Genomic DNA, 55872 nt, shown 5'->3' on the forward strand with positions numbered 1-55872 from the left:
CACATTGGTTCGTCTTGTTCAGTTTTCAAAGGTCTTTGTCGCTCTCGCGCGACAACTATATTAGTATATCATGACCTCTCCTTACTGTCAACACTTTTTTAAAAAATTTTTTATTTTTTTGAAAGTTTTTTTGAAAGAAACAAAGAAAAGCCTGCATTACAGGCTTTTCTATTAGTCTAGTTCTTTGTTAATGATGAGAAATTTCTCTTCTCCGCAACCTCTTTTCATTAAACCTGCTTCAGCTATGTCTAGAAGATCTTTTGAAAAGGATTGGATCGCTTCTTTTTCTTCTTTACTTAGAATTTTCTTTGAATATTTCTTTCTAAGTTTTCGATAGTCCTGTTCTTCATTTTTAAAAAATGAACAATCCTCTAAATAGTTTTCCAGTTTTTCTAACTGTACAAATAAGCCCAACTCAAAGGCTATCGGGGCAAATGTGGTTTCTAATGGTTGTGTACAAACACTTCTAAATTCTACAGTTCCACGAGCAGTTAGATCTTGAAATTGGTAACTTCGATGTTGTTTTAGATCTTCTTTTACAGGGTTAATGATTTTCTCATTTCCATCAGCCGTATAGGCTGTAATTTCTTTTTGATCTAGATAGTCCTCGACTCGAATTGGTTTAAAATAATATGATTTGCCCTCTCTTGTTGCCGTAAAAATAGCCGTTCTAGCGAGATTATTAAAAAACTCTTCTTCGCTTTGGTAGTCCTTAGGATAAATCCCTACATTTTCCTTATAATAACCATGTAAGGATTCTTCCCAGAAAATATCTCTGGCAATTTTTGTATCCCAAACCTCTGCTGAAAATTCTGAGTTAGAAAACAAATATGCTTTTGCTGCTTCAATTTTATTAAATGCATTAATGATGCGAATATAGTTATCGCGCCTTACATCCAATTGAACTTGGTTTCCGCATATAAATGCTCCGTACGAAGGATAGGGGTGTGTTTTCATCCCTGTACCATTCATTGCAAGGAAAGCCATTAACATCTTGTATCGTTCGATTTTCACTGGGCTATTATCATTTTCTTTCCACATAGGATGGATTCCGTGCCCTTGAATTTCGTGATTATTTTCTTGCAAAATAGGTTGAATAATCTTCAAATAGGCCTCAAAACGTTTGGCTACCTCATTTATAGAATGAGCTCTCTCAAATGCAAATTCAATTGTATTGTAACTCAACTCGAATAGAATACGATCTTTAGAAGAGCGGTGAACCAATTGAATGGGATTTTTATCGTCATCTATTTTTTCAACTTCAAAATCTGATAAGTTTGCTAAGGTTCGAAAAAGATTTTTCGTCACCTCTATATTTGTTTTGTTTCCATTTGTTTCTACAATCGGAAACTCTAATTCAACTCCGACAAAGAGTTCCGAATCCTCTTTCATATTACTAAGGTACTTCTCTTTTAGTAATTTAATTGCTTGTTGTTTTGTCATTGAATCCTTTTTCTTCTATTGGAGATATGGGTTCCATTATATCATTTTTTGCTATTCTCGACTACTCATGAAAAACAAGACAAAACGCCTGCTTACGAAATTGTTTTAAATTAAAGCAATTTCGTAAACAAGCGTCTACCATTCATTCAATATGATGAGTGTTCCCGCTGGGGAAAATCCCCAGCGGTAGACCAGAGCTAGACTAAGAATAACAGTGTATTCCATCATCATAACACTCAACAAAATTGATGATATTATACCAATTCGATGATAGCCATTGGCGCAGCATCACCACGACGTGGTTCAGTTTTAAGGATACGAGTATATCCACCATTGCGCTCAGCATAACGAGGTGCTAATTCAGAGAACAATTTTTGAAGTGCAGTTGTTTCTGAGTATTTACCTGTTTCTTCATCAAAGTTTTGTGATGCAACTTCGTTACGTACGAATGCAGCAGCTTGACGACGTGCATGCAAATCACCACGTTTACCCAAAGTAATCATTTTTTCAACTGATTTACGGATTTCTTTCGCACGTGCTTCAGTTGTTACAATTGCTTCATTGATGATAAGATCTGTAGTCAAATCGCGAAGCATCGCTTTACGTTGTGAGCTAGTGCGTCCTAGTTTACGGTAAGCCATGTATTCCTCCTCTATTTATCGTTTTTTAACCCAAGGCCTAAGTCGGCAAGTTTGATTTTAACTTCTTCAAGACTCTTACGTCCCAAGTTACGAACTTTCATCATTTCTGCTTCTGATTTTTCAGTTAAATCGTAAACAGTATTAATGCCAGCACGTTTCAAACAGTTGTATGAACGAACTGAAAGATCTAATTCTTCGATCGTACGTTCTAAAATGCGATCATCAGAAGTTGTATCTACTTCCTTCATAACGTCTGTTGCAATAGCAATTTCAGTTAAGTTTGTGAATAGATTTAGGTGTTCTGTCAAAATACGAGCAGACAAACCTAAGGCATCTTCTGGAATGATTGTCCCATTTGTCAAAATTTCAAGGGTTAGCTTGTCAAAGCCATCGTTGCTACCAACGCGTGCTGGTTCAACTTGGTAATTGACTTTAGTCACTGGCGTATAGATTGAATCTACAGCAAGTGTTCCCACTGGTGCATCATCTTTTTTGTTTTGATCAGCTGGAACATAGCCACGTCCACTGTTTACAGTAAGCGTTGCTTTCAAAGATGCTCCTTCTCCGATTGTAAATAGATAATGATCAGGGTTTACAATTTCGATGTCACTATCAGTAAGAATATCTCCAGCAGTTACTTCTGCAGGTCCTTCTACATCAAGTTCAATAATCTTTTCGTCTTGGACGTAAGATTTAACGGCGATTCCTTTAACGTTAAGAATAATTTGCATAACGTCTTCACGGACTCCTGGAACGGTATCAAATTCGTGGAGTACACCTTCAATGTTGATTGAAGTGACAGCTGCACCTGGAAGTGAAGCCAGAAGTACACGACGAAGTGAGTTTCCAAGTGTTGTACCATAGCCACGTTCAAGTGGTTCTACGACAAACACGCCATAATCTTTGTTTTCATCAATTTTTGTTATATTTGGTTTTTCAAACTCAATCATTTGCTATACTCCCTCTTAAACGAAAAGCTGTGTAATTGTTGATGATTATACACGGCGACGTTTTGGAGGACGAGCACCATTGTGTGGTACAGGAGTTACATCGCGGATTGCAGTTACTTCAAGACCAGCAGCAGCAAGTGCACGAATAGCAGACTCACGACCTGAACCAGGACCTTTAACAGTTACTTCAACAGATTTAAGTCCGTGTTCTTGAGCAGCTTTTGCAGCAGCTTCTGATGCCATTTGAGCAGCAAATGGTGTAGATTTACGAGAACCTTTAAATCCAAGTGCACCTGCAGATGACCAAGCGATTGCGTTACCATGCACATCAGTAATCATAACAATTGTGTTGTTAAATGTAGCGTGAATATGAGCAATACCAGATTCGATATTCTTTTTCACACGACGTTTACGTGTTGGTTTAGCCAAGATTTTTACCTCCTTATTTTATTTTATTTTTTCTTACCTGCAATCGCAACAGCTTTACCTTTACGAGTGCGAGCATTGTTTTTAGTGTTTTGTCCACGAACTGGAAGTCCACGACGGTGACGGATACCACGGTATGAACCGATTTCCATCAAGCGTTTGATGTTCAAGTTTACTTCACGACGAAGGTCACCTTCAACTTTGATTGCGTCAACTTCACGACGGATAGCATCTTCTTGATCTGGTGTAAGATCGCGAACACGAATATCTTCAGAAACGCCTGCAGCAGCAAGGATTTTCTTAGATGTTGGAAGTCCGATACCGTACACATAAGTCAATGAAATTACTACACGTTTGTCATTTGGAATGTCAACTCCAGCAATACGAGCCATGTTTTCTCCTTTCTATCTTATCCTTGACGTTGTTTGTGTTTTGGATTTGCTGGGCAAATTACCATAACACGACCATTACGACGAATTACTTTACAGTATTCGCAAATTGGTTTGACCGATGGTCTTACTTTCATTTTTATCCCTCCAAGTTTTTCGATTATTTAAAGCGGTATGTGATACGTCCACGTGTCAAATCGTACGGACTCATCTCCACTGTAACACGATCTCCCGCTAAAATACGAATATAGTTTTTACGAATTTTACCAGAAACTGTTGCTAAAATCTGATGTCCATTTTCAAGTTCAACCGTAAACATAGCATTCGGCATAGTATCAACTACTTTACCTTCTACTTCAATCACATCGTCTTTTGCCACGCAAAAGTACCTCCATAAATTTCGATTCATTCCTCTGAGCACAGAGGTAACAATTATAAGTCAGACTAACTAATTGTATCACTTGTCGTCAAATATTGCAAGTGACTAAAACGTTTTTATTTTAAATTCTCCAAGACCTTTTGGATATCTTTGAAGACGGCGTTGATGTCTTGATTTCCTTCAATATCATGGACCAATCCTTTTGCACGGTAATGAGCAAGAATTGGCTCACCTTGAGCAATATTCACATCCAGACGGCGTTTCACTGTTTCTGGTTTGTCATCTTCACGTTGGTAATAGTCTCCTTCCTTGTAGTCAGCTGGTGGGTTGAATACTTTATGGAAGGTTTCACCTGTTTCACGATGGATGATGCGACCACTCAAGCGCTCGAGGAGACATGATGGATCCACTTCAATGTTGATCACTCCTTCAAGCTCCAAACCAAGGTCTACCAAGATTTGATCCAAGGCATGAGCTTGTTCAATCGTGCGAGGAAAACCGTCCAAAAGGAATCCTTTTTCCTTAATGTCGTCTTGAGCCAAACGTTCTTTTACAATCCCATTTGTCACATCATCGGGCACCAATTCACCTTTGTCGATGAATGATTTTGCCAATACACCCATTTCAGTTTGGTTAGCCATTGCTGCGCGGAACATATCACCGGTAGAGATATGCGCTACGTGAAACTCTTCCACGATTTTCGCTGCTTGGGTCCCCTTACCTGCTCCAGGCAATCCCATAATTAAAAGATTCATGATGAATTCTCCTTATTTTGTTTTTAAATGGAAGCAGGAGCGAATTCCTATTTCCATTTAAAAACAAAATAGAAGGCTGACAAAGTCAACCTTATTCTATTCTGTTGTTGTGTCCATAAATCCGACATACTTACGTTTTAATAAGTAGCCTTCTAATTGTTTCATTCCCTCAATACCTGTTGAAATAATGATTAACAAACTAGTTCCTCCAAGAGCAACTGCGTCTGTCAAACCAAATAAATCTCGAGCCAGGATTGGAATGATGGTAATAAAGCCAAGGAATACTGATCCGACGCTTGCTAAACGACGTAGCAAGCGAGACATAAACTCTTCTGTCCCCTTACCAGGGCGGACGCCTGGGATATAGGCACCACTCTTTTGAAGGTTTTCTGCCGTTTTTTCAGGATTGATCTGAACAAACGTGTAGAAGAAGGTGAAGAGAATGATCAATAAGGCATACATTGCCACACCAGTTGGTGTGTTTGTAGCCAACATGGCTTGAGCTGTTTTCACCCATCCTGCATTGTAACCCATAGCGCTAATCACTTGGAAAATGGCAGCAGGCGCTGCTGTAATCGAACTAGCGAAGATGACAGGAATAACCCCTGCTGGGTTTACTTTCAAAGGAAGGTAAGAACTTGATGGAGCTCCTTGTGCAATCTTTGTATATTGGATTGGAATCTTGTATTGTGCTTGCTCTACAAAGGTTGTAAAGTAAACAATAACCAAGACGGCAAGGATTAATACCCCAACAAAAATGAGGGAATTGGTCATTTGACCAGAACGAACGTTCACAAATGCATTTTCATAGATTTCTTTAATCATCTCAGGAATTGATGACACAATCCCTGCAAAGATAATCATTGAAACACCATTTCCGTAGCCTTTATCTGTGATTTGTTCTCCAAGCCAAGTCACAATCATGGAACCGGTCGTCAGAATCGCACCGATTAATAGATAGGTCTTGGTATTTGGAGTTGCGACTAATTTCGCCTGAGACAAGGTGTGGAAGGTAGCTGTAATCCCGATGGATTGAACAAAGGCTAGAACCAAAGAAATATAGCGTGTTGCTTGGTTGAGCTTTCTTCGACCAACTTCCCCTTGTTTGCCCCATTCAACAAACTTAGGTAACAGATCCATTTGCAAAAGTTGCACGACGATCGAAGCTGTGATGTATGGGCTAACCCCTAATGCGAAAACTGAGAAGTTCCTCATGGCATTCCCAGAAACCAAACTGAGCATGTTCAAGAAGGACACATCTTGAAGGTTGTTCAGAATTTTCGCATTTACACCAGGCACTGTAATCGTGGTCCCAATGCGGAAAACAAGAATGATGAAGATCGTAAATAAAATCTTCGACCGAACTTGTTTTACCTTAAATGCATCTTTTAATAATTTAAAAAACATAGGTCACCTCACTTAGATGACTTCAACTGAACCACCTTTAGCAGTGATAGCTTCTTCAGCTGATTTAGAGAATTTAGTTGCTTTAACAGTCAACTTCTTAGTCAATTCTCCGTTACCAAGAATTTTGATACCTGATTTTTCAGCTTTTACAATTCCTGATTCTACAAGTACTACTGGAGTTACTTCAGCACCATCTTCAAAGGCGTTCAATTGATCAAGGTTCACAATAGCATATTCTTTAGCGTTGATGTTTGTAAATCCACGTTTTGGAAGACGACGGAACAATGGAGTTTGTCCACCTTCAAAACCAAGACGTACACCGCCACCGCTACGAGCTTTTTGACCTTTTTGACCACGGCCAGAAGTTTTACCATTACCAGATGAAGTACCACGACCAACACGGTTGCGGACTTTACGTGAACCTGTAGCAGGTTGTAATTCATGAAGTTTCATTATTTATTTTCTCCTCTTTTGTAAATTGCTAACGCATGTAATCAGGAAAAGGTGTCCTAACTACAAACTCGCCTATACTTATATTTAGTTTTAGGGGATGAGAACTTCTCATACCCCTGAAAACTTTGTTTCTATTTTAAATAGATTATTTTACTTCTTCAACTGTTACCAAGTGAGATACAGCAGTGATCATACCACGTACTGCTGGGTTATCTTCTTTGATAACAGAGCTGTTCAATTTGCCAAGTCCAAGTGCTACAACAGTTTTACGTTGTGACGGGATGCGTCCGATTGGAGACTTAGTCAAAGTAATTTTAATTTGAGCCATTTGAATCTCCTTTCTTAAGCCAAGTCAGAAACTGAAATACCACGAAGGGCAGCAACTTCATCAGCGCGTTTCAATTGTGCCAAACCGTTAACAGTTGCACGAACGATGTTGATTGGAGTGTTTGATCCAAGTGATTTAGATGTAACATCTGCAATACCTGCCAATTCGACAACGGCACGAACTGCACCACCTGCAGCAACCCCAGCCCCTTCGATAGCTGGTTTCAACAATACACGAGCTCCACCAAATACTGATGTTACTTCGTGTGGAATTGTTGTTCCAACCATAGGAACTTCGATCAAGTTTTTCTTAGCATCTTCAACAGCCTTACGGATTGCTTCTGGAACTTCTTGAGCTTTACCAGTACCAAATCCAACACGGCCATTACGGTCACCAACAACTACAAGAGCTGCAAAACGAAGACGACGTCCACCTTTAACAACTTTTGTAACACGGTTGATGGCAACTACGCGTTCTTCAAGTTCAACTGCATTATCTTTAAATGCCATTTTCTAGTGTCCTCCTATTAGAATTTCAATCCGTTTTCACGAGCTGCATCAGCCAAAGCTTTAACACGTCCGTGATATAGATATCCACCGCGGTCGAACACCACTTCAGAAATACCTTTAGCAACTGCACGTTCAGCAACAAGTTTGCCGACAACAACGGCTTGTTCAGTTTTAGTTCCTTTTGAAACTTCTTTGTCAAGAGTTGAAGCGCTTGCGAGCGTTACACCCGCTACGTCATCAATTACTTGAGCGTAGATGCCTGTATTAGAACGGAATACGTTCAAACGTGGGCGATCAGCAGTTCCAGAGAGTTTTCCGCGAACGCGACGGTGGCGTTTTTGACGGATTTTGTTTTTATCTGGTTTCGAAATCACAATTTTCACCTCTTAATTTTAAAATCATGTGCTAAGCACTGAGTTGGTAAGATGAAGGTTGGTTGAAAAACAACCAAACTACATTATTTACCTGTTTTACCTTCTTTACGGCGAACGTATTCACCAACATAACGGATCCCTTTACCTTTGTATGGTTCAGGTGAACGAAGGCTACGTACATAAGCAGCTGTTTGACCAACTACTTCTTTTGAAATTCCGCTAACAACGATTGTTGTTGGGTTTGGAAGTTCAAAAGTAATTCCTTCTGGAGCTTCAACTTCGTCTGGGTGTGATTTACCAACAGCCAAAACAAGTTTTGATCCTTGAAGTTGTGCACGGTATCCAACCCCGCGCATTTCAAGTTCTTTCTTGAATCCTTCTGATACACCAGTAACCATGTTGTTCAAAAGGGCACGAGTTGTTCCGTGGATTGTTTTCATTTCTTTTGAATCGTTTGGACGGTGAAGCGTTACTTCAGTACCTTCCACACGGATTTCAATATCTTTTGAGAACGTACGAGTAAGTTCTCCTTTAGGTCCTTTTACAGTTACAACGTTGTCATTGTTAGTGAGTTCAACACCAGCAGGCAACACGATAACTTTATTACCAATACGTGACATGTTTTTTATTCTCCTGTTAAATTGTCAGGCCTTTGCGGGCCAGTTTTCACGGGGTTTAAGATACTTATTTAGTTCAAGAGCTGAACTGAACACGCTCTAAGAACTGTGTAAAATAGATAAGTTGGCTTGTTTGTCAACAAACTGCTCCAACTTCCTAATTTTGCTTTGTTCTTTACAAGCTTTGTATCTTGATTTTACCAAACGTAAGCGATAACTTCCCCACCAACGTTCTTTTGGCGTGCTTCTTTATCAGTAAGCAAACCTTCAGAAGTTGAAAGGATAGCAATTCCAAGTCCGTTAAGAACTTTTGGAAGATCTTCACGTTTTTTGTAAACACGCAAACCTGGTTTAGATACACGTTTCAAGTTTGTGATAACTTTTTCACCGTTTTGTCCGTATTTCAAAAATACACGGATGATGCCTTGTTTGTCATCTTCGATGAATTCAACGTTTTTTACAAAACCTTCGCGTTTAAGGATTTCAGCAATCCCTTTTTTGATGTTTGATGCAGGCACTTCAAGTACTTCGTGTTTAGCTTGGTTAGCGTTACGAATACGTGTAAGGAAGTCTGCGATTGGGTCAGTCATAACCATTTTTTATTTCTCCTCTTACTAGTAGTTTGCAAGTTGCACTTGCTAGTTAATGATTGAGCTAGGCTCAGAAAGTTTTGATACATGCAAACGAGAGTATACTCATTTGAACACGAGCTACAACCTGGGCAAAAAAGATAGATTGGATTCGGAGCTTCGCTCCGTCACCAAATCTCCTATTTTTGCTAGGGTTTCACGCTCTTTATATCATAGAATTACCAAGATGCTTTTGTAACACCTGGGATTTGACCTTTGTATGCCAATTCACGGAAGCAAACACGGCAAAGTTTAAACTTGCGGTAAACTGAGTGTGGACGTCCACAACGTTCACAGCGAGTGTATGCTTGAGTAGAGAACTTCGCTGGGCGTTTGTTCTTAGCAATCATAGATTTTTTAGCCATTAGTTTTACCTCCTATATTATTTTGCAAACGGCATTCCGAGGCCAGTAAGCAATGCACGTGATTCTTCGTCTGTGTTCGCTGTAGTTACGATTACGATATCCAAACCACGAGTTTTATCAACATCATCAAAGTTGATTTCTGGGAAGATCAATTGTTCTTTCACACCAAGTGTGTAGTTTCCGCGTCCATCAAATGATTTAGTTGGAACACCATGGAAGTCACGTACACGTGGAAGTGAAACTGTTACCAATTTATCCAAGAATTCGTACATACGTTCACCACGAAGGGTAACTTTTGCACCGATCGCAACACCTTCACGAAGACGGAAGCCGGCGATTGATTTTTTAGCCTTAGTGATCAATGGTTTTTGACCTGAGATCAAAGCAAGCTCTTCAGCAGCTTTTTCAAGGTTTTTAGCATTTGATACTGCATCACCAACACCCATGTTCAAAACGATTTTATCAACTTTTGGCACAGCCATAACTGATGAATAGTTGAACTGTTCAGTCAATGATGGTACTACTTCATTAAGGTATTTTTCTTTTAAACGATTAGCCATTATACTTCTCCTTTCCTTCGTGATTAGTCAAGCACTTCGCCTGATTTTTTGTTGTAGCGAACTTTTTTGCCGTCTACAAATTTGTAGCCAACACGTCCAGCAACACCGTTTTTGTCCAAAACTTGAACGTTAGAAGCATGGATTGGAGCTTCTTTTTCAACGATTGCACCTTGAGGGTTTTCGTTATTTGGACGTTGGTGTTTCTTGATGATGTTTACACCTTCTACAACAACTTTATTTACTTTTGGAAGAGCAGTAAGAACAACAGCTTCTACGCCTTTGTCTTTACCAGCGATTACGCGAACTTTGTCGCCTTTTTTTACAAACATTTTATTCTCCTTTTATTCTTACGCCCGATGGGCACCCTGGCTTATGCCAGGGGACTGTGTTTGTTTTTTTATTGATTAAAGTACTTCTGGAGCAAGTGACACGATCTTCATGAAACCACCGTCACGCAATTCACGTGCAACTGGGCCAAAGATACGAGTTCCGCGAGGAGTTTTGTCGTCACGGATGATTACTGCTGCATTTTCGTCGAATTTGATGTATGAACCATCTTTACGACGAGCACCTGATTTAGTACGAACGATAACAGCTTTTACAACGTCACCTTTCTTAACCGCACCACCAGGAGTAGCTTGTTTTACTGATGCAACGATTACATCACCGATGCTCGCGAATTTACGTTTTGAACCACCAAGAACTTTGATTGTCAAGATTTCGCGTGCGCCACTGTTGTCAGCGACTTTCAAACGAGTTTCTGTTTGAATCATTTACGTTTTCTCCTTTCAGGTATGATTAGATGATGACCGCTTCTTCAACGACTTCTACAAGACGGAAGCGTTTTGTAGCTGAAAGCGGACGAGTTTCCATGATACGAACGATATCGCCTTCTTTAGCAACATTGTTTTCATCATGAGCTTTGTATTTTTTAGAATAGTTGATACGTTTACCATAGACTGGGTGGTTACGTTTAGTTTCAACTACAACTGTGATTGTTTTGTCCATTTTGTCAGACACAACGCGTCCAACAAGAACTTTACGATTATTGCGTTCCATTGAAATTCTCCTTCCCTAGTCTATTATTTAGCTTCTGATTGAACAGTTTTGATACGAGCGATTTGTTTTTTCACTTCTTTCAAACGTCCAGTTTGTTCCAATTGACCAGCAGCCGCTTGGAAACGAAGTTCAAACAATTCTTTCTTCAATTCATTTTCACGCTTCGCGAGTTCTTCTTGAGAAAGACCACGAAGTTCTTTAACAAATTCTTTTACTTCTGTAAGTTTCATGACCTCTCCTTATTCTGCTTCACGTTTCACAAATTTAGTTTTAACTGGCAATTTGTGGCTAGCAAGACGAAGCGCTTCGCGTGCGATCTCTTCAGATACACCAGCAATTTCGAACATCACTTTACCACGTTTAACTGGTGCTACCCAACCTTCAGGAGCCCCTTTACCAGATCCCATACGTACCCCGATAGCTTTAGCGGTGTATGATTTGTGTGGGAAAATCTTAATCCAAACTTTACCACCACGTTTCATGTAACGAGTCATGGCGATACGAGCAGCCTCGATTTGACGGTTTGTGATCCAGTGGCTAGTTGTAGCTTGAAGACCGTATTCACCGAATGCTACTTCTTTTCCACCTTTTGCTTCACCGCGCATTTTACCACGGAATTCGCGACGGTGTTTTACACGTTTAGGTACTAACATTGGTTATTTACCTCCTTTAGCGTCTTTACGAGCTGGAAGAACTTCACCACGGTAGATCCATACTTTAACACCAAGTTTACCGTAAGTAGTGTCTGCTTCTTCCCAAGCGTAATCGATATCAGCGCGAAGTGTGTGGAGTGGAACAGTTCCTTCAGAGTATCCTTCTGCACGGGCAATATCTGCACCGTTCAAACGACCTGATACTTGAGTTTTGATTCCTTTAGCTCCAGCACGCATAGCACGTTGGATCGCTTGTTTTTGTGCACGACGGAAAGCAACACGTTGTTCCAATTGACGAGCAATTCCTTCACCAACAAGGTGAGCATCCAAATCAGGACGTTTGATCTCAATGATGTTGATGTGGACTTGTTTACCAGTCAATTTGTTAAGAGCTGCACGAAGTGCATCAACGTTTGCTCCACCTTTACCGATAACCATACCTGGTTTAGCAGTGTGAAGTGAAACGTTAACTTTGTTTACTGCGCGTTCGATTTCAATAGTTGAAACGGCTGCGTCAGCCAATTCTTTTTGAATGAATTTACGGATTGCAAGATCTTCATGAAGGTAATCCGCGTATTCTTTTTCAGCATACCATTTGGCATCCCAATCACGGATGATACCAACACGCATACCAATTGGATGTACTTTTTGACCCACGAGTTTACCTCCTTATTTTTCTGCAACAGCTACTGTGATGTGAGCTGTACGTTTGTTGATTGGTGATGCTGAACCTTTCGCACGTGGACGGAAACGTTTCATAGTTGGTCCTTCGTTTGCGAATGCTTCAGATACTACCAAGTTAGCTTTTTCCAAACCAAAGTTGTTTTCAGCGTTTGCTACTGCTGAGTTCAACACTTTAAGGATGATCCCTGCAGCTTTGTTTGGTGTGAATGTCAAAATAGCGATGGCATCGGCTACGCTTTTACCACGGATGTTGTCAAGAACAAGACGTGATTTACGAGGTGAAACACGCACTGTACGAGCCATTGCTTTAGCTGAAGTAATTTCTGCCATTTATGTTCTCCTTATTTTCTACGTGTCTTCTTGTCGTCTGCCGCGTGACCTTTGTAAGTACGAGTTGGTGCAAATTCACCAAGCTTGTGACCTACCATGTCTTCTTGGATGTAAACAGGTACATGTTTACGTCCATCATAAACTGCGATAGTGTATCCGATGAAACTTGGGAAGATCGTTGAACGACGTGACCAAGTTTTAATTACTTTTTTCTTTTCGTCGTTTGCTTGAGCTTCAACTTTTTTCATCAAATGCTCATCGACGAAAGGTCCTTTTTTAAGACTACGTCCCATTTTGTAATTTTCTCCTTTAAAATTTAGTACCACAGCGGCTTGCGCTGCTATGCAGCGCTACCGAGCTGGCGGAAAGTGTAAGCTAGTTGCTTATGATTATTTTTGGTTGCGACGACGAACGATAAGTTTGTCAGATTTCGCTTTCTTGTTACGAGTTTTAAGACCAAGCGCAGGTTTACCCCAAGGAGTAGATGGCGCTTTACGTCCAACTGGTGCTTTACCTTCACCACCACCGTGTGGGTGATCATTCGGGTTCATTACAGAACCACGAACTGTAGGGCGAACACCTTTCCAGCGGTTACGTCCCGCTTTACCAAGGTTTACAAGTCCATGTTGTTCGTTTCCGACAACACCAACTGTAGCACGGCAAGTTCCAAGAATCATACGAACTTCGCCTGATTGAAGACGAACAAGTACATATTTACCTTCAGAACCCAATACTTGAGCAGAAGCTCCAGCAGCACGTACCAATTCTCCACCTTTACCAGGTTTCAATTCAATGTTGTGGATCAAAGTACCAACTGGGATGTTAGCAAGTGGAAGAGCATTTCCGACTTTGATATCTGCTTCTGGTCCTGATACGATGCGTTGACCTACTTCAAGACCTTTAGGGGCGATGATGTAAGCTTTCACACCGTCAGTGTAGTGTACAAGCGCGATGTTTGCTGAGCGGTTTGGATCGTATTCGATCGTTTTAACGACTGCTTCAACTCCATCTTTGTTACGTTTGAAATCGATCAAACGGTAATGACGTTTGTGTCCACCACCTTGGTGACGAACAGTGATACGACCGTTATTGTTACGACCTGCTTTGTTTTTAAGAGAAACAAGCAAAGTTTTCTCAGGTGTGTTTGTTGTGATTTCAGCGAAATCCAAAGAAGTCATATTACGGCGACCGTTTGTTGTTGGTTTATAAACACGAATTCCCACGATATTTCCTCCTTAGATTATTCAGCTTCAGTAGCAAACAACTCGATTGCTTTAGAATCAGCTGCAAGCGTGATGATAGCTTTTTTAGTTTTTGATGTAAAACCAGTGTAACGTCCAACGCGTTTTGCTTTAGGTTTTACGTTTACAGTGTTCACATTCGCAACTTTTACACCTTCAAACGCAGCTTCAACAGCTTGTTTGATCAAAAGTTTGTGAGCGCGAGTGTCAACTTCGAATACATATTTGCCTGCTTCAAGTTGAGCCATTGACTTTTCAGTGATAACAGGTTTTTTGATAACATCATACAAATTCATTATGCAAGAACCTCCTCGATTTTAGAGATAGCTGCTTGAGTAACAAGAAGTTTGTCACTATTTGCGATGTCAAGAACACTTGCAGTTGTAGCAGTCGCAACTTTCACGTTTGGAAGGTTACGAGCTGAAAGAGCTGCGAATTCGTTTCCTTCTTCAAGAATAACAAGGACTTTAGAATCGATGCTCAAAGCTGCAAGAACTTTTGCAAATTCAGCAGTTTTTGGAGCTGTAAATTCAAGAGAATCAACGGCTACAAATTTGTTTTCAGCAACTTTTTCTGAGTAAACAGATTTAAGTGCAAGGCGACGAACTTTTTGAGGAAGTTTGTACGCATAGCTACGTGGAGTTGGTCCGAAGACGATTCCACCACCACGCCATTGTGGAGAGCGGATAGAACCTTGACGAGCACGTCCAGTTCCTTTTTGACGCCATGGTTTGCGTCCGCCACCTGAAACGGCTGAACGGTTTTTAACAGCGTGAGTTCCTTGACGAAGGCTAGCACGTTGGCTGATGATCACATCAAATACAACTGCTTGGTTTGGTTCGATACCAAAGATCGCATCGTTAAGAACAACTTCGCCCGCTTGTTTACCAGTTTGGTCGAATAATGTTACATTTGCCATTTTGACTGTATTCCCCTTTCCTTATTATTTACCAGCTTTAACTGCTGACTTGATAGTGATAAGAGATTTCTTAGCACCTGGTACGTTACCTTTGATAAGGATAACGTTCTTTTCTGGAACAACTTGTACAACTTCAAGGTTTTGAATCGTTACACGATCGCCACCCATACGTCCTGCAAGGTTTTTACCTTTGAATACGCGGTTAGGTGCAACAGGTCCCATAGAACCTGGACGACGGTGGTAACGAGAACCGTGAGCCATTGGTCCACGTGATTGTCCGTGGCGTTTGATAACACCTTGGAAACCTTTACCTTTAGAAGTACCAGTTACATCAACAATGTCTCCAGCTTCGAAAGTGTCAACTGTGATTTCAGCACCAACTTCCAAGCCTTCAACGTTTTTGAATTCACGAATGAAGCGCTTAGGAGCCGTGTTAGCTTTTGCTACATGTCCTTTAGCAGGTTTGTTGCTCAATACTTCGCGTTTGTCATCGAAACCAACTTGGATAGCGTTGTAACCATCTGTTTCAACAGTTTTAACTTGAAGAACAACGTTTGGAGTTGCTTCGATAACTGTTACAGGGATCAATTCGCCAGCTTCAGTGAAGATTTGAGTCATTCCCACTTTTTTCCCTAAGATTCCTTTTGTCATGAGAAAATAGTTCCTTTTCTATAGTTTTTTATTCAAAAAGTTTTTAACGAGCGTTTTTTATGCTCTTGATCAAGCTTTAGATTAAAGTTTGATTTCTACGTTTACACCACTTGGAAGATCTAATTTCATCAAAGCGTCAACTGTTTTTTGAGTTGGGTTGATGATGTCGATCAAGCGTTTGTGTGTACGCATTTCGAATTGTTCGCGAGAATCTTTGTATTTGTGAGTCGCACGAATGATTGTGTAGAGGCTACGCTCAGTTGGAAGTGGGATTGGACCCGCAACTTGTGCACCTGTACGAGTAGCTGATTCTACGATTTTTGCAGCCGCTGTGTCGAGTGTACGGTGTTCGTACGCTTTCAAACGGATGCGGATTTTTTTGTTTGCCATCTTTTTCTCCTTTTCGTCTATTTAAGGTAATAGGCTAGCTCCACAAGAAAACCGACGCGCGTTGCGTGGCAATGCAACCGAGCGTGTCGCAACCTCTTGCATCAAAGCTAATAGCTGTTTTTCACAGCACCATAGTAGTTTAACACAAACAAAGGCCCAATGCAAGGGATTTGAGAAGATTTTTTTCGTTTTTTTGATGAAAGTGTTTTCGAGAAAAATAGAGTACTAAAAAAGTTGCTATTATATAGGAAAAAGGGAGCGAGACAGAACAAATTTATATCCAATTTGTTCGTCGTCTCGCCCCCGCACAGTTGATTAGGTTATCTTTGGAGCTTAACAAGCGAACAAAGATACCAATCAACCACTGCGTCTAGCAGTTATTCCTATTATTCTCAGATGGCTGTAGTCTTTTTTCTTCCTATTTATCTATTTCTAGAAATTCCGTCCTGATTTGTTATAGCCATATTTTTCGACGAAATGCTCGCGGAATTCTAAGAGATTGTCATCCATGATGGCTTGACGGACCTGCTTCATGAGGTTGATCAAGAAATAGAGGTTGTGGTAGCTAGTCAAGCGAATACCGAAGGTTTCATCTGCCTTGAGGAGGTGGCGAAGATAAGCCCGGGTGTAATTCTTACAAGTGTAGCAATCACATTCGGGATCCAGCGGTGTAAAGTCTTCTGCAAATTGCGCATTTTTCACCACTAGGCGTCCTTGGCTGGTCATACAGGTACCATTTCGCGCAATCCGCGTCGGCAAGACACAGTCAAACATGTCCACTCCACGAATAACCCCATCGATCAGACTGTCTGGAGCCCCCACTCCCATGAGATAGCGCGGCTTGTTTTCTGGTAAGAGTGGAGTTGTGAAATCCAGCACCGCATTCATCTCTTCATGGCTTTCTCCAACAGCTAAGCCACCGATGGAATAGCCTGGGAAGTCCATGCTGACCAAATCTTGAGCAGACTGACGGCGCAAGTCTTCAAATCCAGCCCCTTGGACAATTCCGAAAAGACCTTGATCATGAGGACGACGGTGAGCCTTCAGGCCACGTTCTGCCCAACGACTGGTCCGTTCAATTGATTTTTTCACATAATCATAGGGCTGATAGAACTGAGGGCATTCATCAAAGGACATCATGATGTCGCTTCCTAGATTGTTTTGGATGGAGATGGCCTTTTCTGGAGAGAGGAACATCTTCGAGCCGTTGAGGTGGTTTTTAAAGGTTACCCCTTCTTCAGTGATATTGCGGGTATCCGCTAATGAATAGACCTGGAAGCCTCCACTATCTGTCAAAATGGGCTGGTCCCAGTTCATGAACTGGTGCAGTCCTCCTGCTTTTGCGACTAGATCATCCCCGGGACGAAGCCAGAGATGGTAGGTGTTGGCCAAAATAATTCCGGAACCCATTTCCTTGAGTTCTTCTGGCGATTGGGTCTTAACGGTTGCCTGAGTCCCTACAGGCATAAACATTGGGGTCGGGAAGGTCCCGTGAGGAGTGATAATTTCTCCCAGACGAGCACCTGTATGCTTTTCTTTTTTGATTAATCGATATTGAATCGGTGAATCTGTCATGGTTACCTCCGTACTGGGAAAAACAGTCCCAGCCTTCTTATTCCTGTCACAGTTTTCCTGTGAGCACCTGTACGATTGTACCAAATTTTACCGGCTCTGTCACGGACTTATGTTATAATAAAAAGTACTACTATGAAGAGAGTGTCATCTATGAACCTTAAATTGATTCGCCTCCGGGCACGTACCATGCAAGTCCAGCAACCGGGCTTAGCTATCCTTTTTGCTCTTCCGGTCCTGTTGACCATTCTTGCTAACTTTCTCTTAAGTGGGCAAGATCTGGTCGATCTACTACCGGACATGACCTTGCAGCAAGCAAGTATCTACATGATCCAGCGGCAGCTCTTTCCTTCTGTCGTCTCCTTTGTCATCTCCATTTTAGTGGTTGGTGCGACTTTTAGCTATTTAGATACGATTAATCCCAAGATCGAACACCGAACACGTGTCTTAGATATCTTTAAACAAGATCGCTTTACCTCTGTATTTGCCACCTTGATCTTGAAGCAAGCCGTCCTCTTTTTATGGGGACTCATCCTCTATGTGGGGAGTCTCATCAGCACCTACGCCAGCATTCGATTTTTGGCGATCTACGATAAGGTGAGCAACCCTAGCACTCTGAGTGCTTCCAGTCCTGAATTCCAATCTCTCATGCAACAAATGCCTCTGATGACTGCTGGTGTCATACTTGGCCTGATTGGCCTCCTCTTTTACCTGCCACAATACTACAGTCTCAGCTTGGTCGAATTGATCCTCTATGAGCAATTACGAGACGGCGACTACAAGGGAGCCTTTGGAGTCCTTCGCCAAAGTCGTGAAACCATGAAAGGGTTCCGCAGCAATCGCTTGGTGCTCGATCTAACCTTGATTGGTTGGTACTTCTTGAATTACTTCACGCGCGATGTCATCGGCTTTTATACCATGCCTTACTTTATCAACTGCCAAATTGCCTTTTATGATCAAATCAAGCAGATTAAACAAGGGCCGCGCCATTTTACAGGCCATCCAAGCCATGAAACTGAATAAGAGTAAGAAGAAAACCCCAGCTTGCTGGGGTTTTCTTCTATTCAATTGTTTATCATTTATAAACCGTATAGGGAGTCCCCTAAGATCAGTCGGGTGTGTTCCCGTTTGATACAGCGGTTCATGACGATATCTTCTCGTCCAGCTCCACGAAGGATTTCTTCTGCTTCTTGATTTTCCAGCTCCAATTGTGCCCAGAAAATTTTCGCATCCGTCTCAATAAAATCACGTGCCACATCTGGTAAAAACTCACTGCGACGGTACACATCAACGATATCTACTGGGAATGGGATCTCCTGTAAGCTAGCGTACACCGTTTCTCCAAGGATCTGGCCACCAGCTGCGCGGGGGTTGACAGGAATAATCCGATAGCCCCGCTCTTGCATCTCCTTACTGACACGATGACTGGTCGTATCTTCACGATCAGATAATCCCACTACAGCAATGATCTTGCTGGTTTCTAGGTAATGTTTGATAATGCCATCACTAGGATTGCGAAATGAATAAGCCATAAGAATCTCCTTTTTGTGTTTCTTGTCTTAAGAATTTATATGATACTGGACGTGCTTGTACGACTTCCATTTTATTTGGCTTCATACCATGTCTTGCCTTCGTTTTCATCGGCTTCCAGTGGTACTGCAAGTTCGATAGCGGATTCCATGGTCTCTTTGACGAGTTCTTTGATCGCTGCCAGTTCATCACTTGGTACTTGCAGAACGATTTCATCGTGCACTTGAAGAAGCATCTTGGTCTTGTATGCTCCTCTTTCTAGCGCTTGGTCCAAGTGGATCATGGCAATTTTCAAGATGTCTGCTGCCGATCCTTGGATTGGTGAGTTGATAGCTGTCCGCTCCGCAAACCCTCGAACATTGAAGTTGCGAGAATTGATATCTGGAATCTCCCGACGGCGCTTGAAGAGAGTCTCCACATAGCCTTTATCACGCGCTTCCCGTACCACTCTCTCCATATAGTCCTTGATGCCAGGGTAGCGTTCGAAGTAGGTCTCAATGTAGGCCTTGGCTTCTTTTCGACTGATCCCTAGGTTGTTAGACAGTCCAAAGTCGGAAATTCCATAAACCACACCGAAGTTTACTGCTTTTGCATTGCGACGATCATTCGGCGTCACATCTTCTGGTTTTTCAATATTGAAGACCCGCATGGCAGTTGATGTATGGATATCTGCCCCATGCTGAAAGGCATCAATCAAATGCTCATCTCCTGAAATATGGGCCAAGACGCGCAATTCGATCTGTGAATAGTCCGAACTCAGCAAGACACTGTTTTCCTCTTCTGGGACAAAGGCCTTACGAATGAGACGACCTTGCTCCAAACGGACAGGAATGTTTTGTAGGTTGGGATCCACGCTAGACAAGCGTCCGGTCTGCGTCAAATCCTGTACATAGCGGGTATGGATCTTCCCGTCTTCCAAAATCCAGTCTTGAAGACCGATGACATAGGTCGACTGAATCTTAGCAATTTGGCGGTATTCAAGAATCTTAGACACGATCGGTGCGATAGGAGCCAGGCGTTCCAAGACATCAACGGCTGTGGAATAGCCGGTTTTGGTCTTCTTAGTATATTCAAGAGGGAGTTCCAATTTTTCAAAGAGGATGACACCCAATTGTTTTGGAGAATTGATGTTAAATTCTTCTCCTGCCAACTCGTATATTTCTTGGGTCAAGCGTTCCAAGACTGCTTCGTTTTCCACCTGCATGTCTTGGAGGGTCTGGCGTTCCACCTTAATCCCTGCGATTTCCATCTTGGTTAAAACAGCTGCTAGTGGTTGCTCCATATCATAGAGCAAATCTAGTTGGTCGTGAGCTTTTAGTTGCTCCGTCATAGGCTCTTCAGTGTCTAGTAAAACAGCGACTTTTCGTGCCAAATGCTCTAATAGGACCGCCTTTTCTGGAATGGCTTTTTTGGCTCCCTTGCCATAAACGACTTCGTCCAGAGGCAGCGCAATCTGGCTATAGAGACTGGCAATGGTTGAAATTTCATTGTCCTCTACGGTCGACAAGAGATACTTGGCCAATCGACTGTCAAACGCGGGATTTTGAAGGGTAATACCCAAGTGGCTGAGCAAGACCTTGGCCCGTTTGAAGTCATAGACCTTGAGGGGCGTTTTTTCGAGAAATTCTTTGAAAATCGGTGTTTGTAAAAGACCAGTATCTGTACTCGCGTAGAGATGACCTTTGGTCCCCCATGCGAAACCGATGATGGGTTCCGTATGGTAATTGTCCCCAAACATCTCAAAATGGAAGAAACTATCTTCCGTGAGCATATCTGAAGTGACTTGCTCGACTTCTGTATAGTCAAGGGCTACAGGAGCTGCTTCTTCTCCACTGAGATCCAAGGCTTGACGGAGTTGCTTAAAGCCCATCTCCTCATAAAACTTGGCGAGATTTTCTAGATGAGGTCCCGTATAGGTGATATCGTCCAGCCCGATCTCAATGGGCGCATTGGTATCGATGGTCGCAAGGGTCTTGGACAGATAGGCCTGTTCCTTATCGTTGATGAGATTTTCCTTCATCTTAGAAGCCTTCATCTCATCGATATGCTCGTAAATGCCATCGAGAGAGCCGTACTCTAGGAGTAGTTTGATTCCTGTCTTTTCTCCGATTTTGGTGACACCTGGGATATTATCCGACTTATCTCCCATCAAGGCCTTGAGGTCGATAAATTGCTCTGGTGTTAGTCCCATCTTATCTTTCAGATAGGCTGGAGTGAATTCTTCAAACTCCGCTACCCCTTTTTTTGAGATTTCAACCACCGTATTGTCATCTGTCAGCTGGATCAAATCCTTATCCCCTGAAACAATGGTCACATCAAATGGCACCGAGGTAGTTTCTGCCATCTTATCCAGCGTTCCAATAATATCATCTGCTTCATATTGAGCTAGCTCATAGTGGCGAATTCCTAGATGGTCTAATTGCTCGCGAATGAAAGGAAATTGCTCGCGGAACTCATCTGGTGTTTTTGCACGACCCCCTTTGTAGTCGGCATACATCTCCGTCCGAAAAGTTGTCTTTCCTGCATCAAAGGCGACGAGGACATGGGTTGGTTGGATGCGCTCCAAGAGATGGCTCAACATGAGATTAAAGCCATAGACCGCATTGGTATGTAGACCATTGGCATTTTTGAAGCGATCGATTTGATTATAAAGTGCGAAAAAGGCACGAAATGCGACGGAAGACCCGTCGATGAGTAACAATTTATTCTTTTTTTCCATAGGCCTATTATACCACGAATCACAAGGTCTCTGGTACATAAAAACTCTACCCTTTCGGGTAGAGCCTTCTTTAGGAGTTCCTTATGAAAAATGAAGAGAAGCGTTTATTCGCCGTAACAAGATCCTTGTTGTGGCAATTTCTTAAAGCATTTTGGATAATTGACTGAGATTTTCATTTTCTGTACCTCATTTCTTATTGGATGAGTACAGTATACAAGAGAAACCTAAACCATTCCTTATAGAAAGCTTCAAGAAAACTAAAAACTGAGACGCAAAACACGCGGTTGTTTTTGGCTACAAGCTGGTAATTGAAGATGGAGGCCTGCCTCATCTTGGCTCCAAGAAACGAGCTGGCTTTCTCCAAGGAGCTCTACCTGCCGAATACGCGCATGAAGGATTCTCGGTTGCTTGAGATCATAGGCGAGAGACGGCAAGGTCAGCTCCTCTGTCCGTCCGCTTGGTTCTAGCTGGATAGCATAAAGAAGGCCTTCACGCATGGTATAGCGGAAATCTTGGCTGGTGTAGAGTGGCGCTTGCCCATCTGAGAAGGAACCTTCCTGGGCCTCGGTCGGTCCGTCCGATGACACCCGCCAAGGCCGGCTCTGATAAATGGCTTCTCCGTTTACCGCCAACCACTCCCCGATCTCTGTAAGGATGTCTTGATCTTGCTCAGGGATGGTGCCATCTGCCTTAGGTCCAATATTGAGCAGAAGATTGCCATTTTTGGCCACAACATCAACTAAATTTTGCAACAATTCCTTGCTGGTCTTGTAGGCTAGATCCTGGGTATAGCACCAAGAATTACGGGCAATCGCAGTATCCATTTGCCACGGAAAGGCTTGCGTCTCTCCGTAGCCCCCCCGCTCCATCTCAACGATTCCTGAACCAAAAGGTAGGGCATCCTGTTTGTAACAAACGGCCACCTCGCGATCCTCTTGTGCTGCTAGATTGTAATAGTAAGCCAAAAAGCGCATTAAGTAGGGACGGAAACTCTCATGCTGGATCCACCAATCGAAATAAAGGAGCTCTGGCTGATAATCCCGCACCAGTTCACAGGTTCGCAAAAGCCAATCTTCCAAGAATTCTTTGCTGGGATAAGGCTTGGAAGTGAGATCAAAATGATCCTTCGGTTCTGGCTCTGCTGGCCAATAGAGGCTGTCTCTTGGGACTTCTTGCAGAATATCACTGGCAAACTCCTTGCCATGTGAAAAGAAAAACTGGTGCTCTGCCCGGTGAGAAGACGTACAGAAGTGTAGACCACGTTTTTCTGCTTCCGCCCTCAGTTCTCCTAAAACATCTCGTCTTGGCCCCATTTCTAAGCTATTATAAGGCGAGAGAGTAGAGGCATACATCTGAAAACCATCGTGGTGCTCCGCAACTGGGAAAAGATACTGAGCGCCTGCTTTTTGAAAGAGATCCAGCCAAGATGCCGGATCAAATCGGTCCGCTGTAAAGAGTGGAATGAGATCCTTGTAGCCCAAGCTAGCCTGATCTCCAAAATACTCTCGATGGTAGTCATAGCAAGGATTCCCTTGGATATACATATTTCGTGAATACCACTCCGATCCAAAGGCAGGTACACTGTAGACGCCCCAGTGGATAAATATTCCAAATTTAGCATCCCGATACCAGTCTGGACAAACTTGATGGCTAAGAGAGTCCCAGCTTGGTTCAAAAGGTCCTGACTGGACGACTTGATCAATCTCTTCAAGGGTTATCATTCTCTTCTCCTCTTTTCTTATTACTATCTCTATTGTATCGAGAAACCCTTGTTTGTAAAGACAAACGAGGGGAATGTTTAAAATAGTAGACAAAGAGCTTGATCTAGGAGAATCGAGCCAATTACAAATAGAATAGACCTGCTAGCCCTTCACTGCTTGAGAAATAAAATGAGCGACGGCTTCTGTCTCCCCTTGGTGGAGAGCCTTAACGATTTTAGATCCCACAATAACGCCATCTGAGACCTTGTTGAAACGGTGAATATCCTCCATGCTGGAAACTCCAAAACCTGTTAAAACAGAAATCGAAGCTATTTCGTGTAATTGGGCCAAGTGGTGGTCCAGATCGTCTCGATAGCTACCAGCTTTCCCCGTCACTCCATTAACTGCTACAGCATAGATAAAACCTTCTGCATCTTGGATCAATTTCTTCTGACGCTCGATTCCTGTGGTTAGACTCACCAGTGGCACCAAGGCGATGTCTTTATCCGCTAACAGGGGCTCTACCAGATCCGCATGCTCATGAGGAAGATCTGGGATAATCACTCCTTTGACCGCTGTTCCTTCTACATCTCTAAAAAAGCTTTCTAGACCATATTGGAACAAGGGATTGAAATAGGTCATGATGACCAAAGGAACAGTTGTTTCCAGACGCTGGATCGTTTGCACCAGACCTTCTGTCGTCGTCCCATGGGCTAAACTTCGTAGTCCTGCCTCTTCAATCACAGGGCCATCTGCCACTGGATCTGAAAAAGGAATCCCAACTTCAATGGCTGAGACACCAAGATCTTCCAAGAATTGGATGGTTTCCTGCAAACCTGCTAAGCCTTTTTCATGATCTCCTGCCATGATATACGGAACAAAGATCCCTTGCTGCTGGTCTTTCAGCTTTTGTAAATGCTCTGTTAAGGTCTTTCCCATCTTACTCTCCCCTCTCTTGTTCTAGGCGGTCTTTGACTTGTACCACATCTTTGTCCCCACGACCTGACAAACAAACGATCATGGATTTTTCAGGTCCCATCTCCTTAGCCAATTTCACCGCATAGGCGATAGCATGGCTCGATTCCAGGGCCGGAATAATTCCTTCTACTTTTGAAAGCAATTGAAAAGCTTCTAGGGCTTCTTGGTCTGTCACAGGCACATAGGTTGCCCGCTTGATTTCATGGAAATAAGAATGCTCTGGCCCAATTCCTGGATAATCGAGGCCTGCTGAAATCGAGAAGGCTTCTAAAATCTGTCCATGCGCATCCTGTAAAACATCCATCAAGGCGCCGTGAAGGACTCCTGGACGTCCCTTGGTCAAGGTTGCTGCATGCTGGTCTGTATCTACTCCAAGTCCAGCAGCTTCCGCCCCATACATGGCGACAGACGCATCCTCAACAAAAGGATAAAAGAGCCCAATAGCGTTCGACCCGCCTCCTACACAGGCTAGGACGGCATCTGGCAGAGCACCGTCATTTTGCTCTGCAAATTGGCGTTTGGCTTCTCGACCGATGACACTTTGAAAATCACGGACAATCTCTGGGAATGGATGAGGTCCTAGAGCAGATCCCATGATATAGTGGGTATCCTCCACATTTGCTACCCAGGCTCTAAGGGCAGCATTGACTGCATCCTTGAGAACACGCGATCCATCTGTTACCGATTGAACCTTTGCCCCCAACAACTCCATCCGAAAGACATTAAGGGCTTGGCGTCTGACATCTTCTTCCCCCATGTAGATGGTACATTCCATATCAAATAAAGCAGCGGCTGTTGCCGTTGCAACACCGTGCTGTCCAGCCCCTGTTTCTGCGATGATCTTCTTTTTACCCATTCGGTGTGCCAGCAAAACCTGTCCTAGGGCATTATTAATTTTATGAGCCCCTGTGTGGTTGAGATCTTCTCTTTTTAGAAAGATCTTGGCTCCACCGACATACTTGGTTAGATTCTTGGCGTAATAGAGCGGTGTTTCCCGACCGACATATTGTTTCAGAAGCTGATCCAATTCTTCTTGAAAAGAAGGATCTGCTTGACTTTCTCTGTAGGCCTTTTCTAATTCTAAAACTGCTGTCATCAAGGTTTCAGGAACAAAACGTCCCCCGAACCGCCCGTAAAATCCGTTTTGATCTGGTTGTTTATATGCCATGCTTGACCCTTTCTATAAATCGTTTTATCTTTTCTTGATCTTTTATTCCATTTGTCTCGACCCCACTGGATACATCCACCGCATAAGGATGAAAGAAGCGGATGGCATCTGCTACGTTGTCTTCCGTCAAGCCTCCTGCAATAAAGAAGGGCTTTGTGACGTTTTGACTTTCGAGTTCTTGCCAGTTAAAAGTCTCTCCACTTCCTGCTACAGGAGCATCAAAGAGCAGATAATCAGCACTGGTCTCAGGAAGAGCTACATCTTTCCCCATTTGAACAGCGCGAATCGTTTGTTGGGGAAGGTCTTGCAAGATGGTTTCATCTATCGGCCCATGCACTTGTATCAAATCCAAGCCCACAACTTGGCAAGCTTGCTCCACTTCTTCTCTTTGTGGTGATACAAAAACACCGACTTTTTGAACCCCCTTTGGAATCCCTGTAACCAACTGCCTAGCTTGCTCCAGCGTGACTTGCCGTTTGCTTGGTGCAAAGACAAAACCAATGTAATCCGCACCTGCCTCAACAGCTGTCTGGACAGCTTCTGGAGTGGACAATCCGCAAATTTTAACCTTTGTCAATCTGCAACTCCTTTACTTTTTCAGCCACATTATCTGCCTTCATGAGGGCTGTCCCAACGAGAATGCCATTAAAATAAGGAGCCAGCATGCGCGCATCTGCTTCTGTAAAAATAGCAGACTCCGAGATGTATACCGGTTCTTGTTCGAAATGGGTCGTCAATTCAAGGCTAGTATGGAGATCTGTCTCAAAGGTCACCAGGTTGCGATTATTGACCCCTATGATCTGAGCCCCAATCCGGTGAGCGACCTCTAGCTCTGTCAGATTATGGGTCTCCACCAAAACCTCCAGGCCAAGATGGGTCGCAAACCCATAGAGCTCCTTCAGACGAGCTTCTGATAAGGCTGCAACAATCAACAAGATCACGGTCGCCCCTGCGTTTCGCGCCCGAATTATTTGCTTTTCATCCACAATAAAATCTTTATTGAGGGTGGGGATGCGTACTTGACTAGATATTTCCCGGAGATACTCGATACTGCCCTTGAAAAATACTTCATCGGTCAAGACAGAAATCATCACAGCCCCATTTTCTTCGTAAGTCTTAGCCTGCGCGACGATATCCACATCGACATGAATATCTCCCAGACTCGGGCTAGCCTTTTTCACTTCCGCAATGACCTGAAGCTTTTCTGGATGACTCTTTAGGTAATCATACAGGCGGTAGGTCTCGCGCAAAGGTTGGAGCTCCTCTTCCTTCATCGCAGCCACTTCCCGCGCCTTTTCCTTTAGAATCTTTGGCAAGAATTCTTGACTCATTTTTGATACTCCTGTAATAATCTCAATTTCTCAAGGGCAGCCCCACTGGCAATCACTTCCCGTGCCAAGGCAATCCCTTCCTTGATAGAATCTACCTTGCCATTGGCATAAAAACCAAGGCCAGCATTCAAGACCGTCACCTCTAAGAAGGGACTTGCTTCATTCTTCAAAACACTGAGCAAAATTTCCGCATTGCGTTTGGCGTCACCACCACGTACTTGATCAATTTCGATGCGCTCCATTCCGATATCTTCTGGTTGAAAGTTGGATAAGGTAACCTGTCCATTTTCCAGAATAGCGAGCTGGGTTTCCCCATCAAGGCCTGCCTCGTCCAAACCTTGTGGACCACTCACCACCACTGCGCGTTTCCTTCCCAAATTCTTTAGAATCTCTGCTGTACTTTCCAGCATGTCCGGACGACTTGTTCCCAATAGCTGGGTTTCTAGAGGAATCGGATTGATAAGAGGACCAGTTAAGTTCATCACCGTTGGAACCCCTAGCGCCAAGCGAGCGGGCATAATATAGCGCATGCCAGGATGCAGATTTTTGGCAAATAGGAAGACAATTCCCGCCTTTTCAAACACTCGTCCCAAGTCTTCTGGACCCAAATCAAGGTTAATTCCTAGAGCTTCTAGTACATCCGCAGAACCAGATTTAGAAGAGATCGAACGATTTCCGTGTTTCGCCATCTTGATGCCACCACCAGCAAGGACGAAGGCAGCTGTTGTTGAAATGTTGAAACTATAAGAACGATCGCCCCCCGTTCCACAATTGTCCATCGCTCCTTGAACTTCTGTAGGAATAGCGACTGCATAGGCCTGCATCACTTTTGCAATAGCCGTCCGCTCTTCAACCGTTTCTCCCTTCATTTTGAGACCTAGAAGAAGGGCCGTCACCTGGGCTTCTGAAGCACGACCAGCAACGACTTCCTCCATAGCAGCTTCTAACTCTGCACTGGTTAGATCCATTCCTTCCGCCACTTTTGCAAGCACTTGTTTCATCTTCCGCTCCTTGACTAGTTTGACAAAATTTTCGATGGTCTTGAGCCCATCTGGCGTCCCGATACTTTCTGGATGGTATTGAAAACCATAAATCGGTAAGCTACGATGTTGAATCCCCATAATCGCTTGATCATCCGTCGTTCGAGAGGTAATGACAAAATCCTCTGGCATGTCTTCAATCGTCAACGAATGGTAACGCATGACTGGGACCTCTTTTGCGACACCCGCGTATAGCGGAGAGGGAGCTTCTAGCTGGATCTGGCTTTGTTTGCCATGCATGACCTGAGGGGCCAATCCCAAGCGCCCTCCAAAAACTTCCGCAATCGCTTGATGCCCCAAGCAAATCCCCAAGATTGGTTTGACCCCTGCGAAATCTCGGATCATCTCCTCCATCTTACCCGCGTCCTTTGGCCAACCTGGACCTGGAGAAAAGACCAAGGCATCTGCTTCTTTGGCAACCTGGTACAAGTTCGCATCATCATTTCGAAGCACCTGGACCTCATCAAATTTTCCGATATACTGTGCTAAATTGTAGGTAAATGAATCGTAATTATCGACTAATAAAATCATCCTTCTTCTCCAATCCTTGTCATCGATTTTGCCTTATTGACGGTTTCTTGGTATTCATTTTCAGCGATCGAATCATAAACGATTCCTGCTCCGGCCTGCACATAAGCCTTCTTATTTTTGAGGATCATGGTTCGAATGGCAATAGCAAAATCGAGATCCCCCGTCACAGAGAGATAGCCAATAGCCCCCGCATAGACGCCTCGTTTCTCTTTTTCTGCCTCATAGATTCGCTTCATGGCTCGAATCTTGGGAGCACCCGAAACGGTCCCCGCTGGAAGAGTTGCCTTCAGAGCCTCAATGGAGGCTAGTCCAGGAAGTAATTGCCCCTTGACTACACTGGTCAGGTGCATGACATAACGGAAGAATTCCACTTCCATATATTTGGTCACTTCAACCGACCCATTTTGGGCGATACGCCCAATATCGTTTCGCCCTAGATCCACCAACATCCGGTGTTCTGCGACTTCTTTTGGATCCCCTGCCAAATCAGCTGCCAATTGCCGATCACTCTCTTCATCGAGCCCTCTGGGACGTGTGCCCGCAATGGGATTGGTCGTCACCACTCGGTCCTTGACCGACACCAGACTTTCCGGACTAGCACCGATAATTTGGTACTCCCCAAAATCATAAAAGTAGAGATAATTCGAAGGGTTGGTCACGCGCAAATTGCGGTAATAATCTAGTGGTTTTCCTGAAAAATCAGCTGAAAAACGTTGACTGAGCACGCATTGGAACATATCTCCCTTTCGAATATAGTCCCGGGCTAGGGCCACCATTTCCTCAAACTCTTTTTGCTCCAAATGATTGTGGAAATGAAGCGCATGCAGGTCCTTGTCCTGAAACTCTTCTTTTGCAGGTCTTGCCAATTGTGCTAATACTTGCTCCAAGCTCGACGCTTGCTCTGCTTCACTCCGTCCACTATAGAGGTTCTCTTCCACCACATAGACCTTTTCCTTTTTGTGATCAAAAATCACATAGCTCTCATATAAGAAAAAGTGGAGATCTGGGGTGCCGATCGTATCTTCAGGAATGGAGCCAATGTTCTCATAGAGGCCAATCAAGTCATAGCCGACAAATCCAATCGCCCCACCGTTAAAAGGAAGTTCTTCTGAAGTTTTCGTTTTGATCGTGATGCGATTCAAAAAGTCCAAAGGATCCTCTTCAACAATTTGATCATTGTAATAGAGGACGCCATGTTCAAACTTGACTTCACTGACTGGCCGATAGGCTACAATTGAAAAACGCGCATTCTCTTTTTCACGAGGGATTGACTCCAAGATCATTTTATGGGGCGCATCCAAACGCATATAAGCCAAAATTGGACTCAAAACATCAGCAGATAAAACTTTTTTCATATCAGAAACCTCTCTTTTAGAACTCTTTTATTCTAAGGAATTCCGCTGGCCCATGCTTTTCTTGCTAAGGCGATCAAGGGTATCCCACGATCTATTTGCGCTTTGGGATCAATGTGCCTAAGCGCGCTTCGCTTGCTAAGGCACATAGAAAAGCCCTCACACAAAAACTGTGTGAGGGCGTAGTGTCCGCGGTGCCACCTCTTTTATAGGGAAAAATAGCTGGTCTTTCCCTACATCTCTATCTCCTCTATCAAGGAGTTGCACGGTAAGGGGTGCCAACCGAATTCACATGGGTTAGAATTCATTAATCATAACAGTCCAATTTTCATCAGTCGCTATTGCTTGTTCACAATTCCCACAAGCTCCCTGAAAATAGCTGACTCATTACTTTTCTGTTGCTACCATTATAACCCTTTTTCTTAGAAAGTCAATAAAATTTTTAGTCTTTTTTTATACTTTTTTCTACACTTATTTAATAAAATCAGCTCAAAGAGCCCGAGCGGCCCGTCCTTTTTATCCCAAAAATAGAATACTCAATAAAGCTAAAATTGCAGGACCACCTTGGGTCAAGATAATCTTTTTATTGGCTGTCATCGCACCGTAGGCCGCAGCTCCAATAATAAAAAGCACAAAAATTGTAACAACTTCACTATTTTTAGAGACAAACAATCCATACAAGAGGAAGGCACCAATCAAGGCATTGTATATCCCTTGATTCTTAAATAAAGAGGTCACAGATGGGCGAGCGAGTTCTTCTTTATCCATGTTGAAAACCCGACTTGTGGTATCAGATGTGGTTCTGATGCTCTCCAAATAAAAAATATACAAATGCTCCAGTGCAGCAAGACTTGCTAAAATAATCGTCAGTAATGACATCGTAGATTCCCCTTTTTATTCAACTGTTATTTGTTCAATGCCAGATACTAATTTGTCCAGCAGGTAAGAAAATTGCTCTTGTTCTTGAGCAGTCAAAATCCGACTCATCTGTTCTTTCACCGCCACATGATAGCGAGGGGGATGTTTGACCAAACGATTATAGGCCGTATCCGTCAAATGAATTAAGATTTCCCGCTGATTCTTTGGATTTCGACTCCGATGGACAAATCCTTCCTTTTCTAATATTTTGAAATGTCGGGTTAAAGCCGCTGGATCAATCTGCAAGCGCTCCTGAACCGCGATCTGATTGCAAGGCGCTTGTTCTAACAAATCCTGCAAGATTTGGTAACGTGTTAAGCTAATCCCTAGGCGCTTTTCAAATAACTGTGTAGTTGATTGATCTGCCAAGCGTAGTTGGTAGAGCAAATCATTTATTTCTGCCATGTCCCTTCCTCTATTCATTTTTGATAAATCAATAATTGACTAATCAATTATAAAACATTTCATATCCTCTGGCAAGAAAAAGAGCTTGCACTATTCTTTCACACAAAAAAAGCCGCCTGATTTGGCGACTCTTAGGGAGATTATTATGAAAAAGAAAAGTTTTAGGATTTTTCTAAACAAAGTTAGGAGGTCTTTGTTTATGCTTCTATTATAGCGGACATTTCTTAAAGAAAGCTTACGACTTTATTTCAAAATGAAAACAAATTCTTTACAGATTCTTTTCAGCGTTTAAAATAGCTGGGATATCTAGTAAGGTGTTCATCTGATGATTGCCTTGATAGTCAGACGTCAAGAAATTGATACTCTGAATCTGGCTATTTCTTGCAAAGTCAATATCCAGGCTCCGATCCCCAATATAGTAGGTATTTTCTGGCTCCAACCCGTACTTCTCCATCAGATACATGGCAGCTTCTGGGTCAGGCTTGCGGGCAAAACCACTTTGACTGGTCAAAATCTCTGTAAAAAAAGATTCCAAACCCAAGTCCCGTAGGATGACAAAGGCATTCTCTCCCTTATGGGTATAGACAAACTGCTCAATTCCAGCTTCTTGTCCCCAGGATAGGACATCACGCGCCCCATCCATCAGAAGGACCTGGGCATTTTTCTCTGCTAGACTTTCAGCTCGGCGATGATTCAAGTCAGTCACATCCAGATGATACTCCTCCGCCACGGCTACTAAAAGATCTTGAACCGAATGCTTCAAGATGAAATCTTTAATGCTGGCTCGGTCAAACGGAAGCTGATAAGTTGCATAGGTCTCCTCAAGACCTGCCAGAATAGCATCATAGGAATCCAGCAAGGTCCCATCCAAATCCCAAATAAAGGCTCGTTTTGTCATTTTTTCTCTCCTACTTTTCGTCTATATAGCTGACTCAAAAATAGCCAACGAAAGCCATTGTCGAGCAAGGTCCCAGTCCAGACCCCTGGAAGGCCAAAGCCAAGAGTTACTCCAAGCAGATAACCGGCTCCAATTCGAATGACCCACATGCCAATCGTCGTTGCATAAAATGGAAGCTTCCCATTTCCCAAGCCTTGCCAAACAGCTGTATAGATGACCGTTCCTGCTGTAAAGGGCGTTCCCAACAAAGAAAAGAGGACAACCGACAGGCTAGCTTCTACCGCTTTCACATCTTGTGTGTAGAGATGGGTCAGAAGGGTGCCACCAAAAAAGATACTCAGAGCAATGGGCAACATCAACACAAAGGATAAGCAGTAAGACTGCTTTCGAAGGCGGGCAATCTGCTCAAGATCACCTTCACCCAAGCTCCGTGCTACGAGCATGACCGTCGCTGTGGCCACCCCAAACACAGGCATGTAGTTAAACTGGGTCAAGGTCTCTCCGATGGCATTTCCTGCGACTGCCTCGGTCCCAAAAGCAACCACGATCGCAATGATCACCACATCTCCGGCCCGCATCATCAGCCGCTCTCCGGCAGCTGGAAGTGCTAAGTTCAAGAGCTTACGATCCAATCCCCAACGAAGGGGGGCAAAGGGTAGCTGGACCTTTTGCCACAAGAGGATAACACCAACCAGACGGGCTAGCACAGTCCCCAAAGCTGCTCCGACAATTCCCCAACCAAAAAGGAAAATAGCCACAGAGGAGAATAGAGCATTTAAAACATTGGTCAACAAGCTGACATACATGGGAAGCCGTGGATTGTTGGCCACCCGAACCAAGGAGCCCAAGGTCGTCATCAAGCCTAAGAGAACAATGGTCCCGCCGACCAAGGAAAGGTAAATCCCCCCACTTTCGGCGACTGCAGCTTCCGTTCCCAACAGCGAAATCATCTGGCGTCCAAATAACAGCGAAGCCCCTCCTAAGAGAGCACTCAACAACAAGGTCACCTTTAGGGACTCTGTCGCATGGTAGGCAATGTGGTCTTGATTTTTTTCACCCAAACTTTTGGACATGACACTGGCAACTGCCGCACCCAGTGCCAAAAAGATGGCCTGATAGATGGTGATGATGTTTCCTGCGACGGAAACACCTGAAATGGCAATCAAGCCCAGGTGAGCCACTAAATAAGAGTCCACCATGCCCATCAGCATTTGTAAGAAATTTTCACCCATGGCAGGAAGGGCGATATTTAAGATTTTTTTGTATGAATTCATGAGTATATAAAAGAGCCAAACGGCTCTTTTGATCTTTCTAATACAGAAAATTAAAGTCCCAAGTAGTCTTCTACGGCTGCTTGCATGTCTTTGGCTGCCACGCTTGTACGATGGCGAACCGGTGCAGTTTCAAGGCCGTCTACAGCCGGTGGCACAGGAACACCTGAGAGTGTGTGTAATTTAGCCAAGGCTTCGAAATCACCTAGACCTGTCTCGCCTGTCACCGCTTCTACTGCTACCACTGGGAATTTATAAGGACTTGCTGTAGAGGCAATGACTGTTTTAGCAGTATCTCCTGTTTGGCTCCGGTATTTTTGATAAACGGCTGATGCTACGGCTGTATGAGGGTCTTCGATGTAATCAGACGTTTCATAGACCCGCTTGATCTCTGCAGCGGTTTCTACTTCATCTGCGTATGCAGCCGCAAACAAATCTAAGATGTCTGCATCAAAGTTGAACAATTGGTACTGACCTGTTGCAACAAGGCTTTCCATCAATTCTTTGGTCTTTGTGGCATCATTGCCTACCAAGTGGAAAATCAAGCGTTCCAAGTTTGAAGAGACCAAAATATCCATCGATGGGCTAGTGGTCACCTTGAACTCACGTTTCTTATCATAGACATGTGTTTTGAAGAAGTCTGTCAAGACATTGTTTTCATTTGACGCACAGATCAATTTCCCAACTGGAAGACCGATTTGTTTGGCATAGAAAGCTGCCAAGATATTTCCAAAGTTTCCTGTTGGGACGGTAAAGTTGACTTTTTCTCCCGCTGTGATTTGGCCTGTCTTCACCAATTGCGCATAGGCGTATACGTAATAGACAACCTGAGGCACCAAACGACCAATGTTCATAGAGTTGGCTGATGAGAATTGCATCTTGTTGGCTGCTAATTTTTCACGGAGCGCCACATCATTGAACATGTGTTTGACATTGGTTTGGGCATCGTCAAAGTTTCCATCGATGGCGATGACATGGGTATTGTCCCCCGTTTGAGTCGTCATTTGCAATTCTTGCACCTTGCTGACACCATCTTTTGGATAAAAGACAATGATCTCTGTCCCTGGAACATCGGCAAAACCTGCCATCGCAGCTTTTCCTGTATCTCCAGAAGTCGCCGTCAGGATGACAATTTTATTTTCCAGACCGTGCTTTTTAGCTGCTGTTGTCATAAAGTAAGGCAAGATCGACAAAGCCATATCTTTAAAGGCAATGGTGGAACCGTGGAAGAGCTCCAAGTTGTATTGTCCATCGAGTTTGACAAGCGGAGCAATAGCTGGGGTATCAAACTTGCTGTCATAAGCATGAGAAATACAGTAGTCTAACTCTTCTGCTGTAAAGTCGTCCAAAAAGGCTGACAAAACAAGCTTGGCCACTTCTTGGTAAGAAGCATCTTTGAGGGTATCAAAATCCAGCTCTACTTGAGGATAAGAGACTGGAGTAAACAAACCGCCATCTGTCGCCAATCCTTGAAGAATGGCTTGACTAGCTGTTACAGTATTTTTTTCATCTCGTGTTGATTGATAAACTAATGTCATGACTGTTTCATTCCTTTACTAGTAGTCTTCTCATTATATCATAAATGTCAGAAAATTTAACGGCTTTTCGCCAAATCTTGGCAAAGGACGGCAAACAGAAGCTAGATAAAAGAGAGCAGGCGCAACGACTTTGCTCCTACTCCCATGCGAATCTGTTTTTCAGGTGTCTGCAAGACTTGATCAAGCCAATCCCAACTCTGCTAAAACAGATGGGAAGTCTTTCTTCAAGCTTTCAAGAGCTACCGTTACTTCTTGACGAGTTTGGTTATTTTTCACAGTAACTTGACCGCTCTCAACTTCACTACTTCCTAAGGTAATCAAGGCTTTGGCCGCAAAGACATCTGCTGACTTAAATTGTGCCTTGAGCTTGCGTCCAAGGTAATCACGTTCTGCCTTGAAACCTTGGATTCGAAGGGCCTGAACCAAGCTAAGCGCTGCTTCATTGACCTCATCTCCTAGGACAGCGATATAGGCATCTAAGCCTGTTTCGATCGGTAATTCAATGCCTTTCTTTTCAAGAACGAGAAGGATCCGTTCCACACCGATACCAAATCCAAAACCAGCAGTCGCAGGGCCACCGAAGTATTCAACCAACCCATCATAACGACCACCCGCACAAACTGTCAATTCATTGCCTTCAATTTCTGTAATGAACTCAAAAATCGTGTGGTTGTAGTAATCTAAGCCACGCACCATATTGGTATCGATGACATAGGCTACACCTAAGTCTTCTAACATCCGACGAACTGCATCAAAATGCGCTTGGCTTTCTTCATCTAGATAGTCTAGGATGGAAGGGGCCTGTTCAACCGCGGCCTTGTCTTCTTTTTCTTTTGAATCCAAGACACGAAGCGGATTTTCTTCTAAGCGACGTTGGCTGTCCTTAGACAATTGATCCTTCATTGGCAAGAGGTAATCAATCAAGGCTTGACGATAAGCCTGACGACTGGCAGGGCTTCCCAAGGTGTTCAAGTGCAAGGTTACATTGTCAATCCCTAGTTCTTTCAGGAATTGCGCTGCCATGGCAATGGTTTCGACATCCGTTGCAGGATTGCTCGATCCAAAGCATTCTACCCCAATTTGGTGGAATTGACGCAAACGACCTGCTTGAGGACGTTCGTAGCGGAACATTGGGCCTATGTAATAGAACTTACTTGGTTTTTGTACCTCAGGCGCAAAGAGTTTATTTTCTACATAGGAGCGGACAACAGGAGCTGTCCCTTCTGGACGAAGCGTGATATGACGGTCTCCCTTGTCATAGAAGTCATACATTTCTTTGGTAACGATATCCGTCGTATCCCCTACTGAACGGCTGATGACTTCATAATGTTCGAAGATCGGTGTGCGGATTTCATCATAATTGTATCGCGCAAAGACCTTGCGTGCAAAGCCTTCTACATATTGCCATTTCGCTGAATCGCCAGGAAGGATATCCTGGGTCCCTTTTGGTTTTTGTAATTTCATAGCCTTCATCCTTTGTCTTACTTTTGCCTCTATTTTACCACAAATTCGAAGAGAAATGGAGACTGGACCGAATTTCCTTTGTCCCACACGTTTAAATCATCGTTCTCTTCTTGCCTTATCAGCCGAATTATGAGAAAATGGAAGCCATACTACACTGAAAGGATCTTGCGATGAGAGAGGATATCAAAATCAATGACCGCGCCCTCGCACTAGAGAAGCCGTTAATCGAAAAATTGGAGCTTGTATTTGATACCGACGTTGAGTTAGATGTCTATAACCTAGGACTGATCTACGAGATCCATCTAGATGAAGCCGGTACTTGCAAGGTGGTTATGACCTTCACCGATACGGCTTGTAGCTGTGCTGAGAGCCTTCCGATCGAAATCGTCGCTCGCCTAAAAGAAATTGAGGGGATCGAAGATGTCAAGGTCGAAGTGACCTGGTCACCCGCTTGGAAAATTACACGAATCAGCCGATACGGGCGCATTGCCCTTGGCCTTCCACCACGATAACAATCATTACCATTTAAGAAACGCAGTCAACTAATGAAGGAAGGCCTCTTCGGAAATCCGATCCACAATAAAAAACGAGGAACACCAGCTCTACCACCAGAGTCTGTTCCTCGTTTTTTTATGATGATTGAATCCATTAAAACTTTTTCACTACCAGAATGTACTAAGCCTCGTCAGCTTTTGGTTCTGGAAGAATTTGATACAACACAATCCCAAGAATGGTTGACGTTGCGACACCCGTGATTTGAAGACCACCGAGGTCAATCATCAAACCACCGATCCCTGATACCAAGATCACACTAGCAATCAAGAGATTCTTTTTATTATCAAAATCAATCTTATGTTCAACTAAAATTTTCAAACCGCTAGCAGCGATCACCCCAAAGAGGGCAATAGACAACCCTCCCAATACAGGAGTTGGAATAGAGTGCAAGAGTGCTGATAGCTTCCCAATAAAGCTCATGACAACCGCAATCACTGCTGCGCCTGAAATAACGTAAACTGAGTAGACCTTACTAAGGGCCATAACCCCAATGTTTTCCCCATAAGAAGTTACCGGAGGAGCTCCAAAGAATCCGGCAATAATCTGTGCCAAGCCATCACCAGTAAGCGTATGGTCAAGCCCTGGATCCTTAAAGTAATCACGCTCAGTCAAACTATTTAAAACCATGAGGTGCCCAAAATGTTCCGTCATGGTCACAAAGGCAATCGGAGCCATGGTCAAAATCGCACTTGGATAGAGCTTAAAGCTATAATCCACAAATGGAATGTCAAAGTTTGGAACTTGAATCCAATGCGCCGCACTTACCTCTGAGAAATTGACAAAACTATGTCCTGTCATCAAACCAAGAGCCAATGAGAAAATATAGCCCACAATTAATCCAAGTAAAATTGGGACGACACCGACAATCTTCTTGCCATACATGTTAAATAGGATGACCGCAAAGAGGGTCACCATCGAAATCAATAGAGCATAACCGCTATAGCTTTTATTTAAGGTTGTCGCATCAGTGACTGCATTCGCCGCAAGACTCAAACCAATTACCATGATAATGGGACCAACCACGATTGGTGGAAGGACCTTATTAATCCAATCTTTACCCGCATGCTTAACAATCAGAGCTACAAACAAGTAGACCAAGCCACCCGCCATAGCACCTTGCGCAACTGCTGCGATTCCATCTGACTTCATCAGCATCTGCATAGCAGCAATATAAGCAAAACTAGACCCCATATAAGCAGGAATCTTATACTTGGTCACTGTCAAGTGAGCCAAGGTCCCCAAACCAGATGAGAACAAAGCAATGGCAGGATCAATCCCAACCAAAATCGGCACCAGCACTGTCGCCCCAAACATGGCAAACAAATGCTGGAAAGATAAACCAACCAATAAACCAGGTTTTGGCATATCATTCACATCATATTTAACGTCATTCACGATCGTAAAAACCTCCTAAAATTAAGATGCGACAAGCTATGGCTGAACAAAAACATCTACCTTCGATGACCAAATCGTAAGGATGCACTCCCTGCTTCCATCATCGACGATTTCTTTTTTATCAAACCACTTTTCAACTATACAAAAAAATCCCCCACAACAAGGAGATACACAAAATATAGGCTGGTCTTCCCAGGCCTTTCATTTCCATAGCTCCTTGCCTGCCTCTCTGGACAGTATTAAAGGATTGATTCGATTAGTCACAATTATAGCAAATTATAGACTGATTTACAAGAAAAATGACAGATGATACACTCAAATCCACCAAAATGTAATATTCATACGTTTCAGCGACAAGGTCGAAAATAGCCACTTTGAGCCAAAAAAAGAGGCTGGGACAAAAGTCCTAGCCTCTCAATTGTTTTTGGATTGTCGAGCAAGACGCAGTGGTTGAGTGGGCTCTACTACGCTGATTTCATCAGCTTTTACAGCCCTACTCAACTGTGCGGAGGTGGGACGACGAAATCGAATTCTAACGAATGACCGATTTCTGTCCCACTCTCTATTTGGACAAAGTCGTCCTTGCAATTATTGTTTACCAGACTGTTCCATATTCCAGAAGTCGGTTACAGCACCACGTGATGCTGAAGAAACGATATGGGCGTATTTACCCAGAACCCCACGGCTATAGAGTGGTGGCAAGGTTGTTTCAGCCTTCCGTTTCGCCAATTCTTCGTCTGAGACATGCATGGTGATTTCTTTGGTATCTTGGTCAACTGTCACCATGTCCCCTGTGTGGAGGTAGGCGATTGGGCCACCGACCTGAGCTTCAGGTGCGATGTGTCCGACAACGAGACCGTACGTGCCACCTGAGAAGCGTCCGTCTGTCAAGAGGGCAACCTTGTCCCCTTGGCCTTTCCCAACGATCATAGATGACAAGGACAGCATTTCCGGCATACCAGGACCACCCTTCGGACCTACGAAACGAACAACAACAACGTCGCCATCCACGATTTCGTCTGAAAGAACGGCTTCAATGGCAGCTTCTTCCGAGTCAAAGACCTTAGCAGGACCTGTGATGTTGCGAACTTTCACACCTGATACTTTAGCAACCGCCCCTTCAGGAGCCAAGTTCCCTTTCAAGATGATCAATGGACCATCCGCACGTTTTGGATTTTCAAGTGGCATGATGACTTTTTGACCTGGTGTCAAATCAGCGAAGGCTTCCAAGTTCTCAGCTACTGTTTTACCAGTACAGGTGATACGATCCCCATGAAGGAACCCATTCTTCAGAAGGTATTTCATGACAGCTGGCACGCCACCGACATTGTAAAGGTCTTGGAAAACGTATTTCCCTGAAGGTTTCAAGTCTGCCAAGTGAGGTACGCGCTCTTGGAAATCGTTGAAGTCTTCCAGCGTCAAGTCCACATTAGCTGCGTGAGCGATCGCAAGCAAGTGAAGAGTGGCATTGGTAGAACCACCGAGCGCCATGGTCACTGTAATCGCATCTTCAAAAGCTTCACGGGTCAAGATGTCAGAAGGTTTGAGTCCCATCTCCAGCATCTTCACAACTGCACGACCTGCTTCTTCGATATCCGCCTTTTTATCAGCTGATTCAGCAGGGTGAGAAGAGGAACCGGGCAAGCTCAGCCCAAGGACCTCAATCGCTGTCGCCATGGTGTTAGCCGTATACATCCCACCACAGCCACCAGGGCCAGGGCAGGCATTACATTCAAGATCTTTCACTTCTTCAGCGGTCATATCACCATGGTTCCATTTCCCGATCCCTTCGAAAACAGAAACCAAGTCGATATCCTTGCCGTTCAGATTACCCGGTGCAATGGTACCACCATAGGCAAAGATCGCCGGGATATCCATATTGGCAATGGCGATCATCGAGCCAGGCATGTTCTTATCACAGCCCCCGATGGCTACAAAAGCATCGACGTTGTGACCGCCCATAGCCGCTTCGATAGAATCCGCGATGATATCACGTGACGTTAGGGAGAAGCGCATCCCTGGTGTTCCCATAGCGATCCCATCCGCAACTGTAATGGTGCCAAATTGGACCGGCCAAGCACCTGCATCTTTCACACCTTCTTTGGCCAATTTTCCAAAATCATGAAGGTGGATGTTACAAGGGGTATTTTCCGCCCATGTCGAAATCACTCCGACAATTGGTTTTTCAAAGCTTTCATCGGTCATTCCCGTCGCGCGAAGCATGGCACGGTTGGGAGATTTTACCATGCTATCGTAGACACTACTACGATGGCGTTTGTCTAATTCTGTCATGTCATTCCTCTCGTTACATTTTTTACCATTATAGCATAAAAGAGGCCACAAAGATAGGCATGGACTTTGGAGAAACAGACAACAGAAAAGTTTCTTTCAAAAATTTCAATTTTTTTGTCAAGTAACTTTACTTTACAAAAAAGTTTTGTTATACTGTTACAGTTGATGAAAATCAAACCTAATTGAATTTATATCTTAAAAGGAGAAAAACGAAATGGCAGTACCTGCACGTCGCACATCAAAAGCGAAGAAAAACAAACGTCGTACGCACTACAAAGTAACAGCTCCATCTGTAAACTTTGACGAAGCAACTGGAGATTACTCACGTTCACACCGTGTATCACTTAAAGGATACTACAAAGGACGTAAGATCGCTAAAGCTGCATCAGCTGAATAATAGAAGGGAGATACCATGCGCGTAAATATTACACTTGAACACAAAGAATCTGGTGAACGCTTGTACCTTACTTCTAAAAACAAACGTAACACTCCAGACCGTCTTCAATTGAAGAAGTACTCACCAAAACTTCGCAAACACGTTGTGTTTACAGAGGTGAAATAGGGGTTCACTACACGTCAATAGATGTTAGAAACCTTGATTTTAAGCGATTCTTGAAATTCTAAATTTCACTACATTGCAATATAAATCAACCGAATCACTACCTTTTTCACTACCTTTTTTGAAATAAGAATAATGATTCGGATATATAAAAGAAGAGGAACTTTATTGTGAAGCTCCTCTTTTTGTTATGTGTTCTTTTTCTCACAGATCGTATGACCTGGTTTGACACAGTTGGATTTCAGGTACTTTCAGTTTAGCTTTATATCAACCATCATCAAAATCCAACTATTTTCTTATTTTAAAAAATATGAATAAGTTTGATTGAATGAGGGAATTTCTTTAAATTTTTTCTTAGCACCTATAAGTTAATAATACTATTCTTTAAATTATAGTTTATAATTATCTGATGTTTCAATGACCACAAAACAAAGTACAGCGAATCACTTCCTTTAGTCAAACATATAACTGAACAACATTGTTTATCTTCCTGCACTTTCATATTTTTTCAATCCTTTTCTAAAAATTGTACGACTGATAATAATCAAAAAAACTGTAAAAACTATTTGATAGAAAAATAGGTTCAATGTATCTTTCCCTAAAAATATTAATACTGCAGGATTGGCAATTAATAAATTGGGAACAAATAACATAGTGATCAATCTGTTAATACCTGTAAAAATATTATATGGATACTTAGAAATTCCAATATAATTCAAAAATACATCTACTTTTGAAAATTTAGTTGGGAACCAAAATGAACTAATCGTTATTAGAAACCAAATTGAATAATATATAATACAACCACACATTAAAGAAAGGATATAAAATAATATTTTTAATGAATTTAAATGTACATTTAAATTTCCATAACTTATAAAAATGATCGCAAGACCAAAAAAAGTATTCACGAATTGAACTAAATTAAATGATCTAAAAATATAGAACAACTGAGTATCAAACGGCCTCAATAAAATTTGATCCAAGTTACCACTCAAAATATCTGATTCTAAAATTCCCATACTTCTAATTAACAATCCCATCATAACTCCATCTACAATAGTGTAGGAACCTACCAAAAATAAAATTTGATAATAGTCCCAACCATTAAAAGAGTCTATGTTTAAGAAAATCAATCTAAAAAATACAATAGGTAAACCAATCCACAGTATCGACGAAAATAGACCACAAAAGAAGTCAAAATGAAAATTCATATCAGATTTAAAACCAAAATGAAGTAGCCTAAAAATTACTTTTATTCTAAACATTTTATCCTCCCACATTTGAGAAGTGCTCCACTCCTTTTCTCAATATGAATCTTGATATAATATAAAAAATGATGCACCAAATCAATTGAATACAAATAATTCTCAAATAGTCTATTAATTTATATGTATCATTACTAAACATCTGAAGCGGTTCATATACTAAGTATTTAAAAGGTAATACATCTAAAAACAGACGAAAATTATTTGAAAAAAAACTTAAAGGCAATAATATTCCTGATAAAAACTGAATTACTATTTCTTTAACAGTAAGGACAAAAAATATATTTTCTAACCAAAAAGAAAGCATACCTACACAACATGATATTAAAAACCATAGAACCATAGATAGAATAATTGCAATACTTCCTAAAATAAGAATTTCAATGGTTAATAACTCATTCTTGTAATAAACACTGGAGAATAAAATGACAGGAATGATGATAAATAATAAATGAGCAAGCCTATCTCCAAGCATTTTACAAAAATAATACTTATAAAAAGTAACAGGTTTTATTAATATGCTAAAAAAATTTCCTGAATGAACATCGTCATTGATTTCCCAATCAACTGGATAAAAAACAAAATATGAAAAAATTATAGTCCCCAAATAGTATTGAACCATTGAGGTAAAATCATATCCTGCTATATTTATCTGGTTACTCTGATATATATACGTCCATAAAAATACTGATATCATAATTTGTATACTTGCCTGTAACATTAACAATAGTACACTTGATTTATAGTTCAAAATAGATCGAAATGATATCAGAATAATAGACATTTCTTTTTTCAATTGTGCTCCTTTTTTGTAAAATAGTTTTGTAAAATAATTTCTTCTAAAGAAAGATTTGATATTTCAAAATCTTCTATATCTACAAGCTTATTGATTGATTCTAATGTCTCAAAGACAAAATCTCTAGGTATTTTTAGTATACATTCCGATTTTGTTTGAGAAATGACTACTACTCCTTTAACAGAGCATAACTCTGGTACCAAATCTAATGTCATTTTTATCTTTAAATATTTAAAATCAGAAAATTTAGATAAAATAACATCCATTGACTCCTGCAAAATAATTTTTCCTTTGTCAATGACGATTAATTCGTCACAAACAGACGAAATATCATCCATATCATGACTCGTTAAAATAATAGTAGTATGACATTCTTCATTCATTTTCTTTAAAAATGTTCTGATATCTTTTTTAGACTGTATATCTAACCCTATAGTAGGCTCGTCTAAAAATAATATTTCCGGACTTGTTAAAGATGCCGCGATAAACTCCATTTTCATTTTTTGTCCAAGAGAGAGGGTCCGGACCTGCTGGTAAAGCTGATCTTTTACATTCAACAAATTGCTTAATTCCTGAATTCGTTCTTGTAAAATCGCCGGTTCTACCTCATATAAAGTACCAATCAATTGAAAATAATCCATAGCCGAAACATCTTGAAATAACTGTAATTTATTTCCTACTACTATTGAAATTTTTTTTCTAAAATTTATACTTCTTTTAAATGGAATTTCTCCATTCACTTCTAATTTTCCGGAACTAGGATAAAGAGTCCCAGTCAACATTTTAATCGTTGTGGATTTACCAGCTCCATTACTCCCAATAAAGCCAACTATACTCCCTCTCTTAATCGTAAAACTAATATCTTGAACAGCTCGAATCGTTATTTGATTACGTTTCAAAAATCTCTTGATAAATGGGAGTCTTGAATCAAAATTATAAAAATTTTTAGATAAATTCTGAGCATTAATAACTATTTCACTCATATATCTCTCCTTTCGATAAAATATATTTACTTGTACTTTTTCCATACTTTACCAAAATGCTAAAGATTGAGCTAAAATCTTCGGGATGGGTAAAATAATATTTGTCTTTAAAAAGTTTCTCAAAACCTTCAAGGCGATTATTGAAATCATTAAATTTTGTATTGTCTAGCTGGTTGAATGTCTCTTTAATATCCATAAACTTTCTCCGTGATTCTTTATTTCACTTTATAAATAGAAGAGTGTCTATATATTTATAGATCCTCAAGAACTTGCATTTTATCAAGTATAAGTAGAATAGTATGTAAGGGTTTACATTTTCATATTATATGATTATTTAAGGAATCCGTCAATTTTCCACATTATTATATGACAAAATGTATTTTTTAAAAATGCAAAAATCTATGAGCAAGATGTTTGACTTCCTTTTTTAAAGTATATATACTTATATTAACCTTAGAAAAGATAAAATGTTTGAACAGATATTCAATAATAATTACTTTTTTTAAAATTAAAATTCGAACTTTAAATTTTTATCTTTTTTATATTATTGAGTAACCTAAATTGCCCAATTTGTAAAATTTAGCTAGACAAAAAAAGACATCCAAGAGAAATTTCTTAAATGTCTGTAAACGTTGATATAAGCGTGTTGATTAACGTTTTGATAATTGTGATGCTTTACGAGCTTTCTTAAGACCTGGTTTGGAAAGTATGGGTTTCAGCTAGACTAAAAACAGGGGAATATTTTTAGTTCTGTAAGTATTAATCTATACACTTACATATATCTTTTGGTCTCTATCCTTTAGGTGAAAATACCGATTTTATGGTATAATAAGGATAACTCTATACAAGGAGGTGTGCCATGACTCTTGATGTAAATAAAGAAGAATTAACAATTTTAGGGATTCCCTTTGATAACTTTTCAGATTTTGATACTGTCTGGTATGCTATTGGGTCATCAATGATTGAAAATTATGAACCTACTGTTCAAGATGTGATTGACTTAAAAACTTATGTTATCAACAGACGAAAGGAATTGAATATTGGTTAAAAATCAATACGAAGGCTATGAGTACATTGATCCCAATCACCAATATACCTATCCAAATTCCACAGTCTTAATCAATAAACAAAATGTTACAAATATTGAAGAAGCCTACCGAAATGAACACTTATTCGTTACTAAAAGACTTGCAGATTTGCGCTTGAAAGCCAATAAAGTCTATTCCATGAGTAATATTTTAGCCATTCATAACTATTTGTTTCAAGATGTTTATACTTGGTCAGGACAATATCGCAAGGTGAATATCTCTAAAAGTGGTAATCCTTTTATGTCGATACAGTCGTTTAATGCTGCGGAAACTTATATAAATCATCTCATTCATTCCTATCATCAAACTGCCAACTCAAGAGATGAAATCATTAAACATTTAGCAAAAATTCTTGATAATCTTAATTATTTCCATCCCTTTCGAGAAGGTAATGGACGAACTCAACGGGAAGTTATTCGTTCCTTAGCACTATCAAAAGGGTATTCTGCACAAATACGAGTGGAACAAGATGATGAAATTTACAACCTTTATATGGATGGAACTGTCTATGGAGAATTATGGAAATTAGAAAAATTATTTGATAAAATATTAAAAGAAATATAGGTTGTAATACTTGATAATTACAGAGGTTAAATAGTGGGTCATTACGTTTCAGTAGAGGCGAAAAAACCTTGATTTAATGCAATTCTTGAATTTTCGAATTTCAATGTATTGCAATAAAAATCAACCGAATGACTACATTTTTGACTACATTTTTTGTGAAATAAATTAGATGTTCGGATATATAGAAAACGCTCTAGTCATATTGTCTAGAGCGTTTTTGTGTTGTTTAAGAAATTGGCTCTATAATTTCTGTAGCGGGTAAAACTACCATAGGAATTATGGAATCCATAATAAGACCTCTTAAGTAGATTTTAGGTATTTACCATGTCTACTTAAGAGGTCTCATATCAGAATGTGAATTAGAGTGTTTCTTTTGCTGTAAGTAATGGAAAATTACTCTCAATAGTATTTTAAAATAATCTTTTTATTCTTGAGGGTAACTAAACAAATTAGAAACGCAAAGATAAACAGGTTAAACTACCATCGATTTTCTTAAATTCGTCTGTATTAACGACTTTTACAGGGTAACCTAGATTTTTTATATGTTCTAATGTTTTTGGGTATCCATCAGGAACTAACACTGTGCCATTTATATACAAACTATTAATTGCATATAATTCCTCTTTAGGAACTACAAATCTATTAAATTCTCTGAACTCGGGAACTTCATTCATTCTTGCACTAACCAACATATTGTTATTTTCTAGATAAATCACAAAATCTTTCAAATGCAAACCTTCTGTCACTGGTATTGTGGAAGAAGTGTAACCGAATTGAGAAACTATTTCACCAAATTGTTTAGCACCTTCTTTATTGGTACGATCAGATAAACCTACATAGAAATGTTTTCCTACAAGCATTACATCTCCACCTTCCATCGTTCCTGGGGATTCAATGTGAAAGATTTGTTCGTCAGCGTAGAATTTCTTTATAGCAGGTTCAATTTCAAATTTTTCACCGTTCCTCGATTCTCTTGGGGAATTAGTAATAATTGCACATTCTTTCATTACTACTGCTGGATCTTCAACAAAACATGAATCTGGGTATTCCTCTAAAGCTTCAAGAACCAGTGCTTTTACTCCTAAACTTTCAATTGCATCAACATATTCTTGGTGCTGACTAATTGCTTTTTCATATATAGGCTTATCGTCACTGAACATTCCTGTACTAATTCCTTCAAGCATCGCTTTACATGGTTTTCTAACAATAATATTCTCATATTTTATCATATTACTTCCTCCAGCAATCATATTCTTCTAAATATATTCTTTTTCAACATACTCAGATTGGCTTAACATCAATAGATTTTCATACATTACATGGAAACTAACAATATCTCCTAATTCGTAACAATGTTCGCTTTCAGTAATATCTAATATCGTATGGTCGCTACTACCACCAATTACTTCAATGTTTGAGTCTAATGGCCGAAGATGTAAACAATCTCCTAAATCTTGCCTTCCAACCGCTATCAGAGCTCTGCGACGAATACCTTTGTCTTCATATTCCTTCTTGTTTCCAAATGCATCAACTGCAATTGTACCAATTGGATGACTTGGTTTGTTTTTCAATTCAACAATTTCCGCCTGTAGCGTAAACGCTTCATCTTCATCAGGAAATACCTTATAATCAAAGCAATCATCCAAATCACTAATATATAACGCATCCCCAACTCTTAGCTGCGTGATACCCTCTGGCATAGATCCCTTTGCAACTAAAGGTAAACTAGTTGAAGCACCCCCAGAAACAACCTCAATCCTACGTCCAATTGCTTTACTAACTTTTTCAGCCTTTGAAATCAGTTCCATCATTTTTTCTGGGGTAGGCATAATTGAGCCATAACACCCTAGATTTGTTCCAACGCCTAATAAATGTAAGTTTTTTAATTCTTGTTCAACAGTACGTGTTGTATTCAGCAATTCCTCTTCGTCAAAAATTCCCTCACGCAAATCACCACATTCAGTCATAATAATCACATTATGAATTTTATTTTGCTCTGAAGCAGCCCGGTTTAATTCTTTTAAAATCTCTAACGAAGAATTCAAGCTAATATCTGCACAAGAAACTAATTCATCAACTTCACTAAGCATTGGTATACGTAAGTCGTAAGTAAGAATATTTGGATTAATCTCTTTTACTCTTTTCAATTGAGATAGTCGCGAAGAAGCCAACGTTTTAAAACCTGCATCTATTAATGTCTTAATAATTTCTTCAAGTCCGTTAATTCCTTTTATTACACCAACAACCTCAATTCCAATATCATTACACATGTCTAATACATTTTTGGCATTATGTTTTAACTTTTTCTTATCAATAACAAACTTTGGATAACCCACGTTGTTCACCTCAAATCTATTATTTATTTTTTACATGGTAGATAAATCAATTGTACCGTTAAAAATCAGGACTAGACTGACAATTGCCAAGGCTACTATTACTAGGGCAATAATTTTTTCGATATTAGTGAGGAATTTCTTATTATTTTCTTTACGAGCCAAATAGTAAACAATCATACAAGGGGCGAAAAGAAGTGCTGTAATAATAATATACTTCCAGCCTGTTGAATACATCAAATATCCCATTGCAATAGTTGAAATACAACCAAGCAAAGCATTCAATTTAAAACCGTTATCAAACTTGATTGATTTTTTAATCATAGTCAAACTAACTGTGAAATATGGAACCAACATTGTACTTGAAGCAAATAAAGCCATAACATTATAAATTGATTCATTGATTATGATGGTAATGAAAAATGCTTGTTGAATAATTGTGGATACCAGTAATGAATTTGTTGGTTGCCCAACAGTATTTTCAACACCAAAGAATTTAGGGACAATTTCATGCTTCGCTGCAACATCTAAAATTTCACCAGCAAATAAACAACATCCGAACCAACATCCCATTGCTGAAAGTGCAATACCTAGGTTCATTAGAATTGCTCCCCATTTGCCTACGACTGCCTCTAATATGCCACCTAATGCAGGTACTTCCATTTTTGAAACTTGTACTTGTGAAAGTACTCCAAAGGTTAAGAAGGTCAGCAAGAGATACGTCACTGCAATTACAATATAAGAAATCACAATTGCTTTTGATGCATCTGATTTCGATTTCGCACGTGCAGAATAGATTAATGCCCCTTCAATACCAACATACACCCAAATAGTTGAACTCATAGCTGTTCCAATTTGACCATTTATAGATGAAGGTAAATCATTTGAAGCGAAAGCGTTTTCCCACAGTCCAGAGTTAAATACATCTACCTTAAATGCCATCAATAAAGCTATAATAAATACTACAATTGGAATCATTTTTGCAAACCAAATAACAGTATTAACTAATGAAGCGTTTCTCGCTCCTGACGCACATATATAGTAGAAGACCCATAAAATAACTGATAACAGAATTAAAGAAGGGATATTATTTCCCCCACGAAACATTGGAATAAAATATCCAAGAGAACTTACCGAAAGTACTCCTAATGAAATATTACCTACAACAATAGATAGCCAATATCCTACACAAGATAAAAATCCAATAAACTTTCCAAATCCTTGTTCTGGAAAACTAAAAATTCCTGCGTCTAAATCTGGATAGTGATCTTGTAGATATTTCAAACAGTAAACGAAAACAGCAAAGGCAATACTTGCAAATACTAGTGCAATTAAAGCAGGGCCTGGAGCTACAGATTTTGCTAAATCACGTGGTAAATTAAAAACCCCTGCACCTATTACCGTAGTAACTGTTAAAGCAACTAAGCCGAGTAGACTAACATTTTGTTGGACAGTATTTTTCTCAGTCATATAACTATCCTCCCCATAAAAATTAAATTATTTTTTTAAATATGATGGGAAAAAGAAAATCTTTATCCCATCATATATATTGTTTTATTAAAAACGTAATGAAAGACAGCTCAAACCACCATCAATTTTACGATATTCAGAGGTATCGACAACAAGAACATCATATCCTAAATGTTCAACGGCAGATTGAACCTTAGGATATCCGGCTGGAACAATAACAGTTCCATTAACCCATATACAGTTTGCGGCATATGCTTCATCAGAATCAACAACTATCTTATTAAATGATTCAAATAAAGGATTATCAACAAATTCACCAGCAACCAATAAATTATTATCCTCTAAATAATTGACTCCTGTCTTAAGATGCAATACTTCTTCCAACGGGACTTGAATGACCGTTTTACCATATCCCTCTAATATTTCTTTCATCTGTGCAAAACCTTCATCATTTGTACGGGCTGATTTCCCAACATAGAAGGTATCGCCAACCATCATAATATCGCCAGGTTCAACCATTCCTGGAGCTTTAATTTCATGAACATTTGAATAAAAACTAGATAGCAGTTTACGGAAGTCTTCTAGTTGAGTCTCATTTCGACGAGTATCCGCACCTGGTCTGGAAATTATAGCACATTTATCCGTACAGAGTGCAGTATCTTCCATAAAACATGAATCTGGAAAATCGTCATTTGGTGGTAACACATTAATTTTGACTCCACATTTAGTTAAAGCTTCAACATAATGTTCATGTTGAACTAATGCACTTTCATAAACAGGTTTTCCAAGTTCTGGATTAGAAGTAATACCTTCACTAATTCCTCTTCCAGGAATACGAACAATTACATTCTTAAAGCGTTTCATAAATTACACCTCTCTAATATATCCTGTAAAGTCTGAGTGATACAACCGAAAACACGCCCCATTGTGTATGCGCTTACATTTTTGTGGAGAAAATAACAATGGGACATATAATGGACGCCATCTTTACTTTGAGCAACTATTGAAATACAATAAAGCTAAGTTCATTGCACATCATTTTTCCTGTTTTACATGAAAATGTTAACAATATTGTTTCCGAGATTATTCCTTTCTAGTTAACAATTCATGCTCTATTTCTATTCTACCACTTAATTGTTGCATGTCAATATTAGCACTTTGAAACTAGTTTCAAAAACATATAATATCAAGTATTTTGGTATTTCAAAATAGAAAGTTGATATCGGTTGATATCTATATAGAAGTTAAATAATTGAGTAAACAAAAGCCTTTGAAATCAACATTTCAAAGGCTTTTTTCTTTTTGTTCATTTGAGTACATTGCAATATAAACCAATAGAATCACTACTTTTTTCTTCTCGAATTTGATTAATCTTATTAAGGTAAATGTCAACTGCTTCAGATTTATTAAGAGCGTATGTTTAGATGTAATCTAATCTATTTTCATGAGAACAAGCAAAAACAACCGGAAAAGAAACAGTTCCCAACTAGTTCTTCTCTGGTTGTTTTTCATACTAACGATTTTTCCGACTTAATTGATAAGAGTACATCACAGGGATAAACACAATGGCGAGGATGACCAGCACCAATACATAAGAAAACGCGAATTGAAGGCCTGCTTCAAGTAGAAGAATCAATCCTCCAATCACCCACAACTTCCCTGCCAAGCGATGGGTTTTTTGCCAGTTATCTTCACTCTGTAAGGTCCAAGGAAGGCGGATCCCAACCGTGTGGTTCACTTTCAACTTAGGCATGTAATTGCCCATGATTACAAAGATGAGCCCTAGCAGAACCGAAACAAAAACTGATGGATTAGTAGTAGATCCTAGCGCCTTGCTATAGATGAGATAGAAGGTACTTAAGGAAACGATTGGGGTCAACCAGTAAATCGCTCTGATCATTTTTTCATTCATAGCGCTATTCTTAGAATCGCGACCGATCATAAAGATCATAAACAGATGCACCATGAGATCGAAAATAGGAAGACCAAACACAACCAGGGGTTTCGATTGGAAGTTATTGGGCTGGCCAGCAAAATTGAAGTGAATTGGGATTTGGTTAGGTAATTGCGACCAAATCATCAAGCCCCAAAGCATGGGGAAAAGTATCACCATAGAAGTTAATATCAATAGTTTTTTATTCATTTTCATCAGTAGAATCTCCTTTCAAATCAACGAGCCAGACCATTAAATCCTCCAAGACTGAAGTATTGAGTTCATAGTAGATAAAATTCTTCTCTTTTTCCTCTCGAATTAAATCTGCATGCTTGAGAAGGCTTAAATGATGGGAAATGGTTGCTCCTGCTACATCAAAGTGGCTAGCGATATCGCCAGCAGATAATTTCCCTACCTTTAGCAGTTCTAAGATACTTCTTCTTATCGGATTGGATAAAGCTTTAAATGTTTGCGCAAAATTCATTCTTTATCTCCTCTAATCTATTTAGATATCTTTCTAAATAGATTGTAAACCTTTCATATGATTTTGTCAACTCTATTTAGAAAAAAATCTAAATAGCTTCTGTTGTAAAATTTATCAGACCTAAGACCGATTCTTATAAACAGCGTCTTTTCTTAAGTTTTCTTTAAGAAATTAGCCTTATAATAAAACCATCAAATGAAGACCTCCTAACTTTGTTTGATAGAAAATCCTAAACTTTTTCATAATAATCTCCCTATAAGGGCCACCAAAACCGGTGGCCTTTTCTCTATGTACCTTAGTGAACGTTAGTGAGCTTAGGTACGTTGACGCAGTTTGAGCGAAGCGAAAACTACGATCCTTATTCTCTTTTCGAACGTTTATGAGTTTAGGTACGTTGATGTAGTTCGAACGCTAGTAAGAACTACGATCTTTATTATTTTAAATAAAAAACGCATCCCGTTTTGGATGCTGGCTAATGTATTTTCTCAGACTTCAGACCGATTCTTTCGATCAGCGCCTTTTCTTAAGTTTTCTTTAAGTAAACCACCTTATAATAAAGCCATCAAATGAAGACCTCCTAACTTTGTTTGATAGAAAATCCTAAAATTTTTCATAATAATCTCCCTATAAGAGCCACCAAAACCGGTGGCTTTTTCTATGGAAGTGAGAACTACGATCCTTCTCCTTCATTTGTATTATTACTCCAATTTGTGCTCAATCTATGTTATAATGAAGAGAATTTTTGTCTGAGGAGGATTTATGAAAAAAACACATTCTATGTTATTCGTCCCGGGCATCATTATGCTTGGGATTGTTTTACGAACACCATTTACTACACTTCCGACGGTCTTGTCTGACATCGCAGCTGGTTTGGGGGTTGATGTGAGCTCTCTGGGACTATTGACTAGCTTGCCACTTCTTACCTTTGCCATTTTCTCACCTTTTGCGATTCAGTTTGCTCAAAAATTAGGAATTGAGCGCCTCTTCTTTCTTGTCTTGATCGCAATGATGATCGGATCTGCCATTCGGATTATCAATCTTCCCTTTCTCTATCTGGGAACCATCTTAATTGGAGCAAGTATTGCCTTTCTCAATGTTCTGCTTCCAAGCTTGATCCAGGCCAATCGGCCTAAGCAACTCGGTGTGCTAACGACTCTCTACATCACCTCTATGGGGATGTCCACAGCGATCGCCTCTTCTGTAGCGGTTCCTATTACCAAAGCCACTTCTTGGCAAGGTCTAGTGACTCTTTTGACTGCCTTGTGCGCTCTTGCTTTGGTCATCTGGATTCCTAACCTTCGCTACAACCACCGGCTCAAAAAGGCTTCTACTACTGAAGCTAGTAACAAATGGTATACCAATAAATATGTCTGGGCTATCATGATTTTCGGAGGATTGCAGTCACTACTTTTCTATACAAGTATGACTTGGCTTCCGACCATGGCTGTTCAAGCTGGTCTTTCAAAGGTTGAATCTGGACTACTTGCCTCAGTGTTCACCTTGATCAGTCTTCCATTCTCCTTGACGATCCCAAGTTTAACGACACGGTTATCCGATCGCAATCGACGCTTGATGCTTGCCATTGTTGTTGGAGCAGGGATTCTGGGAGTAGCCATGCTCTTAATCCCGACCAGCAACTTCTTCTACTGGTTGGTATTAAATGCCCTAATTGGAAGTTCCGTTAGTTCGCTCTTCCCTTACCTCATGGTCGCTTTCTCCATGAAATCCAGCACACCTGAAAAAACAGCCCAACTTTCTGGACTTGCCCAAACAGGAGGCTACGTCTTTGCAGCCTTTGGTCCCATCCTCTTCGGCTACAGTAAATCTCTCTTCCACTCTTGGACACCTGCCATTCTTATGCTACTGGTCTTAACCATTATCATGGCGATTGCCCTTTATCAGGTGGAAAAAGTCGATCATATTTTATAACCATCGTCTGGCTGGAAGATTCGTCTTCCGGCCTTTTTTGTGCATACAAAAAAGAACTAGGCACTTGTCCTAGTTCAAAGTTTTATTATCCGTTAAATGAGATATGTACGTGATCGTAGTGGTTTGCTGTATCTCCACCACGGTCTGGCATTTGGTTCCATGTATTAGCTGGTCCGTAAATGTTGTCTACTGGCATGTAGAATTGTTGTTTCCAGATGATGTATGAGATGCCTGCACGGTCCATGTTGTCAATTGCATATTGAGCAACTTGATCTCCAAGTTCAGAACTTGTTGGAACCATTACGTCTACTGCAAGTCCTTTACCATGATCGTCTGGATCCCCTTCGCGGTAACCACCAATGTTTGTGATACCAAATTTTGCAGCGATTTCTTGACGGAAAGCTTCTGCTTGTGGTTGAAGGTGTGGATCAGTTGGAATAGCATTACCAGTTGTTGGAGTTGATGCTACTGGTTGCACTTCAGGTGCTGCAGCAGTTTCTACTGCTGCTGGTTGTGCTGCCGGAGCTTCGTCTGCAGGAGCTGGTGTTCCAGCAGGAGCTTCTGGTTGAGTTGCTGGAGCTTCAGGAGCAGAAGCTGAGGCTGTTTCTGGGTTTTGAGTTGCAACATTGGCAGCTGGAGCACCGTAGCTTGGTGTTTCTGGAACAGCTGGTTGTGCTGGTGTTTCTGCTGCTGGTACTTCAACTACAGGAGCTTCCGCTGGGGCTTCTTGAGTTTCCGCTGCTGGAGCTACTGGAACAGCTTTGTTATCTTCGTTTACTGGTTTAGACAAATCGTTGACAGCGACTGTTTGGTCATCAACTGTCACTTGGTTTGTTGTCAAGTCAGCACTTGCAACGGTTGCATCTGTCGCACCTGCTTGAGGAGTTTGGATTTCAACTGAAGTTACTTCTTTTTGATCATTTACTGTTGTTTTCAAAACAGTACCTGGGTAGATCAAATCCATGTTGCTGATGTTGTTCAAGTTTGCCAACACATGAACATCGATTCCAAGCGCTTCTGCGATCGAACTCAATGTATCACCATATTTGATGGTATAAGTTTGTTGGTTGTCACCGCTTTGTTGGATATCATGTTTGATTTCATCTACTGAGCGAGCTACCCAATCTTCAAGTGTTTCTGCAGTGGCTTTTGTAAATGGAATCACTGCAAGAGCTACTGTTGAAGCGATCAAGGCTTTCGTATTAACTTTTAATTTCATCTTTTATCCTCTTTTTTCTTTGTTTTTTTGCTCAAGATTTTCTTGGACAAATTAACTACCATACTATCTTATCACAATTTAAAAATAATAAAAGGCCTTTTTGGCTATTTAACAAAACTGTATTTTTCTTGTAACATTTCGTCTTTCTTGTCACATTGTTACAAACTAGTAACATAAAATTAGGGTCCTGGAAGAAGAGTTCGAGGGCGCAAAAAAAGCCTCATCAAGGAGCGGTTCCTCGATGAGGTTCTTGTATTTTTTAAGTAATTGAACATAGCTTTTTACGGCTTTGTATCTTATAACTGAACACGCCCTAAATGCTGTGTGATAAACGCAAACTGTAATAGTACTAACTTCAAAGACACAGTAGCTGATTGGATTTTTCTCTCGCTTTAAGAGCTCGGAAAAATCCTAATCAGCCTTGTGGGGGCAGGACA

Annotated in this window: 66 protein-coding genes and 1 pseudogene; 7 read left to right on the plus strand and 60 right to left on the minus strand. The window is 41.0% G+C overall.

Features of this window, described 5'->3' with window-relative positions:
- Positions 1-171: 171 nt before the first annotated feature.
- The 31 genes from H7T92_RS04910 to tgt form a co-directional block, all read right to left on the minus strand.
- The gene (locus tag H7T92_RS04910) at positions 172-1443 is read right to left on the minus strand and encodes a gamma-glutamylcysteine synthetase (RefSeq protein ID WP_201037241.1); all 1272 of its coding nucleotides are present in this window, start codon (positions 1441-1443) and stop codon (positions 172-174) included.
- Positions 1444-1697: 254 nt separating this feature from the next.
- The gene (rplQ, locus tag H7T92_RS04915; protein WP_003002399.1) at positions 1698-2084 is read right to left on the minus strand and encodes a 50S ribosomal protein L17; all 387 of its coding nucleotides are present in this window, start codon (positions 2082-2084) and stop codon (positions 1698-1700) included.
- A gap of 11 nt (positions 2085-2095) precedes the next feature.
- On the minus strand, positions 2096-3034 hold the full coding sequence (locus tag H7T92_RS04920; protein WP_003009635.1) for a DNA-directed RNA polymerase subunit alpha: 939 nt from the start codon (positions 3032-3034) through the stop codon (positions 2096-2098).
- A 45-nt stretch (positions 3035-3079) separates the two neighbouring features.
- Entirely contained in the window at positions 3080-3463 is a 384-nt protein-coding gene (gene rpsK / locus H7T92_RS04925; RefSeq protein WP_003002390.1) for a 30S ribosomal protein S11, read from the minus strand.
- A gap of 23 nt (positions 3464-3486) precedes the next feature.
- Complete coding sequence (gene rpsM, locus H7T92_RS04930; RefSeq protein ID WP_003009631.1) at positions 3487-3852, minus strand: 30S ribosomal protein S13; 366 nt, start codon at positions 3850-3852, stop codon at positions 3487-3489.
- A gap of 17 nt (positions 3853-3869) precedes the next feature.
- Positions 3870-3986, minus strand: coding sequence for a 50S ribosomal protein L36 (gene rpmJ / locus H7T92_RS04935; protein ID WP_001808836.1), 117 nt, complete (start codon positions 3984-3986; stop codon positions 3870-3872).
- 23 nt (positions 3987-4009) lie between these two features.
- Positions 4010-4228 carry a translation initiation factor IF-1 gene (infA, locus tag H7T92_RS04940; protein ID WP_001029883.1) on the minus strand — a complete coding sequence of 73 codons (219 nt, stop codon included), beginning with the start codon at positions 4226-4228 and terminating at the stop codon, positions 4010-4012.
- A gap of 116 nt (positions 4229-4344) precedes the next feature.
- Positions 4345-4983, minus strand: a complete 639-nt coding sequence (locus H7T92_RS04945) for an adenylate kinase (protein WP_201037242.1) — start codon at positions 4981-4983, stop codon at positions 4345-4347.
- Between the two features lie 96 nt (positions 4984-5079).
- The gene (gene secY / locus H7T92_RS04950) at positions 5080-6390 is read right to left on the minus strand and encodes a preprotein translocase subunit SecY (protein WP_023920186.1); all 1311 of its coding nucleotides are present in this window, start codon (positions 6388-6390) and stop codon (positions 5080-5082) included.
- 12 nt (positions 6391-6402) lie between these two features.
- On the minus strand, positions 6403-6843 hold the full coding sequence (gene rplO, locus H7T92_RS04955; protein WP_049504191.1) for a 50S ribosomal protein L15: 441 nt from the start codon (positions 6841-6843) through the stop codon (positions 6403-6405).
- Between the two features lie 145 nt (positions 6844-6988).
- On the minus strand, positions 6989-7171 hold the full coding sequence (gene rpmD / locus H7T92_RS04960) for a 50S ribosomal protein L30 (protein ID WP_002894509.1): 183 nt from the start codon (positions 7169-7171) through the stop codon (positions 6989-6991).
- 14 nt (positions 7172-7185) lie between these two features.
- On the minus strand, positions 7186-7680 hold the full coding sequence (rpsE, locus tag H7T92_RS04965) for a 30S ribosomal protein S5 (RefSeq protein ID WP_003009617.1): 495 nt from the start codon (positions 7678-7680) through the stop codon (positions 7186-7188).
- A gap of 17 nt (positions 7681-7697) precedes the next feature.
- The gene (gene rplR, locus H7T92_RS04970; protein WP_003010871.1) at positions 7698-8054 is read right to left on the minus strand and encodes a 50S ribosomal protein L18; all 357 of its coding nucleotides are present in this window, start codon (positions 8052-8054) and stop codon (positions 7698-7700) included.
- A gap of 83 nt (positions 8055-8137) precedes the next feature.
- Complete coding sequence (rplF, locus tag H7T92_RS04975; protein ID WP_049492183.1) at positions 8138-8674, minus strand: 50S ribosomal protein L6; 537 nt, start codon at positions 8672-8674, stop codon at positions 8138-8140.
- A 194-nt stretch (positions 8675-8868) separates the two neighbouring features.
- The gene (gene rpsH, locus H7T92_RS04980; protein WP_003010897.1) at positions 8869-9267 is read right to left on the minus strand and encodes a 30S ribosomal protein S8; all 399 of its coding nucleotides are present in this window, start codon (positions 9265-9267) and stop codon (positions 8869-8871) included.
- 212 nt (positions 9268-9479) lie between these two features.
- Positions 9480-9665 (minus strand): type Z 30S ribosomal protein S14, encoded by a 186-nt coding sequence (locus H7T92_RS04985; protein ID WP_001085699.1) that lies wholly within the window; start codon positions 9663-9665, stop codon positions 9480-9482.
- A 17-nt stretch (positions 9666-9682) separates the two neighbouring features.
- Positions 9683-10225, minus strand: a complete 543-nt coding sequence (rplE, locus tag H7T92_RS04990; protein WP_003009606.1) for a 50S ribosomal protein L5 — start codon at positions 10223-10225, stop codon at positions 9683-9685.
- Positions 10226-10248: 23 nt separating this feature from the next.
- On the minus strand, positions 10249-10554 hold the full coding sequence (gene rplX / locus H7T92_RS04995; RefSeq protein WP_003002315.1) for a 50S ribosomal protein L24: 306 nt from the start codon (positions 10552-10554) through the stop codon (positions 10249-10251).
- A 75-nt stretch (positions 10555-10629) separates the two neighbouring features.
- Positions 10630-10998, minus strand: coding sequence for a 50S ribosomal protein L14 (gene rplN / locus H7T92_RS05000; RefSeq protein WP_003002384.1), 369 nt, complete (start codon positions 10996-10998; stop codon positions 10630-10632).
- A 25-nt stretch (positions 10999-11023) separates the two neighbouring features.
- Positions 11024-11284, minus strand: a complete 261-nt coding sequence (gene rpsQ, locus H7T92_RS05005; RefSeq protein WP_000440801.1) for a 30S ribosomal protein S17 — start codon at positions 11282-11284, stop codon at positions 11024-11026.
- 23 nt (positions 11285-11307) lie between these two features.
- Entirely contained in the window at positions 11308-11514 is a 207-nt protein-coding gene (gene rpmC / locus H7T92_RS05010; RefSeq protein WP_003002350.1) for a 50S ribosomal protein L29, read from the minus strand.
- Between the two features lie 9 nt (positions 11515-11523).
- Positions 11524-11937: a 50S ribosomal protein L16 gene (gene rplP / locus H7T92_RS05015; RefSeq protein ID WP_000960947.1), complete on the minus strand. Its 414-nt coding sequence runs from the start codon at positions 11935-11937 to the stop codon at positions 11524-11526.
- A 3-nt stretch (positions 11938-11940) separates the two neighbouring features.
- Complete coding sequence (rpsC, locus tag H7T92_RS05020; protein WP_003002336.1) at positions 11941-12594, minus strand: 30S ribosomal protein S3; 654 nt, start codon at positions 12592-12594, stop codon at positions 11941-11943.
- 12 nt (positions 12595-12606) lie between these two features.
- Positions 12607-12951, minus strand: coding sequence for a 50S ribosomal protein L22 (gene rplV, locus H7T92_RS05025; protein WP_000818139.1), 345 nt, complete (start codon positions 12949-12951; stop codon positions 12607-12609).
- An 11-nt stretch (positions 12952-12962) separates the two neighbouring features.
- Positions 12963-13244, minus strand: coding sequence for a 30S ribosomal protein S19 (gene rpsS, locus H7T92_RS05030; protein WP_000533766.1), 282 nt, complete (start codon positions 13242-13244; stop codon positions 12963-12965).
- Positions 13245-13340: 96 nt separating this feature from the next.
- Entirely contained in the window at positions 13341-14174 is an 834-nt protein-coding gene (gene rplB / locus H7T92_RS05035; protein WP_000512900.1) for a 50S ribosomal protein L2, read from the minus strand.
- A 17-nt stretch (positions 14175-14191) separates the two neighbouring features.
- Entirely contained in the window at positions 14192-14488 is a 297-nt protein-coding gene (locus H7T92_RS05040) for a 50S ribosomal protein L23 (protein WP_003009593.1), read from the minus strand.
- Positions 14488-15111, minus strand: a complete 624-nt coding sequence (rplD, locus tag H7T92_RS05045; protein ID WP_003009591.1) for a 50S ribosomal protein L4 — start codon at positions 15109-15111, stop codon at positions 14488-14490. The genes H7T92_RS05040 and rplD overlap by 1 nt, the downstream gene beginning before the upstream one ends.
- Before the next feature lie 24 nt (positions 15112-15135).
- The gene (gene rplC, locus H7T92_RS05050; protein WP_003010846.1) at positions 15136-15762 is read right to left on the minus strand and encodes a 50S ribosomal protein L3; all 627 of its coding nucleotides are present in this window, start codon (positions 15760-15762) and stop codon (positions 15136-15138) included.
- A gap of 81 nt (positions 15763-15843) precedes the next feature.
- Positions 15844-16152 carry a 30S ribosomal protein S10 gene (gene rpsJ / locus H7T92_RS05055; protein WP_003009585.1) on the minus strand — a complete coding sequence of 103 codons (309 nt, stop codon included), beginning with the start codon at positions 16150-16152 and terminating at the stop codon, positions 15844-15846.
- A gap of 432 nt (positions 16153-16584) precedes the next feature.
- Positions 16585-17727: a tRNA guanosine(34) transglycosylase Tgt gene (tgt, locus tag H7T92_RS05060; RefSeq protein ID WP_003010858.1), complete on the minus strand. Its 1143-nt coding sequence runs from the start codon at positions 17725-17727 to the stop codon at positions 16585-16587.
- Positions 17728-17877: 150 nt separating this feature from the next.
- Between tgt and H7T92_RS05065 the strand changes: the two genes are divergently transcribed.
- Positions 17878-18747, plus strand: a complete 870-nt coding sequence (locus tag H7T92_RS05065; protein ID WP_201037243.1) for a DUF975 family protein — start codon at positions 17878-17880, stop codon at positions 18745-18747.
- Between the two features lie 56 nt (positions 18748-18803).
- On the opposite strand, the gene H7T92_RS05070 is transcribed toward H7T92_RS05065, so the two are convergent.
- The 16 genes and pseudogenes from H7T92_RS05070 to hisS form a co-directional block, all read right to left on the minus strand.
- On the minus strand, positions 18804-19256 hold the full coding sequence (locus H7T92_RS05070) for a CoA-binding protein (RefSeq protein ID WP_021154247.1): 453 nt from the start codon (positions 19254-19256) through the stop codon (positions 18804-18806).
- Positions 19257-19327: 71 nt separating this feature from the next.
- The gene (polA, locus tag H7T92_RS05075) at positions 19328-21973 is read right to left on the minus strand and encodes a DNA polymerase I (RefSeq protein WP_201037244.1); all 2646 of its coding nucleotides are present in this window, start codon (positions 21971-21973) and stop codon (positions 19328-19330) included.
- A 257-nt stretch (positions 21974-22230) separates the two neighbouring features.
- A complete protein-coding gene (locus H7T92_RS05080) occupies positions 22231-23694 on the minus strand; it encodes an alpha-L-fucosidase (protein WP_201037245.1) in 1464 nt (487 codons plus the stop codon).
- Between the two features lie 141 nt (positions 23695-23835).
- Positions 23836-24612 carry a tryptophan synthase subunit alpha gene (gene trpA / locus H7T92_RS05085; protein WP_201037246.1) on the minus strand — a complete coding sequence of 259 codons (777 nt, stop codon included), beginning with the start codon at positions 24610-24612 and terminating at the stop codon, positions 23836-23838.
- A gap of 1 nt (position 24613) precedes the next feature.
- Positions 24614-25819 carry a tryptophan synthase subunit beta gene (trpB, locus tag H7T92_RS05090; protein WP_201037247.1) on the minus strand — a complete coding sequence of 402 codons (1206 nt, stop codon included), beginning with the start codon at positions 25817-25819 and terminating at the stop codon, positions 24614-24616.
- Positions 25809-26396 (minus strand): phosphoribosylanthranilate isomerase, encoded by a 588-nt coding sequence (locus H7T92_RS05095; RefSeq protein ID WP_201037248.1) that lies wholly within the window; start codon positions 26394-26396, stop codon positions 25809-25811. Before H7T92_RS05095 ends, trpB begins: the two co-directional genes overlap by 11 nt.
- A complete protein-coding gene (gene trpC, locus H7T92_RS05100) occupies positions 26383-27150 on the minus strand; it encodes an indole-3-glycerol phosphate synthase TrpC (protein WP_201037249.1) in 768 nt (255 codons plus the stop codon). The genes H7T92_RS05095 and trpC overlap by 14 nt, the downstream gene beginning before the upstream one ends.
- Positions 27147-28151: an anthranilate phosphoribosyltransferase gene (gene trpD, locus H7T92_RS10430; RefSeq protein ID WP_260314286.1), complete on the minus strand. Its 1005-nt coding sequence runs from the start codon at positions 28149-28151 to the stop codon at positions 27147-27149. Before trpD ends, trpC begins: the two co-directional genes overlap by 4 nt.
- Positions 28152-28160: 9 nt before the next feature.
- Positions 28161-28721, minus strand: a pseudogene (locus tag H7T92_RS10435) (aminodeoxychorismate/anthranilate synthase component II); the annotation flags it as partial.
- Positions 28718-30076, minus strand: coding sequence for an anthranilate synthase component I (trpE, locus tag H7T92_RS05110; protein WP_201037251.1), 1359 nt, complete (start codon positions 30074-30076; stop codon positions 28718-28720). The gene trpE and the pseudogene H7T92_RS10435, both read right to left, overlap by 4 nt.
- Before the next feature lie 513 nt (positions 30077-30589).
- Complete coding sequence (locus tag H7T92_RS05115; RefSeq protein ID WP_070594340.1) at positions 30590-30952, minus strand: DUF1304 domain-containing protein; 363 nt, start codon at positions 30950-30952, stop codon at positions 30590-30592.
- Positions 30953-30967: 15 nt separating this feature from the next.
- Complete coding sequence (locus H7T92_RS05120; protein ID WP_023920160.1) at positions 30968-31396, minus strand: MarR family winged helix-turn-helix transcriptional regulator; 429 nt, start codon at positions 31394-31396, stop codon at positions 30968-30970.
- A 268-nt stretch (positions 31397-31664) separates the two neighbouring features.
- On the minus strand, positions 31665-32294 hold the full coding sequence (locus H7T92_RS05125) for an HAD-IA family hydrolase (protein WP_049472504.1): 630 nt from the start codon (positions 32292-32294) through the stop codon (positions 31665-31667).
- A complete protein-coding gene (locus H7T92_RS05130; RefSeq protein ID WP_201037252.1) occupies positions 32291-33568 on the minus strand; it encodes an MATE family efflux transporter in 1278 nt (425 codons plus the stop codon). The genes H7T92_RS05125 and H7T92_RS05130 overlap by 4 nt, the downstream gene beginning before the upstream one ends.
- Before the next feature lie 50 nt (positions 33569-33618).
- Positions 33619-35103 carry a threonine synthase gene (gene thrC / locus H7T92_RS05135; RefSeq protein WP_201037253.1) on the minus strand — a complete coding sequence of 495 codons (1485 nt, stop codon included), beginning with the start codon at positions 35101-35103 and terminating at the stop codon, positions 33619-33621.
- A gap of 180 nt (positions 35104-35283) precedes the next feature.
- Positions 35284-36567, minus strand: coding sequence for a histidine--tRNA ligase (hisS, locus tag H7T92_RS05140; RefSeq protein WP_003010893.1), 1284 nt, complete (start codon positions 36565-36567; stop codon positions 35284-35286).
- A gap of 170 nt (positions 36568-36737) precedes the next feature.
- Between hisS and H7T92_RS05145 the strand changes: the two genes are divergently transcribed.
- Positions 36738-37079: a metal-sulfur cluster assembly factor gene (locus H7T92_RS05145; protein WP_003010891.1), complete on the plus strand. Its 342-nt coding sequence runs from the start codon at positions 36738-36740 to the stop codon at positions 37077-37079.
- A gap of 163 nt (positions 37080-37242) precedes the next feature.
- On the opposite strand, the gene H7T92_RS05150 is transcribed toward H7T92_RS05145, so the two are convergent.
- Entirely contained in the window at positions 37243-38517 is a 1275-nt protein-coding gene (locus H7T92_RS05150; protein ID WP_049522925.1) for a uracil-xanthine permease family protein, read from the minus strand.
- Positions 38518-39105: 588 nt separating this feature from the next.
- Entirely contained in the window at positions 39106-40809 is a 1704-nt protein-coding gene (gene ilvD, locus H7T92_RS05155; RefSeq protein ID WP_049472637.1) for a dihydroxy-acid dehydratase, read from the minus strand.
- A 214-nt stretch (positions 40810-41023) separates the two neighbouring features.
- Here ilvD and rpmF point away from each other — a divergent pair, with 214 nt between their 5' ends.
- Positions 41024-41206, plus strand: coding sequence for a 50S ribosomal protein L32 (gene rpmF / locus H7T92_RS05160; RefSeq protein WP_003009516.1), 183 nt, complete (start codon positions 41024-41026; stop codon positions 41204-41206).
- Between the two features lie 15 nt (positions 41207-41221).
- The gene (rpmG, locus tag H7T92_RS05165; RefSeq protein WP_001265622.1) at positions 41222-41371 is read left to right on the plus strand and encodes a 50S ribosomal protein L33; all 150 of its coding nucleotides are present in this window, start codon (positions 41222-41224) and stop codon (positions 41369-41371) included.
- 479 nt (positions 41372-41850) lie between these two features.
- Here rpmG and H7T92_RS05170 read toward each other — a convergent pair whose 3' ends face one another.
- From H7T92_RS05170 to H7T92_RS05185, 4 genes are read right to left on the minus strand one after another with little or no spacing between them, the layout of a single operon-like run.
- Positions 41851-42636, minus strand: a complete 786-nt coding sequence (locus tag H7T92_RS05170) for an ABC transporter permease (protein ID WP_003013947.1) — start codon at positions 42634-42636, stop codon at positions 41851-41853.
- Position 42637: 1 nt separating this feature from the next.
- A complete protein-coding gene (locus H7T92_RS05175; RefSeq protein WP_003013825.1) occupies positions 42638-43432 on the minus strand; it encodes an ABC transporter permease in 795 nt (264 codons plus the stop codon).
- Complete coding sequence (locus tag H7T92_RS05180) at positions 43429-44415, minus strand: ABC transporter ATP-binding protein (RefSeq protein ID WP_003010129.1); 987 nt, start codon at positions 44413-44415, stop codon at positions 43429-43431. The genes H7T92_RS05175 and H7T92_RS05180 overlap by 4 nt, the downstream gene beginning before the upstream one ends.
- Complete coding sequence (locus H7T92_RS05185) at positions 44408-44611, minus strand: hypothetical protein (RefSeq protein WP_003010127.1); 204 nt, start codon at positions 44609-44611, stop codon at positions 44408-44410. Before H7T92_RS05185 ends, H7T92_RS05180 begins: the two co-directional genes overlap by 8 nt.
- 663 nt (positions 44612-45274) lie before the next feature.
- Between H7T92_RS05185 and H7T92_RS05190 the strand changes: the two genes are divergently transcribed.
- Both H7T92_RS05190 and H7T92_RS05195 read left to right on the plus strand, forming a co-directional pair.
- The gene (locus tag H7T92_RS05190) at positions 45275-45463 is read left to right on the plus strand and encodes a hypothetical protein (RefSeq protein WP_014713950.1); all 189 of its coding nucleotides are present in this window, start codon (positions 45275-45277) and stop codon (positions 45461-45463) included.
- The gene (locus H7T92_RS05195; RefSeq protein ID WP_201037254.1) at positions 45456-46067 is read left to right on the plus strand and encodes a Fic/DOC family protein; all 612 of its coding nucleotides are present in this window, start codon (positions 45456-45458) and stop codon (positions 46065-46067) included. Before H7T92_RS05190 ends, H7T92_RS05195 begins: the two co-directional genes overlap by 8 nt.
- 449 nt (positions 46068-46516) lie before the next feature.
- On the opposite strand, the gene H7T92_RS05200 is transcribed toward H7T92_RS05195, so the two are convergent.
- The 6 genes from H7T92_RS05200 to H7T92_RS05225 form a co-directional block, all read right to left on the minus strand.
- Positions 46517-47296, minus strand: a complete 780-nt coding sequence (locus H7T92_RS05200; RefSeq protein WP_201037255.1) for a dimethylarginine dimethylaminohydrolase family protein — start codon at positions 47294-47296, stop codon at positions 46517-46519.
- Positions 47297-47323: 27 nt separating this feature from the next.
- Positions 47324-48403, minus strand: coding sequence for an alanine/ornithine racemase family PLP-dependent enzyme (locus H7T92_RS05205; RefSeq protein ID WP_150905028.1), 1080 nt, complete (start codon positions 48401-48403; stop codon positions 47324-47326).
- A gap of 30 nt (positions 48404-48433) precedes the next feature.
- A complete protein-coding gene (locus H7T92_RS05210) occupies positions 48434-49870 on the minus strand; it encodes an amino acid permease (protein ID WP_201037256.1) in 1437 nt (478 codons plus the stop codon).
- An 87-nt stretch (positions 49871-49957) separates the two neighbouring features.
- Positions 49958-50734 carry a dimethylarginine dimethylaminohydrolase family protein gene (locus tag H7T92_RS05215; RefSeq protein ID WP_150905024.1) on the minus strand — a complete coding sequence of 259 codons (777 nt, stop codon included), beginning with the start codon at positions 50732-50734 and terminating at the stop codon, positions 49958-49960.
- 649 nt (positions 50735-51383) lie between these two features.
- Entirely contained in the window at positions 51384-52019 is a 636-nt protein-coding gene (locus H7T92_RS05220) for an SdpI family protein (RefSeq protein ID WP_201037257.1), read from the minus strand.
- The gene (locus tag H7T92_RS05225; RefSeq protein WP_201037258.1) at positions 52006-52287 is read right to left on the minus strand and encodes an autorepressor SdpR family transcription factor; all 282 of its coding nucleotides are present in this window, start codon (positions 52285-52287) and stop codon (positions 52006-52008) included. Before H7T92_RS05225 ends, H7T92_RS05220 begins: the two co-directional genes overlap by 14 nt.
- Before the next feature lie 759 nt (positions 52288-53046).
- Between H7T92_RS05225 and H7T92_RS05230 the strand changes: the two genes are divergently transcribed.
- A complete protein-coding gene (locus H7T92_RS05230) occupies positions 53047-54216 on the plus strand; it encodes a CynX/NimT family MFS transporter (RefSeq protein ID WP_201037259.1) in 1170 nt (389 codons plus the stop codon).
- Between the two features lie 85 nt (positions 54217-54301).
- On the opposite strand, the gene H7T92_RS05235 is transcribed toward H7T92_RS05230, so the two are convergent.
- Complete coding sequence (locus tag H7T92_RS05235; RefSeq protein ID WP_118096294.1) at positions 54302-55435, minus strand: LysM peptidoglycan-binding domain-containing protein; 1134 nt, start codon at positions 55433-55435, stop codon at positions 54302-54304.
- Positions 55436-55872: the final 437 nt, after the last annotated feature.

The organism is Streptococcus parasanguinis (assembly GCF_016648855.1).
GTDB classification, from domain to species: Bacteria; Bacillota; Bacilli; order Lactobacillales; family Streptococcaceae; genus Streptococcus; species Streptococcus parasanguinis_L.

What these genes read in the sequence shown, in the direction of transcription:
- H7T92_RS04910 (WP_201037241.1), bottom strand. Translation starts at nt 1,443, where the DNA reads ATGACAAAACAACAAGCAATTAAATTACTAAAAGAGAAGTACCTTAGT.
- rplQ (WP_003002399.1), bottom strand. Translation starts at nt 2,084, where the DNA reads ATGGCTTACCGTAAACTAGGACGCACTAGCTCACAACGTAAAGCGATG.
- H7T92_RS04920 (WP_003009635.1), bottom strand. Translation starts at nt 3,034, where the DNA reads ATGATTGAGTTTGAAAAACCAAATATAACAAAAATTGATGAAAACAAA.
- rpsM (WP_003009631.1), bottom strand. Translation starts at nt 3,852, where the DNA reads ATGGCTCGTATTGCTGGAGTTGACATTCCAAATGACAAACGTGTAGTA.
- rpmJ (WP_001808836.1), bottom strand. Translation starts at nt 3,986, where the DNA reads ATGAAAGTAAGACCATCGGTCAAACCAATTTGCGAATACTGTAAAGTA.
- H7T92_RS04945 (WP_201037242.1), bottom strand. Translation starts at nt 4,983, where the DNA reads ATGAATCTTTTAATTATGGGATTGCCTGGAGCAGGTAAGGGGACCCAA.
- secY (WP_023920186.1), bottom strand. Translation starts at nt 6,390, where the DNA reads ATGTTTTTTAAATTATTAAAAGATGCATTTAAGGTAAAACAAGTTCGG.
- rplO (WP_049504191.1), bottom strand. Translation starts at nt 6,843, where the DNA reads ATGAAACTTCATGAATTACAACCTGCTACAGGTTCACGTAAAGTCCGC.
- rpmD (WP_002894509.1), bottom strand. Translation starts at nt 7,171, where the DNA reads ATGGCTCAAATTAAAATTACTTTGACTAAGTCTCCAATCGGACGCATC.
- rpsE (WP_003009617.1), bottom strand. Translation starts at nt 7,680, where the DNA reads ATGGCATTTAAAGATAATGCAGTTGAACTTGAAGAACGCGTAGTTGCC.
- rplF (WP_049492183.1), bottom strand. Translation starts at nt 8,674, where the DNA reads ATGTCACGTATTGGTAATAAAGTTATCGTGTTGCCTGCTGGTGTTGAA.
- rpsH (WP_003010897.1), bottom strand. Translation starts at nt 9,267, where the DNA reads ATGGTTATGACTGACCCAATCGCAGACTTCCTTACACGTATTCGTAAC.
- H7T92_RS04985 (WP_001085699.1), bottom strand. Translation starts at nt 9,665, where the DNA reads ATGGCTAAAAAATCTATGATTGCTAAGAACAAACGCCCAGCGAAGTTC.
- rplE (WP_003009606.1), bottom strand. Translation starts at nt 10,225, where the DNA reads ATGGCTAATCGTTTAAAAGAAAAATACCTTAATGAAGTAGTACCATCA.
- rplX (WP_003002315.1), bottom strand. Translation starts at nt 10,554, where the DNA reads ATGTTTGTAAAAAAAGGCGACAAAGTTCGCGTAATCGCTGGTAAAGAC.
- rplN (WP_003002384.1), bottom strand. Translation starts at nt 10,998, where the DNA reads ATGATTCAAACAGAAACTCGTTTGAAAGTCGCTGACAACAGTGGCGCA.
- rpsQ (WP_000440801.1), bottom strand. Translation starts at nt 11,284, where the DNA reads ATGGAACGCAATAATCGTAAAGTTCTTGTTGGACGCGTTGTGTCTGAC.
- rpmC (WP_003002350.1), bottom strand. Translation starts at nt 11,514, where the DNA reads ATGAAACTTACAGAAGTAAAAGAATTTGTTAAAGAACTTCGTGGTCTT.
- rplP (WP_000960947.1), bottom strand. Translation starts at nt 11,937, where the DNA reads ATGTTAGTACCTAAACGTGTAAAACACCGTCGCGAATTCCGTGGTAAA.
- rplV (WP_000818139.1), bottom strand. Translation starts at nt 12,951, where the DNA reads ATGGCAGAAATTACTTCAGCTAAAGCAATGGCTCGTACAGTGCGTGTT.
- rpsS (WP_000533766.1), bottom strand. Translation starts at nt 13,244, where the DNA reads ATGGGACGTAGTCTTAAAAAAGGACCTTTCGTCGATGAGCATTTGATG.
- H7T92_RS05040 (WP_003009593.1), bottom strand. Translation starts at nt 14,488, where the DNA reads ATGAATTTGTATGATGTTATCAAAAAACCTGTTATCACTGAAAAGTCA.
- rplD (WP_003009591.1), bottom strand. Translation starts at nt 15,111, where the DNA reads ATGGCAAATGTAACATTATTCGACCAAACTGGTAAACAAGCGGGCGAA.
- rplC (WP_003010846.1), bottom strand. Translation starts at nt 15,762, where the DNA reads ATGACAAAAGGAATCTTAGGGAAAAAAGTGGGAATGACTCAAATCTTC.
- rpsJ (WP_003009585.1), bottom strand. Translation starts at nt 16,152, where the DNA reads ATGGCAAACAAAAAAATCCGCATCCGTTTGAAAGCGTACGAACACCGT.
- tgt (WP_003010858.1), bottom strand. Translation starts at nt 17,727, where the DNA reads ATGACAGATTCACCGATTCAATATCGATTAATCAAAAAAGAAAAGCAT.
- H7T92_RS05065 (WP_201037243.1), top strand. Translation starts at nt 17,878, where the DNA reads ATGAACCTTAAATTGATTCGCCTCCGGGCACGTACCATGCAAGTCCAG.
- H7T92_RS05070 (WP_021154247.1), bottom strand. Translation starts at nt 19,256, where the DNA reads ATGGCTTATTCATTTCGCAATCCTAGTGATGGCATTATCAAACATTAC.
- polA (WP_201037244.1), bottom strand. Translation starts at nt 21,973, where the DNA reads ATGGAAAAAAAGAATAAATTGTTACTCATCGACGGGTCTTCCGTCGCA.
- H7T92_RS05080 (WP_201037245.1), bottom strand. Translation starts at nt 23,694, where the DNA reads ATGATAACCCTTGAAGAGATTGATCAAGTCGTCCAGTCAGGACCTTTT.
- trpA (WP_201037246.1), bottom strand. Translation starts at nt 24,612, where the DNA reads ATGGGAAAGACCTTAACAGAGCATTTACAAAAGCTGAAAGACCAGCAG.
- trpB (WP_201037247.1), bottom strand. Translation starts at nt 25,819, where the DNA reads ATGGCATATAAACAACCAGATCAAAACGGATTTTACGGGCGGTTCGGG.
- trpC (WP_201037249.1), bottom strand. Translation starts at nt 27,150, where the DNA reads ATGAGTCAAGAATTCTTGCCAAAGATTCTAAAGGAAAAGGCGCGGGAA.
- trpD (WP_260314286.1), bottom strand. Translation starts at nt 28,151, where the DNA reads ATGAAACAAGTGCTTGCAAAAGTGGCGGAAGGAATGGATCTAACCAGT.
- trpE (WP_201037251.1), bottom strand. Translation starts at nt 30,076, where the DNA reads ATGAAAAAAGTTTTATCTGCTGATGTTTTGAGTCCAATTTTGGCTTAT.
- H7T92_RS05115 (WP_070594340.1), bottom strand. Translation starts at nt 30,952, where the DNA reads ATGTCATTACTGACGATTATTTTAGCAAGTCTTGCTGCACTGGAGCAT.
- H7T92_RS05120 (WP_023920160.1), bottom strand. Translation starts at nt 31,396, where the DNA reads ATGGCAGAAATAAATGATTTGCTCTACCAACTACGCTTGGCAGATCAA.
- H7T92_RS05125 (WP_049472504.1), bottom strand. Translation starts at nt 32,294, where the DNA reads ATGACAAAACGAGCCTTTATTTGGGATTTGGATGGGACCTTGCTGGAT.
- H7T92_RS05130 (WP_201037252.1), bottom strand. Translation starts at nt 33,568, where the DNA reads ATGAATTCATACAAAAAAATCTTAAATATCGCCCTTCCTGCCATGGGT.
- thrC (WP_201037253.1), bottom strand. Translation starts at nt 35,103, where the DNA reads ATGACATTAGTTTATCAATCAACACGAGATGAAAAAAATACTGTAACA.
- hisS (WP_003010893.1), bottom strand. Translation starts at nt 36,567, where the DNA reads ATGAAATTACAAAAACCAAAAGGGACCCAGGATATCCTTCCTGGCGAT.
- H7T92_RS05145 (WP_003010891.1), top strand. Translation starts at nt 36,738, where the DNA reads ATGAGAGAGGATATCAAAATCAATGACCGCGCCCTCGCACTAGAGAAG.
- ilvD (WP_049472637.1), bottom strand. Translation starts at nt 40,809, where the DNA reads ATGACAGAATTAGACAAACGCCATCGTAGTAGTGTCTACGATAGCATG.
- rpmF (WP_003009516.1), top strand. Translation starts at nt 41,024, where the DNA reads ATGGCAGTACCTGCACGTCGCACATCAAAAGCGAAGAAAAACAAACGT.
- rpmG (WP_001265622.1), top strand. Translation starts at nt 41,222, where the DNA reads ATGCGCGTAAATATTACACTTGAACACAAAGAATCTGGTGAACGCTTG.
- H7T92_RS05170 (WP_003013947.1), bottom strand. Translation starts at nt 42,636, where the DNA reads ATGTTTAGAATAAAAGTAATTTTTAGGCTACTTCATTTTGGTTTTAAA.
- H7T92_RS05180 (WP_003010129.1), bottom strand. Translation starts at nt 44,415, where the DNA reads ATGAGTGAAATAGTTATTAATGCTCAGAATTTATCTAAAAATTTTTAT.
- H7T92_RS05185 (WP_003010127.1), bottom strand. Translation starts at nt 44,611, where the DNA reads ATGGATATTAAAGAGACATTCAACCAGCTAGACAATACAAAATTTAAT.
- H7T92_RS05190 (WP_014713950.1), top strand. Translation starts at nt 45,275, where the DNA reads ATGACTCTTGATGTAAATAAAGAAGAATTAACAATTTTAGGGATTCCC.
- H7T92_RS05200 (WP_201037255.1), bottom strand. Translation starts at nt 47,296, where the DNA reads ATGATAAAATATGAGAATATTATTGTTAGAAAACCATGTAAAGCGATG.
- H7T92_RS05210 (WP_201037256.1), bottom strand. Translation starts at nt 49,870, where the DNA reads ATGACTGAGAAAAATACTGTCCAACAAAATGTTAGTCTACTCGGCTTA.
- H7T92_RS05215 (WP_150905024.1), bottom strand. Translation starts at nt 50,734, where the DNA reads ATGAAACGCTTTAAGAATGTAATTGTTCGTATTCCTGGAAGAGGAATT.
- H7T92_RS05220 (WP_201037257.1), bottom strand. Translation starts at nt 52,019, where the DNA reads ATGAAAATGAATAAAAAACTATTGATATTAACTTCTATGGTGATACTT.
- H7T92_RS05225 (WP_201037258.1), bottom strand. Translation starts at nt 52,287, where the DNA reads ATGAATTTTGCGCAAACATTTAAAGCTTTATCCAATCCGATAAGAAGA.
- H7T92_RS05230 (WP_201037259.1), top strand. Translation starts at nt 53,047, where the DNA reads ATGAAAAAAACACATTCTATGTTATTCGTCCCGGGCATCATTATGCTT.
- H7T92_RS05235 (WP_118096294.1), bottom strand. Translation starts at nt 55,435, where the DNA reads ATGAAATTAAAAGTTAATACGAAAGCCTTGATCGCTTCAACAGTAGCT.